Raw genomic sequence first — 57,671 nt, 5'->3', positions numbered from 1 at the left:
GTACGGTAAAATGCACTTTCCAGTTAATTGTATCTTGAGGTCTAATAGTCGTTGTTCCTAAAGCTTTTCCTGTGGCTGATTTTGCCATGTTTTTTGAAATAAATAATATATACCCACCAGCTAATTTTGCCATTGCTTCACGCTCTGTTGCGATCTTTGTTAACAGACTTATATCACTTTCATCTGCCTGATTAATATGGGGTATCAATACATCCTTAAATTCCTCAGCGACTTTGTATCCATATCCATGTTTTTGGGCTATTTCTTTTACTAAGTTTTCTATGGTAATTTGGCGCCATTCTTTTGATACTTTTGCCTTCAAAGATATTCTTAAATTTGTTGCATGAGCTTTGATTAGTAGAGTCTTAGGTGGACCCTGTATAGTCACTTCGTTGACTGTATATATACCCATTGGAAAGATTCCAAATTCCTTATAACCTAGTGCTATGTTCAATTCATTCGGAATATCTATGTCTTCATCCCTGTAATCAACACACACTTCAACTACATCATCTATTATTCCTGATTCATCTGTAAGGTGCAATGATATAACTCTATCTTTAATTGATTCACATTTATCTATTATAAAATCTGGCTGCATTTATTCCCAGACCTTTAATTTTGACTTTTGTACTATTTTCTTAATAGTAGGAAGCTTTATCTTTAATCCTGCGGGCAAAAAGCTTCCGTATTCTGCCAAACCCAAGTTCTCTGCTAGTACTAATTCCACTACTCCATCAGTAAATCCGTAATGTTTCCAGCAAATCAGATCTAACATCTCATTTTCTTTACTCACATAGTATATAGTCATCTATAGCTTTTTAAACTCAAACTAAATTCAATTTTTCTCGGTAGTCCATTAGGTAAAAAATACATCTGCTTTTCTTCTAACCTAGTAATTACGAATTGTCCTAAAATATTACCTAAACTATCTACTAAAATATGTGGTTTTTCAGTTTCTTTCACACTCTTTAATTGATTTAGCACGTTGAGATTATGCAGATAAATCATTCCTTCTAAATCTATATTTTCTACACCTTGACCGATATTTTGTAATAGTGGCATATTTTCAATACACTCAATCGTGCTCCAACGATTTTCTCTGCTATACTTTAAACTTGTGGGAGCAAACTTATACGGACCAAGAGATAGCATCAATAAAATGTCTCTACCGTATCAAATAAAACATCACGTGACTTTTCTCTTATCCTTTTTATTACTTCATCTGCAAGACTACGAACATCTTGGTTAGGTTCTGCTTTAATGCTGATAGTGTAATTATTAGTGATGTTCTGAGTTTTATTTTGTTCTTTATTTTCAAACTTACTCCTTGCAAATATCTTATCGCTCTCTGTAAACTTTTTCTCCTCAATAAGGCTTTTGACTCTGAAGCTATTTTTATTTCTCTTTGAAAATTCTTTAATTATACTGTTACCTAGCACAGGATTTCCACTGTTGAGAATATTACTTTTTAGGGGAGTGTGCACTGCTTTTACTTCAGTTTTTCTTTTTTCAAACTCTTTCAGTGGGCTATTTCCCAATACTTTTCCAAATATACTTTCACCTATCCATGAAAAAGCTTCTTCTATGGGTTTTATTATCGATTTCCAAAAGCTAGAGAAAAAGTCTTTTACCTTTTGCCAGTTAGTTATAACAAGTGCTGCGCCAGTGACAAGTCCAGTAATTAAAAGTCCTATAGGGTTACTCATTATAGCGAGTGTTACTGCTCTTAGTCCTGTTACTACTGCAGGAAAAACTGTAGCTGATAAAAATGAAAATACTCCAAGTAGGTTTGCTTTCAGACTAAAAATCGTACTTCCTAGCAATGTAAATCCGTATCCTAGTCCCACTGCTACAACTTTTAAACTTATCAAGGCTGCTACAGTACCCATGATTGCTTTGGTTAAAGTTGGATATTTTTCTGCAAATAACGCTATGCTTCTAGTTTTTTCTTGTAAAAATTCAGCTATAGATTTTAAAGTAGGCAGCATCACTGAACCCAGGTTCATACCAACTTCAGCTATTGCGTTGCGAAGAAGTCGTAATTTACTGGCTGTGGTGTCTACACGGTTTTGAAATTCTTTCTGCAACGAGCTCTTGTACTCTTCTGTGTCAGATAGTAACCTTATAGCATCTTCGTATTTGTTAAAACTTCCAGCTAATAATGCAATATCATCTTGATATTCCTGACCGAAAAGTTTCATAAGGATTGTAGAACGTTCCTGGTTATCCATTTTCTTTAGAGCTTGAAAAAAGTAGAGTAATGCTTCTTCGCCGTTTTCGCTTATTCTTTGTACTATTTCTTCTGCAGTTATGCCCATTTGCTCTAATGCTGCTTTAAAATCCCCTCCTTGTTCTTCAGCAGTCTGAAGTTTACTAAGTAGAGCATTTATAGCAGTTGCAGCTTTTGCTGGTTGTTTACCTAAACTAACGAAGGCATTTACTAAACTACTTGTTTCCTTGATGTCAAGACCAAATTGTTTTGCAGTACCACCAACTATTGCTAGAGCTTCAACCATATCTTTTGCTTTGGCAGCAGTGTTATCTGATAAGTGATTGATTACATTACCAACGTATTCCATTTTACTAACATCAATTCCATAAACGTTAGAGAGTTTAGCTATAGAATCACCTGCTTGCTCTGCAGACATATCAAATGCTGTAGACATTTTTGCCACTGTTTCTGTAAACATAAAAAGATCTTCTTTCTTGATACCAAGTTGACCACCACTTGCAGCTATTTGTGCCAGTTCTGCGGCTGATAATGGTATAGTACGTGACATCTCTTTTAACTTCTTTGCAAATTTAGTTGCTTCATCCGTTCCTTTTTTAAAATCTACCACTTTTGTAACATCAGCCATAGCACTTTCAAAGTCAATTGCAACTTTAACTGGAGCTGCAAGCGTTAGCCCTAGCCCAATAGTCTCTATAATTTGTGACTTAAAATGTGCTTTGCTTGCTAAAAAACTTTGGTGACTACGTATTGCAGATCCAAGCTTACCATACTTACCTTTTAATACTTCAATAGAAGAGCCAAGTTTATGTTGGTCACTTACTAAGTACTTAATATTTCTTCCACTTTTTCTTACTTCTTCATTAAATGAATGCAAAGCATCTCTCTTTTTCAAATATGCTTCTTTTGCTTTTATTGCAGAGGTTTTGGCCTTGTCAAATTCTGCTTTTAAAGTTTTGCTCGGTTTCTCTATTGCCTTCATTTGTTTAGCTAAAGATTTTACTTGATCTTCAAAGCCTTTCCATGACCTCTTGCTAGTCAAAACATCATGGCCTAACTGCTTAAACTTTGATACTGATTTTAAAGATGAGTCAAGCTTTCTTATATTCTCACCAAGATGAGTAAGTTGACTGCTACTTCCTTTTATTACAGTACTGAAACTGCCATCTAAAACTGCTCCGATTTTTATAGATAATGTTGACATTGTACCTTCCTCGCTGCTTTATGCCATAAGATAAATTCATTAATCTCCATATCAAGTATTTGTTCAACCCCGCCTCCTACAACAGAGCTGAACATTAATACTTCTAATCTCAAGTTTTTTGGATAATCGGTGAAAAAAAATCCTTTAATACCTCTTGAATTTTCACATAATCAGCAATATCTAACTCTTCAATTGCTTCTTTTGCAACTGATGTCAAATTGGCAGTCAAAGTTACTTCTTTACTAAGGTCACTACCATTTAAGCGTTCAATTGCAAGATAGTCTCTAACTTTTGGACGTCTAACAGTAAGTTCTGAGACAGAAATTCCATCAACTGTTATTGGGTTATTAAGTGTTATAGCTTGCATGTTCCTCCTTAAAAAGTTAATTAAATAAAAGTCTATATCGGCTTTTACATAACTAATTTCTTTGTATGGTGCTATAAATAGGATTAGCTTTGATAAGAATCTTTTCTGTGTTCAATTGAAGTAATAACTACTGTATGTTCTGGTACATCTATATAATAAAGTATACGATAGGTACTCACCCGTAGACTACGTTGTCCACTTAAGTTATGCTTTAATGGCTTTCCAAGTCCAATTGGATCAACTGTTAGACGCTCCATTATTGCCTTCTTAATCATTAACTTTACTTTTGCTGGAAGAGCCGGAATGTCTTTCTTTATAACAGATTCTGAATAGTCTATATTGTAAGGCTTAATCCCAGAAGGCATCTTGATGTTTAACCCTCTTTTCTTTATAGCGTTCGTCAGCAATCTTAGATAATTCCATATCTTCAATTTCTTCTTCCATTAATTCAGTTAATAACTTTAAAACGGACTTGTCTTGAGATTGTGCTACACTAACAAGTAAACCAGTTAGCTGCTCTATGGAATTTGTATGAGCTTTAGAATCCATATTAACTATATACCTACAACTTCTTATATTTTAACATTTTTATGTAATTTTGTCAACCATATTAGATCCCTAGAATCGTTTGTAGCAAGGCCATTTGATCAACGCCATTTATCTTTCTAATCATATTTTCAGCATCGATCTCTATTAATTCATTACCACCTATAGTAAGTTTATAATAATGGGCAGCTACAGTGCATTTAAGCGTTGCTTTTTCAGCAGGTTTCCAGTTGCCAAAGTCAAACTCTTTAAAAATGCCTCTTAAATTGATTATTACTGCTTCAATATCATTACCTTGCATTCCTCCACGGAGCGTTAAAGATACTGAGTTTCCATCTATCAAGCCAAAAAGTCTAAATAGTTCTGAATCATACTCAGCAAAAGTAAAGTCTGCTTCAAGCTTTTCCATGCCCATGTCAATATTTATTGGAATATCCATACCACCAGCTCTGTACTCTTCGGTTTTTATGGTAAGCTTCGGCAAGGTTATTTCATCTATTTTTCCTGCATAACCACGACCATCTACAAATACGTTAAAATTTCTCAGTATTTTGGGTAACACTTCGCTTTCTCCTAACTTATTACACTATTATTTACAAGATGGGATCTGAATATTATTTGCTCAGCTGGATATGGCGGTGTAAACTCAAAATCAAAAGACACTTTTCCGCTTGCAATATTTGTTGGTGTATTGAGTTCTGGAGTTGCATAACATTTTCCACTGATAATCGCCCCTTGTGCTTTTAAACTTGCTAGGTAGGAATTCACCCCCTCAATCACATCATCTATATAAGTTTTGGTGATATTGCGATCAACTGCCCATAAGTGAGCCCGAAGTAGACTATCATTGATTAGATCTGCAGTATGCCTTACTGATAGAAAAGCCCATTTCGAGTCATTTGAACATGTTCTATTTCCCCAAAGCCTATAGCCATTTTGATGAATTATCGTTGTTACTTCATTTTCATTTAAATGGTTTGCTCTACAATTTGTATCACCTAGAGTAAAATCAATAGGCCTGCTTGTTCCAACAATACCATTTATTTCTTTATTTGAAGGTGAATGCCAGAAGCCTTGCTCGCTGTCTATCTTAGCTATTAAACCAGCTACAAATGAACTTGGAGGCAAGATTTCTTCTTTTCCTTCGATAAGTACCTTAACCCATGGATCAACCACGTAAACTCTTGAGCTGCCTACACTTTTTCTCCACTTTATTGCTTCTTCATCATTGGTATTTGGACCATCTGCTACTATTATGCTTCTCAGTTTTTCTGCTACAGAAATTAATGCTGCAACTACTGGATTTTTGCCATCTTCTGGGAGTTGGTGAGTAAATTGAGGTGCAATGAGTATTCTTGGCGCAACATGAACTATACTTTCACTGCTTAAGAACGCTTGAATGCCTTGATAATCCCCGGTTTCTTTATCAACACCGCCAATTACATTTCTCAGCGTTTCTTCTTTTTTTAATTTTGGATCGCTGTTTTCACTTTCTTCAACTCGAATAACTACTACTGTTGCACCAATCTGGGAAAATATTCCATTTACTGCAGAAGGTAGTGTTCCACTTTTCCCAAGTTTTGCTGCTTCCTTTAAACTTCCTGCTATTAATATTGGTTTATTCAGTGGAAACTTTTGCCCGTCAGCATCAGGTGCAGTACCAATTACGCCAATTACCGATGATTTAGCTGTTTGTACTGTCCTCGCTCCTGAGGTAACCTCGATAACATTTACTCCATGTAGAAACTGTTCTGTCATCTTTTGCCCCTTTTTAGCTCTCTTTGCATTTTTTGTTTACAATCATCTAGCAAAGTTTGCAGCTCTTCTTTATTCTTGGCTCCCTCAATTTTTCTCTTGGCTACATCTTCAAGTTCTTCACATTTGATTATTGCTTTTTCTGCTTTTTTGGCTTTTTCCTCGATTATTCTTGCCATTTCAATAACTGTAATACCACGTACTTTTGCTAAAGGCTCTATAATTTCTGCATCCTTTTCATTCATAGATTCTGGTGCTGCTAGAATGCTTTTTGCGGCTTTTTCTTGTATTTGATACGATTTAGCTTTTTGGTGAGAATTTCCAGCGTATTCGTTAGTATAGTTATTAAAATAAACGCGAAGATTAGAAAGTACAGAAAGTTTCGCATTTTCAAGTAACTCCAACTCAATGTCTTTCTTATTCCTCTCAACAATTTCTTCTCCCTCTGTTAACTGATAACTCTTTTGCCATTCAAAGTTTTCTGGCGCTTCATACCAATCATTTCCAGTTGGCTTACTTTCAAGCGTTGTTGTTTCTACTTGTTTGTGATTTTCAAATCTAATGTAAATAGACATTGTTTGTTACCTCCAGAGCTCATATGTGTTAGATAATCCAGGACATTGCCAAGCTTTTAGCGTCCTCTCTACATCTATCTCAAGCCCTGTGGTGAGAAAATTGCTACGTATGTTATAAATTCCCCACTGTATAAATTGACCATAGATTGTGCTATACGCATGCTCACTTGCAAAGAACTCAGGTGTCTCACCAACTCTTTCACCTTCTGAGTGAAGATTAGATGACGTATAAAGTAACACTGTAACAGTTTTTCCTGCTGGAATGACTATGTTACCTGATCCAATAAATTCAGAACTGCTAATTTCATGCTGGTAAATACGTGTCCAAGTAATTCTCGAAATCTCTGACTTCCTTGTATTAGTTTTATCAGGTGTACCTATAAATAATCCTGCTCCTCCATAATTAACTTCATCTTTATACCACATTGCAGATCCAACAAAGTTTATAGTTTTACTTATATCTACATTGCTTGTGTTTTTTACGAATATTACTCCCAATGCAGCATAAGGGTATTTCAGCATATTGAATTGCTCAGAAAATCCATCATACATGAATCTTGGGTATGATTCTCCATAGATAAATGTACCTTTGCTTCCCTCTAAAAAGCACAATTGTCTTGGCCGATAAAAACTAACATAGCTTGTATCATATGTGTGAGTACCTGCTAGTAGTTGTAGCATATAGTCTGTTTTTGTTATATCACTACTCCACTGACCAAGCTCAGTTGTAAAAGTTCCGTGACCAAAGTAATTATTTTTTCTACTTAGTACACCAAATAAAAAAGGTAATGCTCCAGGTTCAATCATGTGACGATTTCTTACTTCTTTCATGATTGATGAGCCGCTTGGTACATCATTTATAGAGTTAAGCTTAGTTGTTAGTTGATTTTCTCTGCTCCTTATCTCCCTCATAATCGATGAACCGCTTGGCACATCATTAACAGTACGGAAGTTATTCACTAAACCTTTAAGACCATCTTTATGACTGTTACTAATGCTATTTATTGCTGCAATATTGGCATTCTTTCTCGTATCAAGTAGCGATAAATTTGTTGTTCCTTTTTCATCAATTCTCTTTAATAACTGCTTCTCTGATTCAGAGATCACTGCTAAAGAACTAGCTTTTTTATTATCCAGATCAGTTAAGTGTTTTTTTGCACTATCAAGAAGTTCTTTTAACTTACCATCTGTCATCTGTACAATTTCAGAAACTGCACTTTTGTCGACTATTGATTCCAATGCTTTAGCAAGATATGCTAATTGATCTGGAGTACTGTTTACTGCTAAATCCTTAAGCCTCTTTTGTAGTGCATCAATTATCTCTTTTACCTCAGTCATCTGCACAATGTCAGCAATAGCTTTTTTATCTGCTATCAACTCCAGCGATTTTGCAAGATATGCCAGTTGATCAGGTGTGCTGTTTGCTGCTAAATCCTTTATCCTTTGGTATATTGCTTCTTTCATTCCCAAAAATTCAAAAAAGTTTCAAATCTAAATCGTTTAAAATTATTTTTTAGTTGATTATGCTCATCTTCTCTTTCGGTAATATCTTCATCTATTTTCTCAATTGTGGTACGAATACGAACAACACCTTGCACAGCAATATTCTCTGGATGCGGTAGTGAATATCCTCTACTTGTTTTATCATCTGACATTCTGCTAAGTGATAATGATTCGTAGATTTTTGACTTTAGGACGATAGACAACTGTTCCACTTAAAACTAATTTTATCCTTGTCTCATTGCCATTAAAATTTGATAGCACATGAGTTCTCTCTACCCAATTTTCTCCAATTGGTTTCCCTGATGTTAAATTTACTAATTGCCATTCTTCTCTTTCAACATTTTTTTGAACATATGCTTTAACATCTGCAGTGCCAGGTATTAGCGCATCATATGTTATGGTAATCTTAGTGTTAGCTCCTGCTGTAATGCTTCTTGTAACATAATCTCCTTTTTCCCCTATATTACCCATAACTAACTGTAACCCAGGATAAAGAACCGGACTTTTTTCTTTTGACCCTTTTAAATTTGCCTTTACTGTTAGCTCTCCAGATAATCTTTCACGCAGTGCAAGCGGCAAATTATCAGACAAAAAGTTTTCTTTTCCCTCTTCATCTGTTAGAATAAATTCTACATTAGTATCAAATGCTACTTTTTCGACGTTTGTCAAAACTATTAAATCTGAAGTATTGTTTGCTGTCACTTTTCCCAGATCAATAACATGAGAAACTTCGCTAAATTTTGCAGCTAGTAGTCGAAACGTTAAATCTAAATTTTGATGTGGTGTCCAGGTACTTGCATTGCTTGATGATAGTAATACTCCTACTTGATATGGCTGACTCGTTACCCACCTACTATTTACTGCATCATACTTGCCAAGTTCTGCTATTTTTACTGCAGTATCTGCATCATCGGTTAGCAAAACTATTGCATACTCTTGTCCTGCATGGCAAAACACTGGTGACCACTCTATACGTGTTGCTGTGCCATCTATCTTTATATCTTTTGGCTCAATATAGCTTTCAGCGATAAAAGTTTGTGAGGGCACTCCCACTGCTGTTTCTCTAATCTGCACAACAACACGTTTTTTGCCGCTATTTACAAACCATAACTCCACACCTCCTATGTGTCTGCTTTCATTTAAAGTAAATGTTTGTGCTAAAGGATCAACTCTTCTTGCTGCGATAACTCTTCTTCTTTCTTCTATGGTAATAGTTTTTTTACCAGTATACGTTGCTTCTCCATAGCTTCCTTTATCGCCATAAAACTGTACTAATTTAGTACCCGCTGGAATATTTGCCGGCACTTTCACCTTTCCCTTTAATTTCCCCTGGTTGTTAGCTGTTAACATATTTCTTATGCCATAGGTTGAATGCTCATACCGTCAAATTTTATCTCCTTGAGCTTTTCATTTGGCTCAAAACCTTCAATTTCAAAATTCTGTACTGCTTCTCTCATAAATTCAGCTTCGTATGAGGTACTTGACAGCAGCTCTGTTGTTTCTTTAACATTAAATACTCTGGTTACTGGACTTTTCCAATTCGTGGTAACCTCTGTCCAGTGATCTATATTTTTATTTAGAGTAATTTGTGCCGGGACTGGATCAAAAGCTTGATATGGATTGATCTTTTCTCCTTTGGTCTGTAAAAGCTGCTCCAGTACCGGTTCAAGTTCATACGGCAACAAATAAGTTTTTTCTCCTCCATCAATATCAGCAATCGTTACATCTATTGGTAAAATTAATTCCTTGTTTACTATCGCTGCAGACTGCGAAATTCCTTGATCACGCATATCATCATCGAAGAACGAATCAACAAATACTCCTTTTTTGGTGGTAGGTTCTCTTGAATTTGCATCACTGCGTAGACGTTCCTCTGCAACCAGCGCATAAAGATCATTTATTCCTTTTTTCATTGCTTCAAGCTCATTCATCGGTACAGCATGAATAGCATTATTCACTATTTTTACCCCTTCTCCGTTTTTCCATGTTTGGTGAATGTGGCAGAGCAAAAGTTGTCCACTAGGCGCTCTAGGCATTGATGGTCTCCAGGGATGGGCAATTCCCTTGATTCTTCTCACCACTCCTTTTGCATCTATAGTGATTAAATCAAAGCGGGGCATTTTCCAGGTATAATCTATCAAAACCAAGCTGTTATCAACTGCTCCTTTTACTTTACACCCCTTTTCACTTATATCTTCAGGGCTTACGTGGGTACGGCAACGATAAGTTATTTGATAACTACTTCCAGGTGCAGGTTCTTTGCCTGGTAATGACCAATCAACGTTTCCTGCGTTTAGTTTATAATCTACACTATTTTCATAAATAACATTGCCTTGTTTAATTTGAATAATCTCAAGTACTGCAGAGTCAGGTATTGGATCAATGGCTCCTGAATATGAACCATGAGTAATGGTAATAGTTTTCTGAACAGTTATATCTACTTTTTTAATTTCACTTATTGGGAAATCATTAACTTTAAGCTCCATTACCCTTTGGCTATTTGGCTGAAAAGTATGTGGTTCTGATTCAACTGATTTTATATCTGGATCTTCATCAAAAGAAATGCGAATACTGTGAGGTAACTCAATCTCATAGCCATCAACATGAGCTTTTCCCTCATTAATCACAAATATTTTTTTTCCTCCTTCCCCCTCTTCCTTTTGCAGGAACATTACTTCAAGGCCATTTACGACATAGGAACCATTTGCTTCTTTGTCATAACGAGCAAGAGCAGTAGTTACTATATTTGCTTGTGGTGGCGGTGAATGTTCTATCAATACTCCATTTTCAATGTTATAAATTGGATAAAATTCTCCTGAAGCATTAGTAGTCACACCCTCAGCTTGATAACTCCAAGTGGTGGAAACTTTAAGCCTTGCAGCTCCTACTTCCTGATAATTTCTTGTACCAATAGCAGGATCACGAAGGTTTTCATCCTCAAGTTCTGTAATCGTAGATTCTACATAATAAACACCTATGCGAACTGTGGTACTCAGTGGAATAACAAATTCTTCTTTTTCAACTTTTCTAACTGCACCGCGCAGATAGATTTTTCCTCCCTCAAGTGTAACTTTACCAGTTTCTCTATCTATAATACAATTGCTTCCTGTTATAACATCACCATCACGAAATATTGCATCGCCTATGCCTTTAATCTTAGAGAGAGCATACTCCTGAGTCTCGTTTAGTTCTGCAGACTGTAGACCTCTTCCTGCTAGAAACAAGCTTTTTTCGTATTCTTTGTCAGGATTAAAGCGGTTATAATAGGCGTTTAAAGTCATTTAATGCTAGAAAAATTCAAAAAGTTACAACAAATGAAAAAGTTTCCCTGGTTGCTGCAGTTCTGATAAGTGGTACGGTGTGTTCTAAAACTAACAAGATTCCAGGATTTTCTATATCTTGAGGTTCAAAATATCTCTGTCCAGGAGGTGCTTTCTCCTTTACTTTTGTACCAACCATAACCCCTAATTCCCGTATAACTTGATTTGCTGCATCCGTGAAATCGAAAGTAAATTTAAGGTACAAGTTATTGGTTGGTACATTTGAGGGCCTAAACCTTCCAGAAGGAGTTATAAGTTCGCCGTTTTCATCACCTGTGCAGAATAGCACTTCATCTGCAGTACGTCTGCCAAGCTCATTCAAGAGCTTTATAGAATTTATAGGTTCAGGTGGTGTGCTTTCAGTATACTCTACAGTAACTTTATCACTTGCTGGAATAGAGCTATTTTCCGTACGTATAATTACACCAGTACTGCTATCAACTGTGTAATCTATACTTGGCTGATAAGTTGTTTGCCCTGTAAAAACCTTCACATCTTTAATAGGTTGATGATCAAGTTTTATTTCACCCTTAACGAAAGTTTTTTCTACTTTGTGGCTACTTCCAGAGCTTCCATCACCACTGCCCCAAGCAAGATGTAAGGGTTGTTCTTTTATGCTGGCGGCTATTGCTGCTCGACCTGATTGTGTGAGTATTGACATTTTCCCCCTATATTATATATGTACGGTGAGTTCAAAATTCGTCCGCAAAAATCAAAATATTTTTTTATATCAGAAAAATTTTTTAGGAGAATAGCTCAGCTCCACAGCTAAACTTTCCAACGCCGCGAGCAAATGGTCCGCTAGGAATGTCAAGCCATTTATCTTCTTTTGAACCAGTAGCCATTCCCTTAACCAGCTTCCGTGTTTGTAACAGCTCTTGAACTATACGCTCCATTCTATCTCTTCCTATACTGTGAAACTCCTCAGGTAGTCTATGCCGCTGTTTATACACTCCTGTACTTCCTGTATGGGAAATGGATGTCCAGAAATTGCTGCTCGTGTAATTGCAGTTATAAGATGCTGCTTTGAATCTTTTTCGTTCATATTTTTTATTCTTAATCTTTCAGTTATGTCCTCTAACAATCCTGTTTCTTCATTTCTTAAATAAGTGCGTAAAGTGCGATCAGCCAAACCGTTTGCTTTAACAATTGCTCCATAAAATAATGCGTTCTGTCTTACAGATTCTCCTATTGATTTAAAAATTGTCGGTTTAGCTGCATCTTCCACAGACCAAAAAGCGTATGAACACCTAACACCATTAACAAGAGCAGATGTACCTCTAATGGCATCACGTGCTTGCTCAACAGTCGATATAGGTTTTTCACTTTTTGGCTTTCTCATATGATGAGCAGTAATTATTGATGCTCCAGTGCTACCTGCTAAATCAGATAATAAAGACATCAAATAATCGCCTACGGCTGGGTCAGTATTTAAATCAGCGTGCACAAATGATGCAAGTGGATCAAATACGATTAATTTTAAGTTTTTTATTTTATTAAGTTGTTTTGTTATCAATTCAAATTCAGGAGAAGTCTCTATAACTTTACCTGAAACACTCTTTATGATTGTAAGTGATCCACTAACATTTGGTAATGGTACAATAAAGAGCCTATCCTTATATTTTAATCTCTCGCATTGTGAGTCAAGACGCTCTAAACGACGATGTATTTCACTCATATCATCTTCTGCAGAGAATATTACAACAGATCCATGTTCAGTAACTAAAGGACCAAAACCACATGGCTGATCTTTTCTACTCGCAACTTTCAGTGCTAAATCAAGCAGAAGCATACCTTTACCAGTATCTCCCATTGCAGCTAGAATAGATGTCACTCCTAAAGGAAATAACCCTTCAACAAGAAACTTTTGCTCCGGTACTGGACCTATAAAACGTTCTACGCTCCATTCTTGAATATTAAGCAATTGCTTAACGATGATTTTTTTCGAGTTATTTTCAATGAATTCAGGAATATTCATCTTTTCTTCTATACCATCAGCTGAATCCCATCCCTTTGGTTTATTCTCCGGTATTTCAAGAAGAGTAAGTGATAAAACACCAAGAAAAGTAAGCTTTTTCACAACTTTCTCAGCATATTGTTTACCTGGTTCATCATTGTCTGGCCAAATAATAACATGCTTGCCCTTAAGTGGTGACCAGTCTGTTTTTTCTATTGGTGCATTTGCTCCTAACATTGCAGTGTGGCAGTCATACCTTGCTCTATCAGAGCATCTGCACACTTTTCACCTTCAACTAAAATCACCTTATCAGATTTCACGATACCTGGAATATTATATAAAGGCCTGGTCTCTGGTAGAGTAAAACTAGACCTTTTTACATCAAAAGGAAGATATCTTTTTCCTGAATCAGTGTTATAACGATAAACTGTAACAATCACTTGATCACTTTCATCGTAATAGTTCCATGATGCCGTTGGTTGCCCCAGAGTGTTATTTTTTTCCGAATAACCAATCCACTTAGCAATATCTTCTATCGTATCAGTAAATTGATTTTTTCCAGTAACAGCAGCCCAAAGATCAAAAATATCTCCTCCTTCTTCGGTAGAAAAATCATGCCATAATCCGGCTTTACTGCCAGTTAACTCCATTATCATACTTTGTCCTTTATTGCCTTGTAGATCACCTACATAGAACTTATCACCACGAAAAGTTCCTCTTGGCAGTAAATAAGAAAGACATGACCTTATATTTGATAGGAGTTGAGTTCTTAATTGTTCTTTCTTCCCTAATAATTTATAATGTCCATTTCTTTGTGAACAATAAATATCCATACCTACCTGAAGAATTTTTATGTTCTAGCTATAACGTTAGCAGTTTTCCAACATCCATTAATCTTATTGATGAATTTTGTTGGTATAGATCTACCGTTTCTAAGTTCATATACTACTTGTAAGATATTTGTATGTTTATTGGGTTGAAATATTACTATTCCAGATGTATAAAAACTTCTTAAAGCGTTAGCACCAACGAGAGCTTGAAATGGATTCTTTTCCAATGTAGAGGTAGATACTTTTTTGGTGTGATTTATGATGATTATTCCAGCCATAGGATTAATCTTGGAACGTAGTTTTTCTATTGCGTGCTGCAGACCATAGTTAACGGAATTATAAGGAGAATCAATCACAACTAAATCAAACTTTTCCTCTACCATATTTTTTATTTTTTCTATACCTTCTTCATTTAAGGTCAAATTCATCTTGTTCGTCACAACTAAGTTTTCTGTTGCTAAATGAGGAAGTTTGTTGAGTTGTTGTATACGTTCTCTAATGTAATCATATTCCATTTCGTTTTGTAGATAGAATATTTTTAGTGGTCTTGTAGGCTTCATGCCAAGAAATGATCTTCCTGCTGCCAGATGTACTAATAGAGAAAGAAGAAAATGACTTTTGCCAATCTTTGGAGTACCACCTATGACCAAAAGACCACCTGGTGTCAAAATTCTTGGGCCTATTATATCTTTTGGCATTGGTGATTTATCGTTTAAGTAATGGTTTACAGAAAATGCTTTTTCTTCGTTTTGTTTTTCTTGTAATATGGAACTTCTTTCATCTTTACCGTTCAACCATGTTTCAGCAGAATCTATATTACCTTTAACTAAAGTCCAAAGGTCTATTATATTTCCTTTCTTTTCTTCGATCAGGTTGTACCAATTTCCTGCATTTTCTCCTTCCATTTCAACTATTATCTTATTTCCATTTCTACTGCCAATATAGAATTTATCTTGGTAAGATTTGCCTTCAGGTAACAAATAAGATAAACAATCTTTGATGTTATTAATTAATAATGATTTTATTTTCAAAGCATTTTTAGATGAAAAATCCATAAAATTCTCCTTGTTTATTCCAAATTTGTTCAACATATTTTTTAGACGTTTAAAGTCAAGATTAGCCAGCTCACAAACAGTTTCAAAAGATCGTGAGCGAATCCATTGACAAGCCTCTTTTTTAAGTTTAGGGTTTTTTCCTGCTGCATCCTGAATAGCTCTAGTAATAACAGCAGCCCACAACTTTCCTTCGTCATACTTCAAAATGGCAACCAATCATCTTGAAAACTTTTTTGTAATTCTGGAGTAATAACTGTAGTAATCCTATTTCTATCTCCGTATGTATTATTAGTTTCAACGCCTACTTTTGCTGTAAACTCTAAATCGTTGAAATCAGCTATAGAGTTTATTCTTCTAGCAGTCACTGCTTTCTCTGAAGTGTCATTTGCATGAATATTTCTGGATGATTCCAAAATACTACGCAGCATAGAACGTCCAGATTCTCCCCAGATGTCTTCTTCACCTTCTGCTTTGCCATTTTTGATACCTATAATCTGAAAAATCTTGCGTTTTGCATATGAGCCTTCAGTGACGGTAAATTCTACATTTAAATAGATACTGCCAGTAGTGTAGTTTTTAGTGAACCAATTTTCATAACCTCCAGGCTTTATTGCCATTTTTACCTTGACTATTGTACCTTTCGGTATTAAACTGTTCTGCAGTTTTGCATTATTAAAATCAGTTAAAAAATCTTGTAGCATACGCTCTCCTATAAGTTGACTTTAAAGTGAAAGTTAGCTATTCCATTAGCTGCCAATGACCATTTATCTTATCGACAAGTTTGTTTGGCACGCGTTCACCATTGCGAAGCTCAAATACTATCTGGCGTGCACTGCTTTCTTCATCATGAGCAAACATCACCATACCAGTACTGTAAAATCCACGTAAAGATCCAGCACCACTTAGGCCTTGAAATGGATCTTCTTCGAGCATCTTTTTCGATAATTTTTTTGTATGATGAGTGAGTACAATACAAGCATCTGGATTGACAGCACTGCGTAGCTTCTCAAGAGTCTTTTGCAGAAAGAACAGCATAGCACTATTATCATTTTCATTCCCATATTCACTGCTAAAGATGTTACGTAATGGATCTATGGCCAAAACATCAGGTTTAAAGCGTTCATTTACAATCTCCTTAATTTCACTTATTTCATCATGATTAAATGATAAGTGCACTTTTGGCGTAATGATTAAGTTGTTAGCAGCTACATTCAAAAGTTCATTATCAAGTTGTTGCAAACGTTCTTTCATATATTCATATTCAATTTCAGTTTGCATGTAGAAAATTTTTAAAGGTCTATTTGAAGCCATACCAAGAAAAGAAACACCTGCAGCCATATGAACGAGCCATGAAATCAAAAAGTCGCTTTTGCCGATTTTAGGTAGGCCACCCAGTACCAATAAGCCTCTTTTTGTTAAAATTCTTGGTGAGATTATATACTCTGGTGTTGGCGATCGATCGTCCAAGTATTCTTTCACACTGAAAAAAGGAATTTTTTGACCAATAGTTAAAAAGTTTTGTAGCATATAATAACCTCCTATATGTTGGGCGTGACAGGTTGAATTGCAAAAGCTTTAGTTTTAATTTTTGTAAGAAGTTTTCCTAGATGCGGTTCTTCAACCATATTAAGGCAACCACTTCGATCTTTAGCAGGATATCCCCAAGAATTAATCGTCTGACAGACAAATGAACGAACCTCTGTACCATCATCTTTCTTGATTCCAACCATACTAATTACTTCGTCAACTATCCCAGGAATTTCACTTGCAGTTTTAGCTCCTTCACATTGAGGTAGCCAAGTCGAGCGATTGAAATCATCGAGGTATTGTCCAAGAGTTCCAACTGTAATGATGTCTTTATTTGGAATATGTTGAAACTGATTGAGCCAAGCCATCATCTCTTGAGCAAGTAACCCGTAAGCAGCTCTCATATCTTGTTTTCCTGATCTTTCAGAAAAAGCTTCAGGTTGCATTTTTGCCCATAATAGACATAAACGAGAGGCTACTGTAATACTATCGATAAAAACACATCGATACTTGAGAAACTCTGAAGAAAGCTCTTTGTATTTACTGGATACATGCTCATAGTGTCTTTGGCTATACGCTGAGTCAGATTTTAACGCAGGATTAGGACCACCTATGAGACATGCAATATCTCTTGCCTCATTCCAAGTACGAATACTTACAGAATCCCCTTGCCAATCTTGAACAGCAAGTAAACCTGCCTCAAAATCAAGACAAAGTGTTGGTTCATTTATGGTCTTTAAGAGACTAGTTTTACCTATACCATAAGGACCAAAGATGACCATTTTTATACCTGTTTGAACTTTTAGCCGTTCATTGCTGTTCATTATTTTCATTTTTCTCCCAGTACCTAAATATATATGTACGATGACCTAGGCAATTCGTCCGCAATTTGCAAAAAAAAAATTTTGAGCAAATATAATCGAGAGCTTATAACTTCTCTAAAACTGAGAATTTATTGCGTATTCGTTCTAGTGTGCGATAGATAGTTGTCTTTGGTATTTTTGGTTATTACAGAAACTTCAGTAATAGTAAATACCTTAAGTAATTGACATAAATTACTATCTTTTTCAGACAAAGTTGAAATTATATTATTTATATCAGTGCGAATTATCGCTTCGATTTCCGAGTTCCTATGATCTGGAATATCGTCGTTTATATCATCAAAAGTTATATTACGTTTTAGACATAACTGATTGCGTAACATATTGCGAGCACAATAATTAGCTAATCTAGCAACGAAAGTACTAAAACTACTTCTTTTCTCATCGTGCCGGTTAAGATATTGCCAAACCTGACAAAAAAGCTCTTGTTCTATATCTTCAAGACTTTCGTTAATAAAACAGCTTTTGGATTTAAGGCGCGAAGCTTGAAATCTCACATGTTTAACAATTGTAGAATCGATTCCTTGATAAGAATTCTTCATAAAAACTCCAAAAGTTTCATGAATAGAGATTTTTACCAAGACTTTGTATGACTAATTTATTATAAAAAAGTAGTAATAATTTTTTTATCTAAAAGAATAAAATCTTTAAAAATTAAAATAAGATTTAAACGTTTTGATACACTACTGAAGCTACTTTTTCATAGGTAAAAAACTACCAATTTCGTACCTAATTTCTGAATTACTAATTAGTATTTCAGAAAGCAGTAATCGTTAAGTTATTGATAATATTGTCTTTTTTATGTTCTATTCCTAAAAGCCGTTTCTAAAGTTAAGTGGCTAAAATCGGCCAGTGAAGAGGATTTACGGATTACTGAAGTCTTATATATATTATATATATATTTAAATACAGGTAAAATATAATATATGATAATATAATAATATAAATATTGGCGTAATATAAGTTATGTAAAATAGTTATTAAGATAAGTAAAAACTCAAATGGCAGGATATGAAATTTTTTTTAATTTTTTTTCAAAATTGCGGACGAATTTGCGAGTCATCGTACATATATATTATACAGGGCATTGAACTTTAATTACACAAAGGAGTTTTTGTACGTCAATCTTAACGCTAGATCTCGGCAAGCAAACAGGCTGGGCAATTCTAACAGATGGAATAATTGAAAGTGGGAGCAAAAGCTTTCATGGTAGTCGTTTCAGCGGAGGTGGAATGTGTTTCTTAAACTTTTGCAATTGGCTCAATTCTTTGAAAGACATTTCTGCAGTGTACTTTGAGGAGGTGAGAAGACATTTAGGAACTGATGCAGCCCATTGCTACGGTGGGTTTCTTGCAGTGCTGTCTGCTTGGTGTGAAGAGAACAATATTCCCTACCAAGGTGTTAATGTTAAAACTATAAAACGCTTTATAGCAGGCAAAGGCAATGCAAGTAAGAGTGAAGTTATTGAAGCGATACGTGAAAAAAGTTTTTCACCTAGAGATGATAATGAGGCCGATGCTTTGGCATTAATGTTCTATATTAGTAAAGATATTAATAAGACGAAAAATCCATAAAAAGTGGGTCCTTTCAGCCAGAATGGCGGATTTGGTGGGTTCAACCCCAGGCCTTCTTTAGCGTCAGAGATATTTTGAATATTAACTTTTTAATTATTAAGGATTTAAATTATATGAATTTAGCAATCCACTACTATCCTGTTGAAAACCTCGTCGAATATAAGCGTAATCCTCGTAAAAATGATGATGTAGTAAATAGAATGTGTGCTTCAATCAGGGAATTTGGCTTTCGTATACCAATAGTTGCAAAAAGCGATGGAACTGTGGTTGATGGTCATTTAAGACTTAAAGCAGCAAGAAAACTTGGTATGGAGAGTATTCCAGTGGTCTTAAGTGATAATTTAAATGAACCACAAACTAAATTTTCGGTTACTGGCAAATCAATCAGCTAACTGGGCAAAGTGGGACGATGAGCTTTTGAAAGTGGAAATTCAAGAGTTAGAAGATTTGCAGTTTGATCTTAAAATGACTGGATTTGAATTGGAAAAAGTTCAACGTTTTCTCGATGATTTTGATGGGAAAGAAGAAGTAGAAAGAGGAGTTTTGGAGTTAATTGATAAAAAGGTAGAAATAGCAAAACCAGGGGATTTATGGATTTTAGGTGATCATAGAATCTATTGCGGTGATAGCTGCGTAGTTGAATCATTTAAAGCAGTATTAGATGATAAAATGGCAGATATTACTGTTTGTGATCCTCCATATAACGTTGATTATGGTAGTAGCCAGGAGAGAGAAGATAAAAAAATATTGAATGATAATCAAGGTGAAAAGTATGAGCTTTTTCTCTACGACATCTGTTCCAATATTTTAGCATATACGAAAGGAGCAATTTACATCTGCATATCATCATCAGAGTTTTCAACGCTGCAAAAAGCATTTGAGGAAGCAGGAGGAAAATGGTCAACATTTATCATTTGGGCAAAGAATCATTTTACGCTAGGCAGGTCTGATTATCAAAGACAATACGAAGCAATGCTCTATGGATGGAAAAGCGGCAATAAACGTGAGTGGCATGGAGGTAGAAATCAAAGTGATCTATGGTTTTATGATAAGCCAATACATAACTCACTGCACCCAACAATGAAGCCAGTAGAGCTAATGGAGAAAGCAATAGTTAATAGCAGCAGACCTGGGGATACTGTACTTGATCCATTTAGCGGTTCTGGCAGCACACTGATTGCATGTGAGAGAACAGGAAGAATTTGCAGAACAATAGAGCTAGATTCAAAATTTGTAGATGTAACGATAAAACGTTGGCAAGTATACACAGGTAGGGAAGCAATTCTTTCTGGTACTGGCAAAACTTTTGCACAAATTCAAGAAGAAAAACAGCAATAAAGGGGCAAAAGAAGTGGAAAAGATCACACAAACGGAATGGGCAAGAGAGATAGGAGTTTCAAAGCAATATGTCTGTTATTTAGTAAAAAAAGGAATAATTGAGTTGGAGAATGGTTTGGTAAATAGAGAACAAGCAAATGAAGCAGTAGCGGCAATAAGAGATCCAAGTCAGCCACTTAGGAGGAAAAATCCAGAAAACGAAAATACAAGTAACCTTTCCACGATGTTGCTAAAAGCTCGAATAAAAAATGAAATGGAACGAGGTAAACTTCTTGAGGCGAAAGCTAAGGCTGAGATTGGTGAACTTGTAGCAGTAGAGGAAGTAAAGCGCGATGCATTTAATGTAGCAAGAGTTGTACGTAATAATTTGCTTAATATTCCAAATAGAGTTTCAGCACTGCTTGCATCACTGAGTGACACTGAAAAGATTCATATGGCGCTAACCGAAGAGATTACAAACTCATTACAAGAATTATCTAATATTAAGTTTTAAATAATGTCTGCTAACTTAAGTTTAGAATTAATAAAGTGTCTTATTAATCAACCAGGAGTGGATGTAAATGTTAGAGGATTAAATGGGAAAACCCCACTACATTATGCAGTAGAAATTAACGAGCTTAGTATGGTTGCTCTCTTACTAAATAGGAAAAATATTAATCCACTGATCACTGATGATAATGGTAAAAGTGCGCTGGATTGTGCAAGAGAAGAGATATTACAAGCACTAATCAATCACAAATATGGATTGGAGAAAGATAGCTTACTTCACTTAGCTGCGATGTTGAATGAAGCAAATGCTGTAAGGTTTTTACTCGACAAAGGGACTAATGTTAATGAGCAGAATGCTTTACTACATACACCGTTACACTTAGCGGCAGGAGCTGGGCATGAACAAATAGTAGAAATTTTAATTAGAGAAGGAAATGCGGACAAAGATGTTCTTGATGCGAGAAATCATGCAGCAATTCATTATGCAGTAAACAACAAGAAGCTAGGAGTAGTAAAATTACTTTCAAATCTTGGTGCGAATGTTAATGTAGTTGGCAGCGGCAGAAATGCAATGAAATTATCTTCTTTGCACGTAGCTATAAGTAGTAGTAATTACGACGAAAGGGACTTATGTTTAGATATTGTAAGATGCTTAATAAATGTTCCTAATGCTGGGGTTAACTTACAAGATTATGAAAATAAAACGCCACTACATTATGCTGAAAGGCTGAAAACAATAGAAGTTTTACTAACGCGAGAAGATATAGATCCTTTAATTAAGGATGATAATGGCAAGACACCATTTTGTTATGCAAAAGAAGCAAATAGATTAGATATAGTAAAGATTTTAGCAAGTAATAGATACGGAGCTGATAAAAACAGTTTGCTTCATTTAGCTGCCAGAAAAGGATATGAAGACCTAATAGACGGTATTCTTGGTGAAGGAGTTGAAATAGATGCTGTAGATGAGAGTGGAAAAACGGGAATTTATGTTGCTGTAAAGCATGGTCACTTTAACGTAGTAAAGTTGTTGCTAAAGAGAGGAGCAGATGCCACGGATGTTTTTCAGTATGCAATAATAACGAACAACGCAAAATTAATAAAATTACTGAGCAAAGAGAAGGAAATAGTGTTATTTGGAAGACAGAAGAACTTTCCAACATTTCATTTATTGAGCAATAAATATTTTGAAGAAAGGAAAATAGCAGACAAAAAAATAAAGAAATATATCAATATCGTCTGTGTTTCTATAACAGTATGTGCAATAGTGATAGTGGGAATTTACCCTAACATTATAGCTGCGGTAATGGTGGGAATAGTTGCGCTCATAGCTGCAATAGCAATGAGTAATTTAACTCAGAAGTACATAGAAGAAGCACTTGAAAAGAAAATGTTTATTGAACTCGAAAGTGAGAAAACAAGTGAGTGCAGTTCTATTTTAAGTGATGTTGAGGTATCATCTAATGATGGTGAAGAGCTAGCGATATGATATATGCTACATCTTTTTCTGAAGGTTTAAAGCCAGATCCACTACTTAAAGTGTCAGAGTGGGCGAATGAGTATCGAGTTTTAGCGCCAACTGCAGCATCAGAGCCAGGTAAATGGAGAACAGAAAGAACTCCTTATTTAAAAGAAATCATGGATTCACTTTCTCCGTCCTCACCAGCAGAAAAAGTAGTATTCATGAAAGGAGCGCAGATTGGAGGAACAGAAGCTGGTAACAATTGGATAGGCTATATTATAGATCAGACTCCTGGTCCAATGTTAGTTGTGCAGCCAACAGTTGAAATGGGAAAGCGTTGGTCAAAAGGAAGATTTGCGCCGTTAATAGAGAGTACGCCATGTTTAAAGAGTAAAGTAAAAGACCCAAGGTCAAGAGACTCAGGCAATACTGTACAAAGTAAGGAATTTCCAGGTGGAATAGTAGTAATAACCGGAGCAAATAGCAGTGTAGCACTGAGATCTATGCCAGTAAAATATCTCTTTCTTGATGAAATAGACGCCTATCCAGGAGATTCAGGTGGTGAAGGAGATCCAGTGCTGCTCAGTATTGCTCGAACTAATACATTTGCACGGCGAAAGATTTTTTTAGTATCAACACCAACGATTCATGGAATAAGCAGAATTGAGAAAGAATTTGAAGCAACAGATAAGCAGTACTTTTTTGTACCATGTCCGTATTGTAATTACTATCAAGTTCTAAAATGGTCACAAATTAAATGGGAAAACAACGACTCAAGAACAGCACATTATGTCTGCACTGAATGTAGCGGCAAAATAGAAAATCATCAAAAGACAGAGATGCTTGAGCGTGGAGAATGGAGACCTACTAATAGAGTAAAAGGTGAGAAAAAAGGATTTCATCTTTCAAGTCTTTATAGTCCAGTAGGCTGGTATAGCTGGACTCAAGCAGTAGAAGATTTTCTTCATGCAAAAGAAAGTGAACAATTACTAAAAGTATGGATAAATACCACCTTAGGAGAAACTTGGGTAGATAAAGGAGAAGTACCAGACTGGAAGCAATTATTTAACAGGAGAGAATTTTTTCCCATAGGCACAGTACCTAGGAGAGAAGTGGTACTTACTGCAGGAGTAGATGTTCAAAAAGATCGGTTAGAAGTAGAAGTTGTAGCATGGGGAAAAAGTCGTGAAAATTGGTCAATAGACTACCAAGTATTTGAAGGAGATACAGGAGGTGGGGAAGTATGGGGAAAACTCTCCGAGCTCTTAAATCATCATTTTATCGGTGAAAATGGGCTTGAATATATGATAAGTATGATGGCAGTAGATGCTGGATATGCAACGCAAGAAGTATACAATTGGGTAAGAGGTCATCAGGGCTCTGGAAGAGTAATGGCAGTGAAAGGTGTAAATAAAGCACTAGTACCACTTAGCAGCCCAAGTAGAGTAGATATAACAGTTGGTGGTCAAAAGCTAAAAAGAGGAATAAAGCTCTGGCCAGTAGGAGTATCGATATTAAAATCAGAGCTTTTTCAATTACTTAATGTTTTAAAAGAAGGTGAAGAAGCTCCAGCAGGATATTGTCATTTTCCGGAGTATGCACCTGAATATTTTAAGCAGCTAACGGCAGAGCAATTAGTCAGTAAAGTAGTGAAAGGATATACCAAACAAGAGTGGCAAAAGGTAAGAGAGAGAAATGAAGTACTAGATTGCCGAATTTACGCAAGAGCAGCATCTATTGCACTTGGAATCGATCGTTGGCCAGAGAGTAAATGGAATAGTTTAGGTGAAAAACCAGAAAGCAAAAAACCTAAAAAAGTAAGACAGAGTAAGTGGTTGGAGAATGTATAACGAAGAGTATTTGTTTCAAGTCGAAGAAGCGATAAAGAAGCTTCAGAGTGGCGAAAGAGTAGTATCAATTGCATATGGTGACCATGTGGTGAGATATGCTGAAGTTCAGATAAATGACTTACTGAATCTACGGCAACGTATTAAGGCTGAATTGAAAATTGCAGGTATGAAGCCAAAGAGAAAAATTGTTTTTTCAACAAATAAAGGGGTTGACAAAATTATGTAAAAATGTTATAGTTTAGAGTTGATATCTTACAGTGAATAATATGGATCAAAGTCAAGGAAGGCTTAATGTTAATGTAAATTTTGAGGGGGAATTTGCTCAGTATCTTACAGAAATGGCAAAAGTTCAAAATAGAACTATTGAAGAAATTGTAAAAGATCTAGTAGAAGAAGAACTTGAGGTAAGTAAACTATCTGAAGGTGACGAAATGGATGAAGGAGAAATAGCTCTACTTGAACTTGCTGCTAAACGTAATGTTCCTGGAGCAAAAATAATTAGACATGAAGATATCAAGTGGGAATAATTTACCAAATTGGTTATTTAGAAGGTGTAGATACCGAAGATCTTCCTTCTCTTCCGAAAACAATACGGTTAAGGGTGCAAAAAGCTATAGAAAAACGTCTCACAATTATTCCTGATAAAGTAGGTGAGGCTTTATCGCATAAATGGGTAGGCTACTTTAGGTTGCGTGTTGGCGATTATCGAGTCATATACTTAATAGATAACTCAGAGCACATGGTCAAAATTGCAGCAATAGGACATCGAAAAGAAATTTATAAACGTAGTCCAGAGTAATGACTCTCTACATACAATCTGTTGACCAAATTCTCTAGCAACTTGCTATAATTTTTCAATGTCAAATTGTGCAACAACTTGTTGCATAATCAAAGAGGCAAAATGTTATTAAAATCATTCAAACAACTATTTAACAAACCAAAGATAAAAAGCTCAGCCTGGGATGCTGCAGGCTCAGGAAGAAGATTTTTTCACTTTCAACCAGAGTTAGGAAGTATAAACAATTTGCTGTCTCAAAACCTTGAAACTTTACGTAGTAGATCACGTGATATGGTGAGAAAAAATCCGTATGCAACAAATATCATTGATACAATAGTAAGTAACTCTATTGGAACAGGAATAAAGCCGCAATCAAAAGCAAGAGATGGAGAATTTCGAAAGAAGGTGCAAGAATTATGGCTAAGATGGACAGATGAAGCAGACAGTAACGGAGTAAGTGATTTTTATGGATTACAAGCTCTAGTGTGCAGAAGTATGATAGAGGGAGGAGAATGTTTTGTACGTTTAAGAACGAGAAAGCTGGAAGATAGATTTTCTGTACCATTACAACTGCAAGTACTTGAGTCTGAACATTTAGATAATAAAACAAATCAAACTTTAGGAAATGGTAATGTAATAAGAAACGGGATTGAGTTTAACAGGCTTGGGCAAAGAGAAGCATATTACTTATTTAGAGAACATCCAGGAGAAGGGTCATTTGGCGAATCAGTGAGAGTACCAGCAAACGATGTTTTACATATCTATAAACCACTGAGACCTGGGCAAATTAGAGGAGAGCCATGGCTTTCGAGTATACTGCTAAAGCTCTATGAACTTGATCAATATGATGATGCAGAATTAGTGAGAAAAAAGACAGCAGCGATGTTTGCAGGGTTTATTACAAGGCTCGATCCTGAAGCAAATATTTTAGGAGAAGGTGAAAGTAATGAGCAAGGGGTAGCACTATCAGGTTTAGAGCCAGGAACAATGCAGCTTTTAGACCCAGGAGAAGACATAAAATTTTCAGAGCCATCTGATGTAGGAGGAAGTTATGAAGCATTCATGAGACAGCAGCTGAGGGCAATAGCAATAGGCACAGGGATAACATATGAGCAACTAACAGGAGATTTAACGGGCGTTAATTATTCATCCATTCGAGCAGGATTAATAGAGTTTCGTCGTAGATGTGCTATGCTGCAACACAACATTATGGTATTTCAATTTTGCAGACCAGTATGGAGTAGATGGCTAGAATTAGCAGTACTCTGTGGAGAACTGAGTATAGATAAAAAAGTAGCAAAAGCAGCGAAAGAAGAAGTAAAATGGATACCACAGGGATTTGATTGGTGGATCCTTTAAAAGACCAGCAAGCACAACAAATGGCAGTAAGAAATGGATTTAAGAGTCGATCAGAAGTGGTTTCAGAGCTAGGTTATGATGTAGAAGAAATAGACCAAGAAATTGCAGAAGATCAAAGACGTGCTAGTTCCTTGGGTTTAAGTTTTGATTCCGACGTTACTACTAATCAAGAGATAATATGAAAAACCAAGCGATATGGCTAAACAGATGTGTAATGGTAGAACCAAGGAGTTTTGAATTACTGTCACTACAAACAGGAAAGCAGCCTATCTTTAAAAATATAAAACATGCGGTAAGAAATAGTGAAAGAGGAATAATACCAATACATGGAATCTTGACGAAAAAGTCAGAAGTTTTTGATGATGTATTGGGGATGACATCGTATGAGAAGATAAGTGAAGAGATAGAAGAAGCTTTAATAGATAAAGAAGTAGAAACAATAATTTTGGACATAGACAGCCCCGGAGGAGAAGTAAACGGTTTATTCGACCTTTCCGACTTTATTTACCAAGCAAGGAGAAAAAAGAGGATTGTGGCAATAGCAAATGATGATGCGTATTCTGCGGCGTATGCAATTGCATCAAGTGCTGAAAAAGTATTGGTAACTAGAACTTCAGGAGTTGGAAGCATAGGAGTAATAGCAAGTCATATAGATCAAAGTGGGTTTGATGAAAAACAGGGAATAAAATATACGACAGTATTTGCAGGAAGTAGAAAAAATGATTTAAATCCACATGAGCCAATAACTTCTGAGAGTTTAGAAAGCCTAAAAAGCGAAGTGAATCGTTTATATGGAATGCTGGTTGAGCTAATAGCACGCAATAGAAACCTTTCTGTAGAGGCAATAAAATCAACAGAAGCAGGGCTATATTTTGGCGAGAAAGCAGTAGAAATAGGTCTTGCAGATGGAATTACAATTCTTTCAGAGTTTAAATCTATTAATAAAAAAGGGGATATTACTATGAATGAAAAAACTACAAATGACCTAGAAACTGACAATTTAACTAAGTATCGTACTGAAGTTCTTGAATTAATACGTTTATGTAACTTATCACGAATGCCAGAAAAGATAGGAGAATTTATTGAGCAAAGCGTAAGTGTTGAGCAAGCCAGGGAAGTTTTAATGGAGTTACTTGCAGAGCGAACGAAGAAGACAGAAATACTAAGTGCAATACCACAGAATTCAGGAGAAGAGTTGATGATGCAGGTAGCGAAAAGTCGTGCGCAATCAAACATTTAAAGTATGTGTATAACCGCCGTGTATAACAACCACAAATATGGCGGTAAAAAAATAAAAAAAGGAGAGAAAAAGACATGATAAGTATAACTGAAGGAAATAATTTAGGCGATCTTCTGAAATATGAAGTGTCCAACCTATATTCAAGAGATCAAATAACAGTAGCCAAGGGACAAAATCTAAAGCTGGGAAAAGTAGTTGGTTATGATACTAAAGATGGTTTTATTAAAGCTTTAAATCCAACTGCCACAGATGGGACACAAACGGCTATAGGAGTGATAGCAAGCGATGTAAACGCAAAGGAAAATAGTAAAGGAGTAATTATTGCTCGTGGTGCAATACTAGCAGATCATGCAGTTGTATGGCCAGCAAATATCATTGAAGAGCAGAAAACTGCAGCAATAAAGCACCTTGAAGGACGAGGGATCATTATCCGCAAGGGAGCTTAAAAAAACTATTAAAAATACAAAAGGGGGAAAAGAAAAAATGCAAAATCCATTTACAAATACAGCATTTAGCATGACGGCACTAACAAATGCGATAAATATATTGCCGATAAATTATGGACGAGTTGAAAATTTAAATTTGTTTCCAAGTAGGTCAGTAAGATTTAGACATATTACTATAGAGGAGCAAAATGGAGTATTAAGTTTACTACCAACGCAGTTACCAGGAGCACCAGCAACAGTAGGAAAACGTGGAAAACGAAAAATAAGAACTTTTACCATTCCACATATACCACATGATGACGTAGTGTTGCCTGAGGAAGTACAGGGAATAAGGGCATTTGGGTCAGAAAGTGAACTGAAAGCATTGGCAGATGTAATAACTGATCATTTGCAGCTAATGAGAAATAAACACGCAATAACGTTAGAACATTTGAGAATGGGAGCGCTGAAGGGAATCATTCTTGATGCTGATGGGTCGGAGTTATTAAACCTTTACAACGAATTTGAAATTACACCAAAAGTAGTAAATTTTGCATTGGGGACTGCGACAACCGATGTAAAGCGTAAGTGTCTGGAAGTATTGCGCCATGTTGAGGACAATTTAAGTGGTGAATATATGACGGGGATTCATGCACTGGTAAGTCCAGAGTTTTTTGATGCACTAATTTCGCATAGTAAAGTGAAAGAGGCATATGAAAGATGGCAAGAAGGAGCAGCGCTGAGGAATGACATGAGATCAGGATTTACGTTCTGTGGAATAACATTTGAAGAGTATAGAGGGCAAGCAACCGACCCTGAAGGAACCGTAAGAAGATTTATAGAAAGAGAAAGTGGAAACTGTTTTCCACTAGGAACAGCGAGCACATTTACAACGTATTTTGCACCAGCAGACTTTAATGAGACAGTAAATACTCTTGGACAGCCACTTTACGCGAAACAAGAGCCAAGAAGATTTGATAGAGGGACCGATTTACATACTCAGTCAAATTCTTTGCCAATGTGCCATAGACCGGGAGTATTAGTAAAAGTCGTTGTAACATAACAACACAGGTAGAGCAACTATAAAGTGGTGAGGCAGAAGAATGCTTTACCTGTGTGCCCCTTCTTAGCATGTAAAGGTTAGTATATAGCAGAAAAATATGCAAGAAAATATTAAGAGATTATTGCAAGATTGTTTTGCCCATTTAGGAAAAGTAGCTTTGTATGAATCAAAGGATAAGTCATATATGGTACAAGTACTAAAGCAACAGCCAGATAAATTATACGAGATTGGTGAAGGACAATTTGTAGGAGAAATTTTATTGTTGGAAGTAAGTGTGTTTGATGTATTAAAGCCAATGGTAGGAGATACTTTTTCCATAGGTAGTTGTAGATACAGAGTACACACACCACCACTTAGAGATAATTCAGGAATGGTATGGAAAATTCAAGCATCGGGGGTGTAAAATGTCTATTAATATAGAAGTTACCGATAATATTAATAAGGTAATTGAAAATGTAAATGCTGAAAGGAAAAAAGTGGAAAAAGCAGCGGTGAGGGCATTGAACAAAACAGCACTATGGTTAAAAACGCAAGCAGCTAAGGAAATTAGTGAGGAAAAGAAGATAAAATTAACGGTAATGAGAAAAAGGCTAAGAATTTTTAAGGCTAAGACAAGTAGGTTAGATGTATTAATGAGAGCAAATTTATATGATATTAGGGTATCAGCAATTGGCAAGATGAGACAAACAAGAAAAGGAGCGAAAGTAGGAAAACATAAGTTTATAGGAGGATTTATGGCAACAATGCCAAGAGGAAATAGTGGTGTTTTTAGGCGTGAAGGAAGAACAGCTTTGCCAATACAAGAGGTAAAATTAGGACTGGAACCAGAAGCATCAAAAATAATAAAGGAGCTAGTTAATTATGAAACAGAAGGGATATTTGAGAAATATTTTGAGCGTGAATTAAACTATATTGTAAAAGTATGATTTTAATTGAGTTGCACAAAGCAATTTGCAGAATGTTGAAGAAAGAAATACCAGCGATACAGACATGTGAAATATATCCAATGATAAGAAGGGAAATAGTAGCACCAGCGGTATTTGTGGAATTGTCAAGTTTAGAGCAAGGAAAAGATTCAGGAACAGAAGAATTAGCCCTGAAAGCAAGATTTGAGGCACGAATTGTGATTGATAGCACAATAGAGAATGCAGCTATTATTGTCAGAGAATTAGCTGCTGAGGTTGCGAGAGTAGTAAATAAAAATACTTGGAACGTAAAAAATGTTTCGCCAGGTGAATTTATATCAGCAGAAATTGACGGATTTAGGCCAGAATTAGACGCGTATTTAGTGTGGATGGTAGACTGGGTGCATGAAGTACACTTGGGTCGATCTATTTGGGAAGAGGGAAAATTTATGCCACACAAAATAGAAATCGGTGAAATAAATGTTGGAAAGTAATTTTGCTATTTCAGAGTTGCAAAGAAAGTTAGCTAACATTGTACGTATTGGGCTTGTGAAAGAAGTAGATTATGAAAAAGCGAGAGTAAAAGTGCAAATAGGGGAATTTTTAACAGATTGGTTGCCATGGATAACAAGTAAAGCAGGAAAAGATAGAAATTGGTCTCCTCCAGATATCGATGAACAGGTTATTATACTTTCTGCGCTAGGAGAACTATCATTAGGGGTGGTATTAGCAGGAATATATCAGGAAAAATACCCTGCACCAGAGAATAAAAAAGAAATAAATAGTGTAAAAATTCAAGATGGGACAAGATTGTTATATGATAAAGAGAAGCATCATTTAGAGATTGAAGTAGTGGACAAAATAACATTGAAAGCTGGGGAATCAAGTATAGAGATGACAAGGAGCGAAATAAAACTGAAAGCAGATAGAATAGAACTTAATTAATTGGAAAATGAATAAATCAGTTGTGCGAGTAGGAGATTATTGTGGAGAAGCAACACCACATTTTTGCATTAGCGGCAGTAATAATGTTTTTGTAAATGATTTCCCAGTCTGTAGGAAAGGAGACAATTTTAACGAAGGAAAAGTAATGATTCAAGGATCAAAAACAGTGTTTGCAAATGGTCATGGTGTAGGAAGAGTAGGGGATTCAGTATCTTGTGGGTTAAAAGTAATAAAAGGCAGTAAAAGCGTCTTTGCAAAATAGAAATGAAGGGTATGGATGGTAAAACAGGAAAAGCGTTAGAAGGAATAGAGCACTTAAAGCAATCAATAATTGATATACTTACGACTCCTATAGGATCACGAATTATGATGAGGAATTACGGGTCTAGGCTATTTGAATTATTGGATAAGCCAGTTAATCGTGATTTAACACTAGAAATTTACGCAGCAACTGCAGAAGCTTTGGAAAAATGGGAAAAAAGGTTTAAATTAGAAAAAGTAAAAATGACAGAAGTAAAAGAGGGAAAAGTAACGCTTGACCTGGAAGGGTTGTACGTACCAATGGGGAAAAAGATTCGCTTCGATGAGGTTGTAGTATAAAGATGCAGCAGACTAACATTATTGAGCCACTGAACTTCGAAGAAATCTTTTCACGTATGAAAGAAGAATTAATAAGTCGAGATGAAAGTTTTACGGCATTAGTAGAAAGTGACTCAGCGATGAAGGTATTAGAAGTAGCAGCCTGGAGAGAGCTTTTGCTGAGACAAAGGATAAACGAAGCAGTAAAGAGTAATTTACTTAAGTTTGCGACAGGAGAAGATCTTGATAATTTAGCTGAATTTTATGGAGTGGAGAGGCAGAAAGAAGAAGATGACGAACGTTTTAGAAAAATAATTAAAGCAAAGATAATAGGCTGGAGCACGGGAGGAAGTAAAGAACACTATCGATATCATGCACTGTCAGCAGATAGTAGAGTAAAGGATGCATTAGTAGAATCACCTATACCAGGGAAAGTACAAGTTTCAATCTTATCCACAGAATTATCCACACTGCAAGAAGAATTACTAGAAATTGTCAAAAATCAGCTAAACAGGGAGGATGTGAGGATTTTAACAGATACAGTTGAAGTGGTAAGTTGCAATATGATAGAAATAGATATCCACAGTAAAATTAGCATTAAAAGACCAGATATTATTGAAACGGTGAAGAAGAAATTTATCGAAAAATTTGGAACAACGAAAAGATTAGGATGGAAGGTAACAAGATCATGGATAATAGCCAATTTGTTTATGGAAGGAGTAGAAAACGTGGAATTAATAGAGCCAAGAGAAGACATAGTTGTGAAAGGAAATGAGTGCGCTTTCTTAAAAAGTTTAAATGTTGAGTTAAATTAATGCTATTACCGCCAAACGCAACAAAAAAGGAAAAAGCGCTGGTTGATGCAATAGATTACAAAGTAGATCCTGGTTGTATCAGAGGGTTTAAATTTAGCCAAGGGGAAAAAGTGTTGCCATGGATAATAGAGGAATATGGGCTAGGAGAAATCCTACATTGGGTAAAAGACAAAAGAAAGGCGATAAAAAAAGGGATAAAATTTCAGCGTTTAAGAGGAACACCTGCTTCACTGAAAATAGCACTAAAATGGGCAAATATAGAAGATATTACAATTATCGAAGAACCATCTGGCAAGCACTTCTTTGAACTACAGATAGGGATAAAAGATGTTCCGAATGACTTCTTCGTTGATGCAGTAGTAGAACTAGCAAAACTATCATTGCCTGCAAGATCGAGGCTAATGAGGATTTTTAACGATTATTACAACATTAGCAGGTTCATATTGGATGAGAGTTTTTTCGGAAGTTTATTATCGGATTATTCCGGGGTAAAAATAGAAAAAGATGGGCCAGTTTTATCATTTGGAAGAGTAAATTTTTCAGGTCTCATGGTCCGGTTATTAGGATTGTAGAAAACTATCTACGCGATCATTATGAACGAGCTTTAAGCAATGACATATATCGCTTGGATGTAGCAATACTTGGAGAAACCGAGCCTCATACTAAGAACTACAACGGTATTTATGAACGAAATCATGTGTGGTATAACTTCAAAGCGCTATATCCGCTACCACAGAGCTTATTACCTAAGATTAAGTTTGCTAAAGCGCAGATAGTATTATCAGATAGCTGGAACTTAGGAGAAATAAACGCGTGTTTTCCGGTTACGAGTGGAGAAGAGAAAGGAAGTAAATTTTTACTAGGAAGTGATAAACTATCTGAACAACTGTGGAATTTAAAACACAAGCCAATTTTAGAAAGGTTTAGCGTTACTCACCACTACAAAGTAGAAGATTTTACCAACCAAAAAGTTATAATATTTGGTGTGGCAGAGCACAATATTCATTTTGAAAGGGATTTAAATTCAGAGCAAAAGGATTCAATACATGAACCGGAAAATTACGTTTTAGTGTTTTACCCAGGCGTACTAACGTGGCACGAACATCGTCATTTGAACAGAGGTTGGGAAGAGAAACAAGTAATATGTTTAATGCATTAAGCATATATATTTATATCTTCATATACTATATTAGTATTTAGTTAAAAAGGTGTACTACGCGAAAAAAGACTTGCCTTTTTATGCCAAAACGCACATAACTTGAATAGCAGCAGGTAAATATAAGAAATTTGTCTGGCGCTAGAAAAGATAATTTTGTGAGGTATGAAATGGGGTTCAGCGAAGAAAAGAAAGAATCTTTTAACAAGTTTTTTAAAGAAGTATCAAGGAATGGATTTAAAAATATTAATAAAAGGGATGAAAAAGGAGAAACAGTATTGCACCATGCAGTAGAAAATTCCGATCACAAAACAGTGAGGTTATTAATAGAAAAAGGAGCGGAGATCGATGCAAGAGATAAAAATGGTTATACGCCACTGCACTGTGCAGTATTCGCAAAAAGTTTAGAAAATGTAAAAGTACTGCTAAGGTCAGGAGCGGAAATAAATGCCACTCAATATGTCAGTGGATGTACGCCACTGCACTCTGCATGTAAAATAGGAGGAGCAGGAGTTGAAATAATAAAAGAGCTAGTAAAAGCAGGATCTGAAGTTAATCAACTGAATAAGTATGGTTCAACACCAATGTATTACATATGGGAAAGTGAAAAGTATTGTCTATGTGATAGGGAAGAGAGTGAAAAGGCAAGTAAATTTTTGAGAGCAAAAGGTGGAGTAACAAAAAGTAGAAAACTGACGTGCTATGGAATAGAGGGGCTAGTGGGAGAAATAGCAGACAAGTTGGATAGGAGCTATATGCCAGAGCTAAAAATAATGGAGATCGAAGAAATAAGGAAGAGAGACAAATCATTAATAAAGAAAGAATGTCAAAATTTAGCAACCAAGATAATGTGCCAAGTAAACGAAATGATAGATGAGGTGGTGAGAATTAAAAAAGGGACTTAAATTTAAAGAAAAGGTGAGGTAGGTTATGAGTAAAAAAGAAAAAGAGGATGCACTAAAAGAATTATTAGAGAACTCAGGTAAAAATATTAAGGGGACAAAAAAGGAACTGCATTATGCAGTAGACGGAAAAACAGTGAGCTTATTAGTTGAAAAAGGAGCGAATGTGAATGCAGCGGATGTAGAAGGATATACAGCACTGCACCTAGCGATAACGGAGAAACGTCTAGAAACAGTTAGAGAATTGATAAAATCAGGAGGGAATGTAAATGCTGAAGAGTATGGCAGTAAATGCACACCGCTGCACCTTGGCATGTATGGTGGGGAAAGTGGAAATAGTGGAGGAGCTAGTAAAAGCAGGGGCTGAAATAGAACAAGCAGATAAATTTGGGATGACAGCGATGGATTATGCGAAAAATAGTAAAGAGGTAACTGAAGTATTGAAGAAAGAAACAGACAGAATAGAAAAGTTATTTGAGAAATTATGAGAGGCTGAAAATATGGAAAGAAAGGAAGAAATAGAAAAGAAAGTAATGAATTTAGAGAAAAAAGCGTTGGAAGAGGTGAGGAAAATATGGAAAAAGGTATATGGAGAAGGAGCGCCTAGATACTCAAAGAAATACCTGATACCAAGATTAGCTTATAGAATGCAGGAAAAAGCGTACGGAGAAATATCAAGAAAAGGGGCAAAAAGACTAGAATACCTGGCAGATCGACTAGAGAAGGGAAAAAGGATAAGTAGCGATAAACTGCCAGTAGAGGGAACAGAGCTAATATTAGAAAGAGGGGAAGAGACGCATGCGGTAATGGTAACAGATAAGGGTTTAATCTATAAAGAAGAGTTTTATACGTCATTATCAGCAGTAGCCGGCAAAATAATGGAAATGAGTTATAATGGACCGCTCCTATTTGGAATGAGAGATAAGGAGAAAGAATGCTGAAAGAGGTAAGATGCGCGATATATACGAGAAAATCAAATGAAGACGGGCTAGAACAAAAGTTTAATAGTTTAGATGCACAGCGAGTAGTATGTGAGAAGTATATAAAAAGCCGAGAAGGGTGGGTAGCATTGGCAAAAAAGTACGATGATGGAGGGTTCTCAGGGAGTAATTTGAATAGACCAGCGATAAAGGAATTGTTTGAAGATGTAAAGGTAGGAGAAGTCGACTGTGTAGTAGTATATACGCTAGATAGGTTATCAAGAGAAACAAAGGACTGCATAGAAGTAACATCATTTTTTAGAAGGCACCGGATAAGTTTTGTAGCAGTAACACAAATATTCGACAATAATACGCCAATGGGAAAATTTGTACAAACAGTGCTATCAGGGGCGGCACAACTAGAAAGAGAAATGATAGTAGAGAGAGTAAAAAATAAAATAGCAACATCGAAAGAACAAGGGTTATGGATGGGAGGAAATCCACCGCTTGGCTATGATGTAAAAGAAAAGGAATTAATAATAAATGAAAAAGAAGCAAAAATAATAAAGCATATATTTGAGAGGTATATGGAGCTGAAGTCAATGGCAGAATTGGCAAGAGAGTTAAACAGAGAAGGATATCGAACGAAAGCAAAATCAGATATCTTTAAAAAGGCAACAGTGAGGAGAATAATAACAAACCCAATATATATGGGAAAAATCAGGCATTATGAGAAACAGTATAAAGGAAAGCATGAAGCGATAATAGAAGAAGAAAAATGGCAAAAAGCGCAGGAATTGATAAGTAATCAGCCATATAGAAAAGCAAAATATGAGGAAGCACTGCTAAAGGGAATAATCAAGTGCAAGAGCTGTGATGTAAATATGACTCTGACATACTCAAAAAAAGAGAACAAAAGGTATAGATATTACGTATGCAACAATCACTTAAGGGGGAAGAATTGTGAATCAGTAAATCGAACTATAGTAGCTGGGGAAATAGAAAAAGAAGTGATGAAAAGAGCCGAATGCTTATATGGGGATGGAGAAAATTTAAGCTTCAGAGAACAGAAAGAAGCAATGAAAAAATTAATAAAGGGAGTAATGGTAAAAGAAGATGGAATAGAAGTGTGTTCTGAATCAGAGGAAAAATTTATACCAATGAAGAAGAAAGGAAACAAATGCATAGTAATCGAACCAGAAGGTAAAACAAATAATGCACTATTGAAGGCAGTGGTGAGAGCCCATTCCTGGAAACGGCAATTGGAAGAAGGAAAATATAGAAGTGTGAAAGAGCTGAGTAAGAAAATAAACGTAGGTACAAGACGTATACAGCAAATTTTAAGATTAAATTATTTAGCACCAAAGATTAAGGAAGATATAGTAAATGGGAGGCAGCCAAGGGGTTTGAAGTTAGTTGATTTAAAAGAAATACCGATGCTGTGGAGTGAGCAAAGGGAGAAATTCTATGGTCTTGATTTATAAAAGCAACAGAAAAGGGCCACACAAAAAGATGTTGAAATTGATATAGAAAAGTAAGTCAATGTTACAGAATCAATTATGCGAAAATATCAATATAAATAATGAAGATTTTAGCATATCAGATGCAATAGTGATAAAAAATGTATCCAACTTTAACTGCATATTTTAATAGTAGATTTGGAGGAAAATTCTGTAAACATCAAAAAAAGCAATACTCTAAACTTCAGCACACAACTCCAGGAAATAGTACATGTCGAGCAATCTATAGCCCCTTTTGAATCTGAGAGTGTACTTGAAAATCCATAAACATTAAGTAAACTTTTTAAATAAAATAGTTTCTTTTTCAACTTACTAAATAAACTTCTCCCATCATTGCTGTGTAACAAATCATATACAAAGCTATGGTCTACTTACAAGCAGTGCCTTCTGTTGATGAGATGCTTTTTCTATCTTTAACTCATCCATACTAGAGCTTGGCAAGCTTGAATAGCATAAGGAATCTTTTTGTTCTTGCGTTTGTTTTGCCAAGGCCTTATTTCTATAAAGTAGGGGTTGAAAATGATCATGGCCTCCATTTACCATATGTAAGACACTATTGTGACTATAATCTATCTTACCTGCTTTTGATCCTGAGCTATCTATTAACTGATGCAAGAACGGATCTTGTTGCTTATCAATAGTGTGCAATGGGTTACTTTCTGCAACATGCAATTTCACACCATACTTATCACAAAGTATTCTGCCCTCGATATCGGAACGTCCCCAAAATTCATTCTTTCCAATGCTATTGATATATTGGTTACACGTAATTCCACGATTTACGAACTCACCTTCAACCTCATCAAAGTCATTGCCAATTTTACTTATAAACCACTCTGGAGGATTGTCTTGTGCAAATCTCTTACACTCATTCCTTAACTGCTTTACAGTAACTTTGATTCCCTTCTGTTGTTCCAGATTTTGCCTGAATGAATCAAAAAAACAGCTTCCATTATTGATTGCGTGCCCTAAATAGAAGTCATCAGGTATGTTTGATTTTTGCTCTTTGTCACCTTGTTTTTCTGCCTTTTCAATAATTTCTTCCTCTAAACCAAAAATCTTACTCCAGTTGTATTTACCTTCTAACTCCAATTTTTTACTTTCCTTTTCTGCTGCTTTAGCTAAGTCTGTTTTAGAAATATCCCCTTTTTCTTCATAGAACCTAGATAAAATTTTAAAGATATCTATCAGGTAAGTTTTTACGTCAAAATTCTTCTCCTTTTTTACAATATTAGACTCAATATTGCGTAAATCTTGTAATAACTTATGCCTTCTAGCAATTTCCTCCATAGAATCCTTTCTTAACTCTTCACGTTCTGTCCATTTGTTGTTAGACTCGCTTATTACTTCAGGATGCATTAATTTTCCAGACCTTTCAAAATATCCCTGTTCAATAGCATAGTAGATATCATAATCACCAAGTGCACAATCCTCGCCTAATTCTTCTTCATGACCTTTGAATTTTTCCAATACTTCCTCTTTATTACTCACTTTTACTATAATTTTGCTTTTATCTTGTACGTCAGGATACAGTCTAACGTCTATATTTCCCAAACTGGTATAGAAAGTTAATACTATATCGCTGCCTTCTGTAAGATCTGTGTAATTCCTTATGCCATCTTGGGTTATAATTTCCACCTCACTTTTGCCAATTTTTATTACACTCCTTCCATATCCTTTTTCTCCTTGAGGTATTCCTAAATTCCTTGTTCTATCTGTGATTTTTGCAACATCTATTATACTATCCTCTGAGTATTCTAAGTAAGATACACTGTTATCGATTTTTCCATCACACAGTTGACCACTGGTAGCATCCTTTGCAACTCTAAAAAATTCTTCAGCATAATTAATGTACTCTACATGAGCCTTGATTACATTAGCTTTATGATCTTTAAACTCTCGTTCTATTGTATCAATGACTTTTAAACTATCTGAGTTTTTTAACTTTGCTCCTCTCGATATTAATGCACATACTATATCACTGGCAATTCCATAGCTTCCTTCTAACTTAGCAATTTTTTCTAGTACGTGATCTGCAAAGTAATAATCTTTGTCTTTAGCAAAATTTAATCTCATTCCAGAAGCTATAATCTCATTTACAACTTCCTGTAGTTCAATCATGCTTTTAGCTTTTACTACCTTACTCAAAAACTTATTTAGCTTAGCAAGTTGATTTGTTTGATACATCTCTGACAAGAGACTATCACATTTTTCACAATTATCTTGCTTATTACCTACAAAGTCAGTTGCTCCTGCTTTTAAGAGTAAAGCTTTTACATCAGGAAATTGACAAAACGGCCAAATTGAACTATCACCCTTAACATTTAAAACTATCTTTAAATCTTGGTTATTTTTATGTTTATCTAAAAATTTTTTCAGATCTTCAACACCTGGACCATAAGGATTATCCCAATCTTCATCAGAATCTGTAGCTTTAACCATTTTACGTAGTTGGTCTCTTAACTTTTTTTGGTTGTCAGTTAAAAAACACTCTATAATATTGTTGCTATCAATTGCAACTTGCAGTGGAGTTTTTCCATCGTTATTTTTTATGCTTAAATCAGCTCCTTTGCTTATGAGCAAATCCATAGTTTTTCTGCTTTGATCACTACACTTAGCAGCATAATAGTGTAAAGGTGTGTTACCTTTTTCATCTTGTATATTTGGATCAGCTTTTGCATCTAAGAGATACCCAAGATCTTCATATCCACTAGAATAAATAGCAGTATCATGCAAAAGTGTTTTACCTTTATTATCCTGCATACTTAGATCAGCACCAGCTTTGAGAAGAGAAGGAATAATTTCGTCGTATTCGAGAAACACGTTCAATATTGTTGTTCCTAGATGCCCTCTTTTTAGATTAAGAACGTACTTCAGGTCTTTATTTTTCTCGTTACTTTCTAAAAACTGCTTAAGATTTGAAAATGAGTCATAATTTCCCATATTAAAATCTTTTATAATACTATTGAGTAATTTTTGATTTAACTTTTTTTGACTCTCTTCCAGTCCTAAGTTAGGTGCATGAATAAGCCACTCATCTATTAAATCCTCTAAGTATTTTTTATCATCTATCAAACTTCTATCAGCCGAAAATAAATCTCGCTTAATGAATTCATAATAACTATCTACTGGTAATCCAGTTGCTTCTGTTTTTGGGCTACCTATTTCTGAAAACTCTTGTCCAGCACTTAGGTCACACTTCAGTTTTTGCTCATCAGTGTGTTTGCTTTGTTCACTGATAGGTTCTGCAATATATTTTACTGACCCTGTATCCATATTACCTCCTAGCTCTAGATATAGAATATATTATATAGAATGTGTAGTATGTGTCAAGTTAATTTCAACATAATCTTTTTACTACTCATATTTTTGTTAAGTTTTTATGGTGAGTACTGCTAGGTTAAAAGTTGTTTATTACTGGAAGTTTTAGCCAATTTTACTATAGATCAACAAAATTGAGAACACCAGCTATATTTAATATATAGGAATATGATGCTTTAAAGGAGTACAAAAACTGCTGAAGCTTATACAGTAACCTGCGGAGCCACTTCAGCAGAATAAACAAACATATGCTAGTATTAGTAGAGAATTATTTATAAGTCAACTAACTTTTTAAAAAAATATTTTAGTGAAGATACCATGCTAGCTAGTGTTATAAGGAATTGAATTATTGACTCTTCCTAAGATTGCAAAAAAGGTCGTATATTTGTGAGAACAAGCCGCGTAAAAATAAGGTTATAAAAATAGAAGATTTAAATTATTTCAATAAGCTTAGGCAAAAAAGTTCGTATGTAGATATGGATGAAATGGGCTAATATAGCTAGTTTTAGCGTATAGTTAAATTGTTATATTAAAAAGTTCGTATGGTACATATGGTAGACCAACCGATTCCAAGAAAAATTGTTCTCACGCTTGCTGGTTTTGGGTGCTGGAAATGGTTATATTGTTTAGGTTTTTAACAGTATATATTGCTAAATTAGTAGCAATATATTAAAGACTTTCATCAAAAATTATTCCATAAAAAATTTCTAAATAGGGGTTGATAAGTTTTAAAAATGGAGTATTGTACTGAGTAGGAAAATAGTTTTTTTTATATAGTTTATGAAAGATCAAACGAGCCTTACAACGGATTTTACGCATGCTATAGAAAATGACGACTTTAAACGGTTGGAGGAATATATTGATCAACATATTGATAAATATAATGTTAATCGTGAACTTTTAGATAAGTTGCCTTTGCTGTCCTGGGCTGCCTGTAAAAATAGTGTAAATGTAGCTCAACTTCTTCTTAGTATTGGTGCTGATATTGACATTAGATGTGACCAAAATTGGACACCTCTACACTATGCTGTTAGTGCAGGTCAATACGATATGGTTAGATTTCTTGTTGATCAAGGTGCCAGCATTTTAGCTAAGGATAATAATGTTAAGACACCTTTACGCATAGTAAATGAGCTTGGTAACACGGAAGTAGCAAACTTTTTGAGAGCAAAGCTAGATAAATATTTATTTTCTGCTATAGAAAGAAAAGATATTAGAAAGGTTAGTGATTTTCTTGATGGAGGTGCTAATATTGAGGCTAAAGGTATAAACAATCAAACGCCTTTGTGTGTAGCTTCTTGTAAGGGTAATTTGTATGTCCTTAAACTTCTTCTCAGTAGAAATGCTAAGGTTAACGTTCAAGATGATAGTAGAAAAACACCTTTACATTATGCTGCTAGGGAAGGTCATTCAGATGTAGCTGAACTTCTTCTTGGCCGTGGTACTATGATTGATGCTGAAGACTGTTTTGGTATGGCTCCTCTACACTATGCTGCTTACCACAATAGAAAAAATATGGTTAGCTTTCTTATAAAACAAGATGCCAAAATTGAGGCCGTGGATAAAGAAGCTAAAACACCTTTACATTATGCTGCTGGGAAAGGTCATTTAGATGTAGCTGAACTTCTTCTTGACCGTGGTGCTATAATTGATGCTGAAGACCGTTTTGGTATGACTCCTCTACACTATGCTGCTTGCTACAATAGAGAGGATGTGGTTAGCTTTCTTATAAGCCGAGATGCTAAAGTTGAGGCCATGGATGAAGAAGATAAAACACCTTTACATTATGCTGCTGGGGAAGGTCATTTAGATGCAGCTAAACTTCTTCTTGACCATGATTCTATAATTAATGCTAAAGACCGTTTGGGTATAGCTCCTCTACACTATGCTGCTTACTACAATAGAGAGGGTATGGTTAGCTTTCTTATAAGCCAAGGTGCTAAAGTTGAGGCCATGGATGAAAAAGCTAGAACACCTTTACATTATGCTGCTAGGGAAGGTCATTTAGATGTAGCTAAACTTCTTCTTGAATGTGATGCTATAATTGATGCTAAGGACTGTTATGATCGGGATCCTTTATATTATGCTGATTCGTATAATAAATTAGATGTAGTTAGACTGCTTGAAGGTAGGAATGGTGTGAACACTTGTAACCTTCTTACTAATTTTTTAAGTGCATGTATCCATTCCCCTATTGCTCGTTACTTCGGAAGTGTTTGCGTAGAAGGAGCGCCAATTTTATACAGAAGGCAACGTGCCTCTGCAATTGATCACAATGCTTTGGAAGGTAGTTTACGACTCTTCAGTATCTGTAAAGGAGGAAGAGAAGGTATAGATAAAACACGTTTCAATAAAGAGATTAGTTATCTACATGAAAATGCTTATTTGTATGATGTTTTACTGTTACAAGATGAGGAAAATCAAAACACACTTTTGCATGTGGTTATTAAAGAAAATCAGGTTGATCTTGTAAAAGAACTTTTGTGTATTCTTAAGGAGCCATATCGTTCGAATAAGGTGTATAAGTGCAAGTATTTTGAAGATAAGCAAGAAAATGAAAAGCCGCTTTCTAAAGTTATTAATTCTAAGGATAAAGACGGAAAAGATGCAATTACTCTGGCTATTGAAGGTAATGACCCAGAATGTATTTCGGCTCTTTTCAAGTATTTAACTTATGAAAATATTAACAGAAGGAAAGATGTTAAAAGCGATTACACACCTCTACATGAAGCTGTGCGTTCTAGAAGTAGTAACGCAATTAGTGCGCTTCTAAAATCAGAGCATGTAAACGTTGAGCTCATAGATGGAAGATCTTACAGAGCATGGAAATATGTTAATAATGAAGAAACAAAACAATTGTTTATTAGGTATTATAGTGATAAAATTAATGATTTGCGTAAAGAATTAGCACATTGCAATGAAAAATTAGCGCAAGTCGAGTATTTCCTGTGCAGAACAAAACTTGCTTTTGTATGCTCTGCAGCTTTTGGCTCTTGTCTTAATATGTATAAAAATTTTCATGATGCAAGAAGTGGAGATATGCCAGGTGTTACCATTCATCCTCTCTTGTTGTTATTTTCTAGTGCTACAGGTCTAATAGTGTTGTGTAATCATTTTATCGATTTAACACTTTCAAAGTATAAAGAAGAAAGTGTTAGCTTGCAAAAAAATTGGACAGTTTTAGAGAAGCAAGAGATAAGTTGGAAAATAAATTACTTCATTTTCAAGAAGGTACATCTCAGGGTATTAGGACGAATTCAATTTCTACGCAACTATCTGATTATGATGACGTACCTGGAACATTAGAATCACCTACCTCTATAAAGAGCTTTGAAAGCTCAGCAAAGGTATCCGTTTATAACCTGCCTAAGGAATTTAAGTAGCCTAATTTAGTAAGTACATAGAAGTAATCATATTAAAGAAGATATTGGTTTTTGAAGTAAGAGGAGAAAGCTCACAATCTTTGCTCATGTGTCTAAATTGGAGAACCAAGAGAAAGTTTGTTCCACAATAGAGATGTTCAAAAAAGTGTGTCAAATCAAAAAGAAAGTAATAAATTGATATAAAAAGGTGAAATAGAAAACCACTTATTGGCTGAAAGTGAAGAAAATAATAGAAAAAATGGGAGAAATGCAAAGGCTTTACGTACAAGTGCAGATTCATTTGAACTTTTAACACCAAGAGATAGAGAAGGAACCCCAAATAGTCAAAAAAAGGCAAATAAATTTACATCCAGGGCTTGAAACGAAGATTTTAAGCATATTTGCAAGACCAATCGATTTCCAAAAAAATCTTCTCATGCTAGCTGGTTTTTATTGCTGAAAGTGGTTGTATTATTTAGGTTCTTAGTAATATTTAATATTAAATTAATAGTAATTCATTAAAAATTTTCATCAAAAATTATTTCAAAAAAATTTTAAATTAGGGGTTGACAAGTTTTAAAAGTGGAGTACTATTCCTGAAATACATTAGATTACTAATTTTTTATGGTATGCAAGTGTGTGATGGCTAAGGTAATTTTACTTTTGTGAGCGGGCTATGTTATGTGAGGGCATTCCAGAATTCTTGTTTGAGGGAAGATGGTCCTTTCTGTGTTGCTTGAGGAAAGAAAAAAGCTCAGGGTAAGAGTGGCTTGTTATAGTGTGATTGCTTAGTTAAGTTAGGTAAGTTTTTATAAATGTGGAGGGACAAATGACTTTAAACAATGATGATTTATTAGTTAGTGCTGCAGGAGCAGGACGCCTTAGTGACGTTAGAGAACTTCTTGAGAAAGGGGCTAATATTGAAGCTAGAGATAGTGATGGTTACACATCTTTGCATAGGGCTGCTGAAGGAGGTCATTTAGAGATAATTAGATTTCTTATAGATAAGGGGGCTAATATTGGAGCTAAAAATAAGGATGGTGGAAAACCTTTAGATGTAGCAAATACCTCTCGTCAGTCAGAAGTAGTAAACTTTTTAGGACCAAAGCAAAGTGAGTATGATAGACTTTTATTTGCTGCTGTAGAAAGTGGGAATGTTAGTGAAGTTACAAATCTTCTCAATATTGGAGCTAGTATTGAAGTTAAAGGTGTAGAAAATGCGGAGTTTAGGTTAGCCCGTTATGTAAAAAGAATTATGGAGATGAGTAATTACCATAATGTTCATTCGGAAAAAAATCTGAGCTTGAAAGGATAAAAGGAGAATTACCAGAGTCAGTAAAGAATGCAGTATTTTCATCGGAGGTATGTATTAAAAGTGTTTACTATAGTAATGAGTATTTATATCCTGCTAGTGATTATCTTAGCCATGATAGGGATAGAAGGAGAGTATTTACTTGGAGGCCAGGGGCAAAGATAGTCCATGTCAATGGAAAATTGAGGATTGTGGATCTACTCGCAAGAAGCGTGATGTACAATATAGTATTACAAAAGAAGCTAAGTGTGATCTATCTTATGATAATGCATCAGACAATTCATCGCAAAGTGACGAAATAGGCTATAACAAAATAGGAGCTACAAGCGGAGCAAGTAAGCCGTCTTCATGGATAGATGCTGTTAAAGGTGTTTTTCAGTTTATCTCTTCCCCTTTAAGGGCTGCGTTGCCTTCATTTTCAGAAAATAGCTCTAGCCGTTCTGGTACAGCAGGAAGTAGCTCCAATCATTCTGATACAGTAAGAAACCCAAATATCCAATATACTAGCCAATTTAGTCGTGAAGTTTGTGCGAGTAATAATGCTAGCTTGATGTTTTTCTTGTTACAAGCTTTTCTAGATAAAAAGTGTCCTCTTCCTAAGTTTTCTGATGTTAATCCTGTAAAGGCTCTTTTTTACACATCGGATATTATAAAGTCGTTCAAGGAAGTATTAGAGAAGCAAGCTGAATCGAAAGGTGGTATAAAAATGCACCGCTTAGATATTAATTTGAGAAATTATTTGAGAAGATTAATGAAAAAATTAGGAGTGGTGAATTTAATGAAATTTCAGGGATTTTAAAATCATACGCAGAGGAAGCATTGCCTGGTAGAGAACCCGGAGATCCCGGTAGATTAAGTCCGAAAAAGTTTGATAAGTTTATGGCTGAATTTAATAGAAGAATAGACCCAGTAATAAATCAATTAATGCAACAAATGTTAAGCAGATTAGAAGTGAGTGACGTAAAAGAACAACAAATAAGCTTGGAGCCTAAAAGTTATCTAAATAATACTTCTGTTCAATGTCATTTAACTCAAGCTAGAGGTCAAGGTAAAGTATTAATTCCTTAATTTTTGAATTTCATCTATCGAAAGGCCGGTAATTTGAGCGATAACATCAATAGAGACACCGGCCTTAAGTGAGTTCTTTGCCACTTCGATTTTCTCTGCTTTTCTGCCTTTTTCATGTCCGATTTGGATGCCTTCTTCTTTACCTTCTTCTCTACCTTTTTCAGTAGCATCATCAAGTTTTTGAGCGAGGACAGCCTGTTCATCAAGAATACGTTTTATTTCCTGTTCATAGGCAATAAATTCTTTTTCTGACCAGTTGAATCTATTTAGCTCTTCATAGGCCTTTTTAATTATTACATCACTACCTATTATTTTTTCCAGCTCTTCTTCACTAGTCTCATCTGCATATCGAAAAAAATAAACCCATTTTTCAACTATATTTTCCAACTGATCTTCCTTATTCTTTGGAAATTTTGGCAACTCAATAAATATAAAATAGAAATCTTTTAGATCATGCTCATTAGTGTCTTCATCTCGAATAGTATGCTTTGATTTGTACTCAGATTTATTAGGAAACAGTACACAATCTGCTATAGCAATGAAGATAATTTCCTTAAGGTTATGATACTGGTCACCTTTATCAGCTTGCCTTGAGTAAGCTTTAGCAGCATAGTATTGGGCACGTTTTTCAAAGCCTTTAGTTTTAGCGACCTGCATTTCGCAAATGTATTGAGCACCTGTAGAATCTCTACAGAGAACATCAACAATACTTTGCTTTTTAGCGGCGATATCGGGGTCTTGAATAGTACTTAAAAACTCTATATCCTTTATTTCATTTTTACCAGTAAAGCCAAGAATATCATTGAGGAAGTGAATAAGGATATCTCTATTTTTTTCAGTACCGAAGATACGCTTAAACGATACATCATTTTTGGGATCAAGAAACTTAGAAAAAGTCATAAGAAAGAACCTTAAAAAGCATTAATAATTATACATAATTCTGAAGAAATGTTCAAGTTTTTTATTTTTTTAAGTTTTGAATGCGTTGATGAAAAAAATGTCTCCCATAGATGGCTTTAGAATGCTATTACGCACCTTAGACGTCCTTTTGTACATCTTTTATTAACCCTTCTATAAAGCGCCTTAAAAGGCCGGCAAATGGATGCTATGAGTTTGGAGCTGTAGGAGACATCAAAGATACCCTTTTTGGTGTATAAAAATACGAATCTACGACAACATCGTTTAAAGAAATTAGCAGCTATTAATATCTTCTACCTTTTCATAAAAAAATAAACAAAAAAAAATTGAAAATTTGATTTGACTTCACCCAAAAGCTATGGCTTTATGCCAATACTGCTAAGAAAATAACAGTAAACATTTAAAAATAATTTATTATTAGTGAAGGGTATATTATATGAACAATAAGAATAAAAGTAAAGATCGTAAAAAAGAAATAGAGTTCCGAATTGACCTTACCCAGAAAAAGTGGAGAGAAAGAAAGGAGTTTTTTCGGGTAAAATAAAATTTTGGAGGATTAGAAATGGCAAGAGAATATACAGCAGAATTCAAATTGGAAGCTGTTAAGCTGGCAAATGAACAAAGAAAGGTAGGTCAACCAGTTGCAAAAGTAGCAAGAGATCTAGGAATAAGGGATAGTGTATTAGGAAAATGGATGAAGAAATATAACGAAAAAAAGTCAGCGGCAAATGCATTTCCAGATGTAGCACCTTATGACAAAGAGAGATTTGATTTACAGAAAGAGTTAGCAAAAGTAACAAGAGAAAGAGACATTTAAAAAAAAGCCCTGGCCAGTCAAAAAGAGTAAAATATTTTTTTATATAGTAACTGCTATAAAGTACAGGAATTATGTAGGATTTTCTGCTAGTGGCTACTATAAGTGGACCACAAGAAAAATAAGCAGTAGAGAATCAGCAAATAAAGAGTTATTAGCAGATATTCAAAAAATATATCAAGCTTCTAAATGTAGATATGGAGCTCCTAAAATTCATGCTGAATTGAAGGCTTTGGGTAAAAGTTGCAATTTGAAAACGGTGCAAAGTATTATGCAGAAAAATGACATCAGGGCTATACTGAAAAGAAAGTTTAAAATTAAAAAACAACAAACAGATAATAGAGCTGTAGCTCCCAATATACTAGATCAAAACTTTATTGTTGATCAACCAAATAAAGTATGGGATTACTTATATAAAAACCAAAGAAGGATGGCTATATTTGGCAACAATAATCGATCTATATTCACGCATGGTAGTTAATGAGCAGTTCAATAAATAAACAATTGGTTATGGACTCTTTATTAATGGCCGTTAACAAGCGTAAACCTGCCAAAAATCTACTATTACATAGTGATCAAGGTTCACAATATACTTTGCAAGGTTATCAATATCTCTTATCCATAAAAAACATAGATGAGTCATAAAGGTTGTTGTTACGACAATTCTGTTGTGGAAAGCTTCTTTAGCTCATTGAAAAGAGAAATACTTATTGATACTTCACAACACTCTGCTCAACAAACTAGAACTGCAATATTTGAATACATAGAAATTTTTTATAACAAACAACGTCACTATTAACTATTGCATTCCTGAGCATTTTGATTCATCATTCTCTTTGTGAAAAACATTCCAAACTTTCTCTCCACTTTTTCTGGATAAGGTCAAAAAAAACGCCGATATTTTAGTACATAGTAAATAGCCAACCACCACGGGGCTTCTTTTGCCTTTTTTTTTATTTGGTAAATTTCTTAATGTTTATGGCTAAACGACAATCGTCATCCCGCTACGTGTTAGCGGGATCTATGCTTTGAGATACTGCGAATGAATCGCGGTATGATGGTTAAGTAAGGGATCTATGCTAAGAGATGCCAAAGACCTTCATGAAACTTTGCCCATTTGGCTTCTCTAAAGATTTCGTTGTATAATGAAATAAAGAAACTTGTAAGACTTTGATCTTACAGATTATAAACTTGTCATAAAGTTTAATAGTGTCTGTTACTGCTTTTAGGTGTGAGGCTAGAGGGTTATTAGCAGTAACAGACACTATTAAACTTATTATAGAATTTACTTAAAGTAAATACTTAATTTAAAATATTATAATATTTTTACTTACAATAGATTTATGTAAATGCTTTTTTCCTCAATTAGTATTGTACTATTATACTTGTTGAATGCTAAAAAATTATTAACCATCACTAATCTCTATTTGCATAGTAAGTTTATATATACTATTATACAGTATATCACTTAGTTTTATAGCAAACAAACAAAAGATATGGTGAAGTTATTTGCACTATTGATAATATTTTACTCAAATATATCTGTTGCCTCTGCTCCTACTTCCTGGCAATTTGGATTTCCTGCTCCTGCAACTGAAGTAATGGAGGCTGTAGTTAGGTCACATTCGTTTGTGATGCTTGTGATGGTTACAATAATGCTTTTTGTGTGGGCGCTGCTTGCTTATATAGCGTTTCGCTTTCGTAAAAGCAAAGTAACAAACATAAGTAAAACTACCCATAGTGTTCCTTTAGAAATTATTTGGTTTGTTATACCAACTATCATTGTTGGAATATTAGCCTTTGAAAACGCTAAATTACTGAAGCTACAGGAAGAAATACCGAAAGCTGATATAACACTGAAAGTTATTGGCCATCAATGGTATTGGAGTTACCAATATCCAGAATATCAAGGTGTGTCATTTGATAGTTATATTAAGGGAAAAGAAGACTTTATCGAAGGAGATTTAAAGCTATTCTCTGTTGATAACAACATCATTTTACCCGTTAATACTAACGTTCGTTTACAAGTTACAGCAGGAGATGTGATACACAGTTGGGGAGTACCGGCTTTCGGTGTAAAAATTGATGCGATACCAGGTAGGCTGAATGAGGCGTGGTTTAATATCAAAAAGCCTGGTGTTTATTATGGGCAGTGCTACGAATTGTGTGGTCAAGGCCATGGATTTATGCCAATTGTTGTTGAAGCAGTAAGCAAAGAAGATTTTAATCAGTGGATTGAAAATAGAAAATTAGTGAGTTAAATTTGGAGTATAGATATGAGTGACGTACCAAAGGGCATAAAGCGTTGGTTGTTTTCCACCAATCATAAAGATATAGGGACACTGTACATTATTTTTTCCATATTAGCTGGAATTATTGGTGGATTATTATCGGTGATTATTCGCACTCAGCTAATGCACATTAATATACTTAACAATAACTATCAATTATATAACGTAATGGTTACAGGGCATGCGTTGATAATGGTGTTTTTTATGATAATGCCAGCCCTCATGGGAGGATTTGGTAACTGGTTTGTACCTCTCATGATTGGCGCACCAGATATGGCATTTCCTCGTATGAATAATTTAAGTTTTTGGTTATTAGTGTCATCTTTTATTTTGCTCATTCTCTCAGTGTTTATTGGTGAAGGTCCAGGTACAGGTTGGACTTTATATCCACCTCTATCACAGGTAATGTCCCATCCAAGTGCAGGAGTTGACATTGCTATACTTGCACTTCATGTTGCTGGTATGTCGTCAATTGTTGGGGCGATCAACTTTATAGTTACTATATTTAACATGCGCACAAAAGGAATGTCATTAACTAAGATGCCACTGTTTGTTTGGTCTGTCTTGCTAACAGCATTTATGTTGATTGTTGCCTTACCAGTGCTTGCCGGTGCTATAACTATGCTTCTTACTGATCGCAATATTGGTACTTCCTTTTTTGATCCTGCCGGTGGCGGCGATCCTGTGTTATTTCAACATCTATTTTGGTTTTTTGGTCATCCAGAAGTTTACGTAATTATTTTTCCTGCATTTGGCATCATAAGTCAGGTTGTATCAACTTTTTCTCACAGACCTGTATTTGGTTACATAGGGATGGTTTATGCAATGATAGGTATAGCAGTATTTGGCTTTATGGTTTGGGCTCACCATATGTTCACTGTTGGGCTTAGTGCTGACGCTGCTGCATTTTTTAGCACTACCACAATTTTTATCGGTGTTATAACTGGTGTAAAAGTCTTTAGCTGGATTGCAACTATGTGGGGTGGAGCAATTGAGTTTAAGACCCCTATGCTATTTGCACTAGGTTTTATTTTCATGTTTGTTGGCGGTGGCATAACGGGAATAATTCTTTCTCATGGTGGAATAGATAAGCTCCTGCACGACACCTATTATGTTGTTGCTCACTTCCATTATGTCATGTCACTTGCTGCATTATTTGGAGCTTTTGCTGGCTTTTATTATTGGATTGGTAAGATGTCGGGTAAACAATATAATGAGCGCTTAGGTCAAATCCACTTTTGGCTTACTTTTATTAGCACCAATATCACTTTTTTACCTCAACATTTCTTAGGATTAGCTGGTATGCCAAGGCGTATACCTGATTATCCTGATGCGTTTATCCCTTGGAATTATATATCCTCAATTGGTTCGTATATGTCCTTTGTTTCAGTTATGTTTTTTGTGTTTATAGTTATACATCTTTTTAAATGGCGCAAGAAAGCTGGAGATAATCCTTGGGAAGGTGACACCTTGGAATGGACGGTATCTTCACCACCGCCTTTTCATACTTTCGAAAAGCCACCAGTGGTAAAATAGAATGTACACAAGTGTTTTGCTAAATGTTGAATCAACAATACTGGATTTTTGGCGTTTGCTGAAGCCAAGGATAATGTATCTTGTGGTATTTACTGCAGTTGCTAGTATGGTTACTGCACCAGGTAGTATGCACCCTTTTCTAGCACTAATATCTCTTATATGTGTTGCTCTTGGCTCAGGATCTGCAGGTGCTATAAATATGTGGTATGACAGAGACATAGATCTGCTCATGGAAAGGACAAAAAACCGCCCTATACCCTCAGGTAGAGTTTCTGCAGAAAGTGCGCTTGAATTTGGTATAACTCTTGGAATATTGTCAGTATTTATCATGGCAATAGCAGTAAACTATATTTCTGCTGCTTTGCTTGCTGTTAGCATATTATTTTACGTTTTCATATATACAATTTGGCTAAAAAGGCGTACTCCGCAGAATATCGTTATCGGTGGTGCAGCAGGTGCTTTCCCTCCAATGATTGGCTGGGCAGCTGTGACTAATTCTGTCAGTTGGGAAAGTTTCATTTTATTTTTAGTAATTTTTATGTGGACTCCACCACACTTTTGGGCCCTATCTTTAAATAAGTCTGAAGACTATGCAAAGGCATCGATTCCAATGTTCAATATTGTTTATGGTCCGGAAAAAACAAGAAAATATATATTAATTTATAGTGTTTTGCTGGTGCTAACTAGCTTGCTTCCGGCTCTATTTTTGAAAAAGGCTTTACTTTATCTAAGCATGGCAACCTTTGAAGGTTGCGTTTTTATTTGGTACGCTGTATCTGTTATGAAGTTCAAGAATCACAGCTCACAGAAAAAAATGTTTTCTTATTCAATTTCTTATCTATTTTCCCTATTCGCCAGTATTATTTTTTGTTCTATTGATTTATTTTAGTTATGAAAGAACGGCAGAAGCATAAAAACTATTTTTTACTTTTCCTTTTGGTAATGCTCGTTGTCACACTTTTTTTTGTTTCTATAATAAAATTTAAAGGTGCAGCTTAAACTACCTTTAGAAATTGTGCTTTCATAAAAGCAACTATATACTTTGTTAACCGATATAAACAAAGATGAGTAAAAAAGAAGTGATAATATATACGGATGGGGCGTGTTCTGGTAATCCTGGAGCGGGAGGATGGGCAGCTATCATATTATTTCAAGATTACAGAAAAGACATTTATGGTAGAGAAGAAAATACCACAAACAATAAAATGGAGTTAACAGCGGTGATCAATGGGCTGAAGGTATTGAAATTTTCTTGTAATATTAATTTATATACGGATAGTCTTTATGTTAAGCATGGCATAACAGAATGGATAAATAAGTGGAAAATGAATGGCTGGAAAACAAGTAATAAAAAATCAGTAAAAAATATGGAATTGTGGAAAGAGCTAGACAACGTTGCTTCACAACACGAAATTGATTGGAAGTGGGTTAAAGCACACAGTGGCGATAAGTATAATGAGGAGGCTGATAGTTTAGCAAGAAAAGCAATAATCGATGCTTAAAAAAATTACTATATTATTTTCCGTAGCTTTATTATTCATATTGTGCTTCTTTATTTTTTTTAAGCCTTTAGAAATCAATATTAATTATATTGATTTTTATGTTAAACATAAAATATCAAAAATATTTGTTGGCTCAAGCGTTAATATGGAGAATACCTCAGTTGTTTGGCAGAAAGATGGCAAAGATCCGTATTTAGTCATTACGGATTTGGCAATAGCAAACCCTAATTTTACTATAAAAGTTCCTGAGCTTTTTGTACATTTTAAGTTAAGTTCCTTATTTAAAGCTAGCACAAATCTCTCTCAGGTTTCAGCTGATAATGTGCATGTATGTATCAAGAGAGAAGAAACTAATGTTAATCCGCAAAACTCATTAGACCTTTTGGATAATCATTATTTAAGTAGTAACCGCCTTCCTTCGGTGTCATTCCAGCGCGTGACGCTGGAATCTAGAAAAAAAGAAACAAGTAGTCAAGCTACTTGGATGACAAGGACGAGTGCTGGGATGACAGGAAAAAAAGATACTGGGATGACAGGGAAGAATTTCAAGATGACAGAAAGTAGTGCAAAAAATCTATTAAAAACAATAAGGGAATTTTTTTTTGACTTAAATGCGGATTCAAAAATTGAATTTACTAACATCGCTATTGATAAAAGCACAGAAGATGAATTTTTTATTGATAAATTATATATAGGGAAGGGGGAAGATTTTAATGTTTTAGATATTCATGTGAATACAAAAGATGGAAAGGGATTTTTGGATGATTTATCAATTACGATAAAAAATCGCAACAATTTGCTAAATGTGTACGGGACATTTTATGATCTAAAATTGGGACTATTGAGCAAGTTTTCTACATTAGTTAAAAGCTACAATTTGGACAAAAATATAGGATTCAAAGGAAGCTTCTCAGTGAAAATTAATAAAAAGGATGAAATTGTAGATGGAAATATATACGTATTGAATACAGAAAATTATTTGAACAAAAATTTGGCCTTAACTAATGTAAATATAAATTTAACATATAGTGATGGAATTATTAGTGTAAAAAACTTCCATTTTAAGTTAAATGACACGTATCTCTCTTTGATAGGCAAAATGAACTTTAGTACAAGTCATGCTTTGCTTAGAATTAATATTAGTAAGTTTGCTGCAAAGGATTTATGTACTTATATACCAGATAGTGTAGTAAATAGTAAATTTAAAAGCTGGTATTGTGATAATATTGATGGGGATGTTTTAAATACCATTGTAAGTTTCAATGGCAAAATTAACAATTTGGTTGATGACGATCTGTCAGACATTGTAATTGTTGCTGATATAGAAAACGGTAGCGTAAAATTTGATGAAGATTTTGAGCAAGTAAAGGAATTAAAGGGTGATTTGATCATCAAGAATAACGATCTTGAAATTACTGTAAATAGCGCTAAGTTTCAGAATTTCACTGTTAATGGTGGTGATATTGAAATGAAATCTCTAAATAAGGAAGATTCAGTTCTAACCATTAATGGCAAAGCTGTAAGTGATGCGTATGGTTTATATGAGCCTATAAGATTTAAGCTGGATGATGTGGTGAAGGTTGAAAGGGATAAAGTAAGTGGAATGGCAAAATCCGTATTTAATTTTCGCATTTTTAATCTAAATGCTGATGACAAAAAAGTAGACTTCTCAGCAAATTTTCATTCTGAAATTGACAATTTGGCCGTCTATAATGCAAGTCTTGGTAAATATGATATTAAGCTTAGTTTTGGCAGTGACTTTATAGATTTAAATGGTAGTGGTATGGTGAATAACACACAGCTATTATTTGACCTGAAAAGTAGCAATAGGAATGAAAGTTTCGCCTGGAATTTGACCGGAGATTTACCCGCTCAAATATTTAATTTTGATAGTGGCTATGTCAGTGCAAATTTAGAGTCAGTGATAAATCAAGATAAGACGGGGTATGTTAATGGTGATATAGATTTATCAGAATTTGAATCACATTCAAGCTACTTAGGGTGGAAAAATCGCTTTGAAGATCACAATAAAATTTTGTTTTCTACAAGGTTAAAAGGAGCAGGTGAATTGTTAGTAGATAAATTAGACATTGTAGGAAATGACCTAGATATAAAATTCAGCGGAAGAGTAGAAAATGGAAATTTATATTTAAATTCTAGTAGCTTTAAATTGCCTGATAATGATTTTAGTATAGAAATTGAATCAGGTAAGGAGAAAAATGCCATAACTATTTATGGTGAGGAAATTAACTTAAGTGATATTTTAGGCTTGCTTGGCAAAAACAGTAATGGATTAAATAAAGATATAGAGATTAGTATGAATGTTGACAATGTAATTATGAAAGAAGGCATCGTTATCAAAAATGCTAAGCTGAATGTAACCTGTACTAAAGGTAATTGCAATGGAAGTCAATTTACAGGGCAGTTTCTGGAAGATAGCAGCAACATACTAGCAGAATACAGTGGAATAGGGCTCGAAATATATGCGGATAATTCAGGTATGCTTTTGCGTTCCTTAGGCATTAGTAAATCAATTAAAAACGGCAAATTGTCTTTTTATCTCTCTCCTCAGAGAGAAAGTGGAGAACATTATGGTACGTTATCCATTAGCAATTTCTACATCAAAGATGCTCCACTACTTACTACTTTATTGTCGATGTCTTCATTGCCTGGCATTGTAAATGCCATAAAAAATGAAGGTGTATACTTTTACAAATGTAATGCACCTTTTTCATACAAAGATGGCACTATTGAAATTGAAGAATCTTGGCTTGAAGGGGCGGAGTTAGGTATTAGCACTGGTGGTAAGCTCGATATTAGAAATTATAAATTCCAGGTTGCAGGACAAGTAATACCAGCATATTTAATTAATAAATCTTTGTTAAAAATTCCTATAATTGGAAAACTTCTTACTGGTGGGAAAAGTAGGGGAATCATTTCAATAGACTATAAAGCAAGTGGTGATGACAAAAACAATAACGTATCTGTTGATCTTATCTCTTCGCTAACTCCAAACCTATTAAAGAGGTTATTGGGAGTGTTTGATCGCATTATGACAAAAACTAACGAAAGTGGCTTAAAAGGTGGTGTGAAAAAGAAATTTGGTTCGATATGACCAAAAGGGAAGTTATTTAACAAAATTATGGACAAAAATGCAAGAATTTCAGAATGATCTACCTGGTTTTTTATTTAGTTGTTTAAGTAATACCACTCCCTTTAACCTCTCTATATTTGCTGAACAACTAAAAAGGGTAGGGGGGTGGTTGTAAATTGTATCTGTTCAGCAGAGTGGCAAAATAAGGTAGACGAGAAAAGACAACTATAGGAACAAATGGGTGTCATGCCAGTGCGTGACACTGGTTTCCATCCAAAAGGGTGTCATTCCAGTGTCAGCTACTTTCATGACATCGTTTACTATGTGCCATATTGTAATGTTCGTACAGTTGTGGAATGAATCGCGGTATGACGTGTTGCTTGGGTCAGCTATAGTATAAATATACTAGGGGTTATAGTTTTCTTATGCTGCCTTTTTGTTATTAGACAACCACAATATAAAGGAGTGAAACGGATGCAAACAGTAGTGCATTTCTGCACCAAACGTATTACCTTTAACGAATAGTAAAATGTGAGATTTTTTGGAACTACCGTGGAGCAATTGCTCCACGGTTTCATTCTACTTAGAATCCACCCATGCCACTCATTTCTCCTGCACCCATAGGAGATGAAGCATTTTCTTTGCTTGGTACATCAACTATCATAGATTCAGTAGTTATCAGCACACTCGCAACAGATACCGCTGTTTCAAAAGCAATACGCACCACTTTTGCTGGATCAATCACACCAGCTGTAAATGCATTAGCGTAATTCATAGCCTCAACGTTGTATATAAGCTCTTTATCATTCTGCTTAATCAAATAGTCAATTATAACAGCAGATTCAAGACCAGCATTTTTGACTAACCTTCTAATTGGAGCACTGAGAACTTTCTTGATAATGTTTATGCCTATTTGTTCCTCGTCACTTGCACCTTTTAATTTGTCGAGAACAGATGAAGCATAAAGAAGCGCAACCCCACCACCTGGAACTATACCTTCTTCAATTGCAGCTCTTGTTGCATGCAGCGCATCTTCGACTCTATCTCTACGTTCTTTAACTTCCACTTCAGTTGCTCCACCAACTTTGAGCACAGCAACGCCACCTGATAATTTCGCTAAACGTTCTCTTAGCTTTTCTTTATCATAATCAGAAGTTGAAGTTTCAATTTGAGATTTAATCTGCTCGATTCTAGCTTTCACACTGTCAGAATCGCTATTTTCGCTGACAACTGTGGTATTATTTTTAGTAATTTTAACATTTTTAGCCGTACCAAGATCATCAAGCGTGAGATCTTCCATCTTGATTCCAAGTTCATCTTTTATGACGTACTTAGCACCAGTTAAAGTTGCTATGTCTTCGAGCATCTCCTTTCTTCTGT

Annotated in this window: 56 protein-coding genes and 6 pseudogenes (2 of these 62 only partly in view); 38 read left to right on the top strand and 24 right to left on the bottom strand. The window is 35.1% G+C overall.

Features of this window, described 5'->3' with window-relative positions:
* The 21 genes and pseudogenes from ABL518_RS04990 to ABL518_RS04890 all read right to left on the bottom strand — a co-directional run.
* Positions 1 to 601: the 5' portion of a contractile injection system protein, VgrG/Pvc8 family gene (locus ABL518_RS04990; protein ID WP_095742647.1), read on the bottom strand. 344 nt of this gene lie to the left of the window's left edge; 601 of the gene's 945 nt are visible here — the first part of the coding sequence; it begins with the start codon at positions 599 to 601; its stop codon lies beyond the left edge, outside the window.
* Complete coding sequence (locus ABL518_RS04985; RefSeq protein ID WP_010081876.1) at positions 602 to 811, bottom strand: tail protein X; 210 nt, start codon at positions 809 to 811, stop codon at positions 602 to 604. It abuts the gene before it with no gap.
* On the bottom strand, positions 808 to 1,155 hold the full coding sequence (locus ABL518_RS04980; protein WP_022626303.1) for a phage tail protein: 348 nt from the start codon (positions 1,153 to 1,155) through the stop codon (positions 808 to 810). The genes ABL518_RS04985 and ABL518_RS04980 overlap by 4 nt, the downstream gene beginning before the upstream one ends.
* Positions 1,155 to 3,437 carry a phage tail tape measure protein gene (locus ABL518_RS04975; RefSeq protein WP_095742648.1) on the bottom strand — a complete coding sequence of 761 codons (2,283 nt, stop codon included), beginning with the start codon at positions 3,435 to 3,437 and terminating at the stop codon, positions 1,155 to 1,157. Before ABL518_RS04975 ends, ABL518_RS04980 begins: the two co-directional genes overlap by 1 nt.
* A gap of 109 nt (positions 3,438 to 3,546) precedes the next feature.
* Positions 3,547 to 3,804 (bottom strand): phage tail assembly protein, encoded by a 258-nt coding sequence (locus ABL518_RS04970; RefSeq protein ID WP_010405430.1) that lies wholly within the window; start codon positions 3,802 to 3,804, stop codon positions 3,547 to 3,549.
* An 83-nt stretch (positions 3,805 to 3,887) separates the two neighbouring features.
* Positions 3,888 to 4,169, bottom strand: a complete 282-nt coding sequence (locus ABL518_RS04965; protein ID WP_010082215.1) for a type II toxin-antitoxin system RelE family toxin — start codon at positions 4,167 to 4,169, stop codon at positions 3,888 to 3,890.
* Complete coding sequence (locus ABL518_RS04960; protein ID WP_007303020.1) at positions 4,153 to 4,353, bottom strand: hypothetical protein; 201 nt, start codon at positions 4,351 to 4,353, stop codon at positions 4,153 to 4,155. Before ABL518_RS04960 ends, ABL518_RS04965 begins: the two co-directional genes overlap by 17 nt.
* Positions 4,354 to 4,414: 61 nt before the next feature.
* Positions 4,415 to 4,912, bottom strand: coding sequence for a phage major tail tube protein (locus tag ABL518_RS04955; RefSeq protein WP_010082216.1), 498 nt, complete (start codon positions 4,910 to 4,912; stop codon positions 4,415 to 4,417).
* Positions 4,913 to 4,923: 11 nt separating this feature from the next.
* Positions 4,924 to 6,108: a phage tail sheath subtilisin-like domain-containing protein gene (locus ABL518_RS04950; protein WP_010082217.1), complete on the bottom strand. Its 1,185-nt coding sequence runs from the start codon at positions 6,106 to 6,108 to the stop codon at positions 4,924 to 4,926.
* A complete protein-coding gene (locus ABL518_RS04945) occupies positions 6,105 to 6,680 on the bottom strand; it encodes a hypothetical protein (RefSeq protein ID WP_010082218.1) in 576 nt (191 codons plus the stop codon). The genes ABL518_RS04950 and ABL518_RS04945 overlap by 4 nt, the downstream gene beginning before the upstream one ends.
* Positions 6,681 to 6,686: 6 nt before the next feature.
* The gene (locus tag ABL518_RS04940) at positions 6,687 to 8,144 is read right to left on the bottom strand and encodes a hypothetical protein (protein ID WP_010082219.1); all 1,458 of its coding nucleotides are present in this window, start codon (positions 8,142 to 8,144) and stop codon (positions 6,687 to 6,689) included.
* Entirely contained in the window at positions 8,141 to 8,335 is a 195-nt protein-coding gene (locus ABL518_RS04935; protein WP_010082220.1) for a hypothetical protein, read from the bottom strand. Before ABL518_RS04935 ends, ABL518_RS04940 begins: the two co-directional genes overlap by 4 nt.
* 4 nt (positions 8,336 to 8,339) lie before the next feature.
* A complete protein-coding gene (locus tag ABL518_RS04930; RefSeq protein ID WP_010082221.1) occupies positions 8,340 to 9,533 on the bottom strand; it encodes a hypothetical protein in 1,194 nt (397 codons plus the stop codon).
* A gap of 5 nt (positions 9,534 to 9,538) precedes the next feature.
* A complete protein-coding gene (locus ABL518_RS04925; RefSeq protein ID WP_095742650.1) occupies positions 9,539 to 11,464 on the bottom strand; it encodes a DUF4815 domain-containing protein in 1,926 nt (641 codons plus the stop codon).
* Between the two features lie 16 nt (positions 11,465 to 11,480).
* A complete protein-coding gene (locus tag ABL518_RS04920; RefSeq protein ID WP_010082176.1) occupies positions 11,481 to 12,164 on the bottom strand; it encodes a hypothetical protein in 684 nt (227 codons plus the stop codon).
* Between the two features lie 82 nt (positions 12,165 to 12,246).
* Positions 12,247 to 14,293 (bottom strand): annotated as a pseudogene (locus ABL518_RS04915) (AAA family ATPase).
* A 17-nt stretch (positions 14,294 to 14,310) separates the two neighbouring features.
* A complete protein-coding gene (locus ABL518_RS04910) occupies positions 14,311 to 15,561 on the bottom strand; it encodes an AAA family ATPase (protein WP_251371783.1) in 1,251 nt (416 codons plus the stop codon).
* Complete coding sequence (locus ABL518_RS04905) at positions 15,546 to 16,046, bottom strand: hypothetical protein (RefSeq protein ID WP_010082125.1); 501 nt, start codon at positions 16,044 to 16,046, stop codon at positions 15,546 to 15,548. Before ABL518_RS04905 ends, ABL518_RS04910 begins: the two co-directional genes overlap by 16 nt.
* Before the next feature lie 37 nt (positions 16,047 to 16,083).
* Complete coding sequence (locus tag ABL518_RS04900) at positions 16,084 to 16,872, bottom strand: AAA family ATPase (protein WP_348994367.1); 789 nt, start codon at positions 16,870 to 16,872, stop codon at positions 16,084 to 16,086.
* Positions 16,873 to 16,883: 11 nt separating this feature from the next.
* Positions 16,884 to 17,705 (bottom strand): ATP-binding protein, encoded by an 822-nt coding sequence (locus ABL518_RS04895; protein ID WP_010082113.1) that lies wholly within the window; start codon positions 17,703 to 17,705, stop codon positions 16,884 to 16,886.
* Positions 17,706 to 17,824: 119 nt separating this feature from the next.
* On the bottom strand, positions 17,825 to 18,295 hold the full coding sequence (locus ABL518_RS04890) for an RNA polymerase sigma factor (RefSeq protein WP_251371784.1): 471 nt from the start codon (positions 18,293 to 18,295) through the stop codon (positions 17,825 to 17,827).
* Positions 18,296 to 18,877: 582 nt separating this feature from the next.
* Here ABL518_RS04890 and ABL518_RS04885 point away from each other — a divergent pair.
* From ABL518_RS04885 to ABL518_RS04770, 24 genes and pseudogenes are all read left to right on the top strand, one after another.
* On the top strand, positions 18,878 to 19,327 hold the full coding sequence (locus ABL518_RS04885) for a crossover junction endodeoxyribonuclease RuvC (RefSeq protein ID WP_038228276.1): 450 nt from the start codon (positions 18,878 to 18,880) through the stop codon (positions 19,325 to 19,327).
* Between the two features lie 113 nt (positions 19,328 to 19,440).
* Positions 19,441 to 20,665: pseudogene (locus tag ABL518_RS04880) on the top strand (DNA modification methylase).
* Between the two features lie 13 nt (positions 20,666 to 20,678).
* Positions 20,679 to 21,158, top strand: coding sequence for a hypothetical protein (locus ABL518_RS04875; protein ID WP_095742855.1), 480 nt, complete (start codon positions 20,679 to 20,681; stop codon positions 21,156 to 21,158).
* 3 nt (positions 21,159 to 21,161) lie between these two features.
* On the top strand, positions 21,162 to 22,643 hold the full coding sequence (locus ABL518_RS04870) for an ankyrin repeat domain-containing protein (RefSeq protein WP_010082188.1): 1,482 nt from the start codon (positions 21,162 to 21,164) through the stop codon (positions 22,641 to 22,643).
* Positions 22,640 to 24,466, top strand: coding sequence for a phage terminase large subunit family protein (locus ABL518_RS04865; RefSeq protein WP_010082189.1), 1,827 nt, complete (start codon positions 22,640 to 22,642; stop codon positions 24,464 to 24,466). Before ABL518_RS04870 ends, ABL518_RS04865 begins: the two co-directional genes overlap by 4 nt.
* Positions 24,459 to 24,692: a gpW family head-tail joining protein gene (locus ABL518_RS04860; RefSeq protein ID WP_010082190.1), complete on the top strand. Its 234-nt coding sequence runs from the start codon at positions 24,459 to 24,461 to the stop codon at positions 24,690 to 24,692. The genes ABL518_RS04865 and ABL518_RS04860 overlap by 8 nt, the downstream gene beginning before the upstream one ends.
* Positions 24,693 to 24,732: 40 nt before the next feature.
* Positions 24,733 to 24,993 (top strand): hypothetical protein, encoded by a 261-nt coding sequence (locus ABL518_RS04855; RefSeq protein ID WP_012673197.1) that lies wholly within the window; start codon positions 24,733 to 24,735, stop codon positions 24,991 to 24,993.
* Complete coding sequence (locus tag ABL518_RS04850) at positions 24,984 to 25,265, top strand: type II toxin-antitoxin system RelE family toxin (protein ID WP_010962706.1); 282 nt, start codon at positions 24,984 to 24,986, stop codon at positions 25,263 to 25,265. Before ABL518_RS04855 ends, ABL518_RS04850 begins: the two co-directional genes overlap by 10 nt.
* A gap of 102 nt (positions 25,266 to 25,367) precedes the next feature.
* A pseudogene (locus tag ABL518_RS04845) lies at positions 25,368 to 26,785 on the top strand (phage portal protein).
* On the top strand, positions 26,782 to 27,843 hold the full coding sequence (locus ABL518_RS04840; RefSeq protein WP_006280203.1) for a S49 family peptidase: 1,062 nt from the start codon (positions 26,782 to 26,784) through the stop codon (positions 27,841 to 27,843). The pseudogene ABL518_RS04845 and the gene ABL518_RS04840 overlap by 4 nt, the downstream one beginning before the upstream one ends.
* 74 nt (positions 27,844 to 27,917) lie before the next feature.
* Positions 27,918 to 28,289 (top strand): head decoration protein, encoded by a 372-nt coding sequence (locus ABL518_RS04835; RefSeq protein WP_010082142.1) that lies wholly within the window; start codon positions 27,918 to 27,920, stop codon positions 28,287 to 28,289.
* 37 nt (positions 28,290 to 28,326) lie between these two features.
* Entirely contained in the window at positions 28,327 to 29,331 is a 1,005-nt protein-coding gene (locus tag ABL518_RS04830; protein WP_006280204.1) for a major capsid protein, read from the top strand.
* A gap of 97 nt (positions 29,332 to 29,428) precedes the next feature.
* Entirely contained in the window at positions 29,429 to 29,734 is a 306-nt protein-coding gene (locus ABL518_RS04825) for a hypothetical protein (protein ID WP_007550857.1), read from the top strand.
* Between the two features lies 1 nt (position 29,735).
* Positions 29,736 to 30,257, top strand: a complete 522-nt coding sequence (locus tag ABL518_RS04820; RefSeq protein WP_006280676.1) for a phage tail protein — start codon at positions 29,736 to 29,738, stop codon at positions 30,255 to 30,257.
* Positions 30,254 to 30,730: a hypothetical protein gene (locus ABL518_RS04815; RefSeq protein WP_010962732.1), complete on the top strand. Its 477-nt coding sequence runs from the start codon at positions 30,254 to 30,256 to the stop codon at positions 30,728 to 30,730. Before ABL518_RS04820 ends, ABL518_RS04815 begins: the two co-directional genes overlap by 4 nt.
* Positions 30,717 to 31,181: a phage baseplate assembly protein V gene (locus ABL518_RS04810; protein ID WP_012673195.1), complete on the top strand. Its 465-nt coding sequence runs from the start codon at positions 30,717 to 30,719 to the stop codon at positions 31,179 to 31,181. Before ABL518_RS04815 ends, ABL518_RS04810 begins: the two co-directional genes overlap by 14 nt.
* 7 nt (positions 31,182 to 31,188) lie before the next feature.
* Positions 31,189 to 31,443, top strand: a complete 255-nt coding sequence (locus ABL518_RS04805) for a PAAR domain-containing protein (RefSeq protein ID WP_010082105.1) — start codon at positions 31,189 to 31,191, stop codon at positions 31,441 to 31,443.
* A 2-nt stretch (positions 31,444 to 31,445) separates the two neighbouring features.
* Complete coding sequence (locus ABL518_RS04800; protein WP_007552425.1) at positions 31,446 to 31,781, top strand: GPW/gp25 family protein; 336 nt, start codon at positions 31,446 to 31,448, stop codon at positions 31,779 to 31,781.
* Between the two features lie 2 nt (positions 31,782 to 31,783).
* Entirely contained in the window at positions 31,784 to 32,575 is a 792-nt protein-coding gene (locus ABL518_RS04795; protein WP_012673194.1) for a baseplate J/gp47 family protein, read from the top strand.
* Positions 32,575 to 33,734, top strand: a pseudogene (locus tag ABL518_RS04790) (phage tail protein). The gene ABL518_RS04795 and the pseudogene ABL518_RS04790 overlap by 1 nt, the downstream one beginning before the upstream one ends.
* A gap of 167 nt (positions 33,735 to 33,901) precedes the next feature.
* Positions 33,902 to 34,636: an ankyrin repeat domain-containing protein gene (locus ABL518_RS04785; RefSeq protein WP_095742654.1), complete on the top strand. Its 735-nt coding sequence runs from the start codon at positions 33,902 to 33,904 to the stop codon at positions 34,634 to 34,636.
* Positions 34,637 to 34,661: 25 nt separating this feature from the next.
* Positions 34,662 to 35,121: pseudogene (locus ABL518_RS04780) on the top strand (ankyrin repeat domain-containing protein).
* A 12-nt stretch (positions 35,122 to 35,133) separates the two neighbouring features.
* Positions 35,134 to 35,574 (top strand): DUF2924 domain-containing protein, encoded by a 441-nt coding sequence (locus ABL518_RS04775; RefSeq protein ID WP_010082245.1) that lies wholly within the window; start codon positions 35,134 to 35,136, stop codon positions 35,572 to 35,574.
* Complete coding sequence (locus tag ABL518_RS04770; RefSeq protein ID WP_010082246.1) at positions 35,568 to 37,037, top strand: recombinase family protein; 1,470 nt, start codon at positions 35,568 to 35,570, stop codon at positions 37,035 to 37,037. Before ABL518_RS04775 ends, ABL518_RS04770 begins: the two co-directional genes overlap by 7 nt.
* 396 nt (positions 37,038 to 37,433) lie before the next feature.
* Here ABL518_RS04770 and ABL518_RS04765 read toward each other — a convergent pair whose 3' ends face one another.
* Entirely contained in the window at positions 37,434 to 40,349 is a 2,916-nt protein-coding gene (locus ABL518_RS04765) for an ankyrin repeat domain-containing protein (RefSeq protein ID WP_251371785.1), read from the bottom strand.
* Positions 40,350 to 41,174: 825 nt separating this feature from the next.
* Between ABL518_RS04765 and ABL518_RS04760 the strand changes: the two genes are divergently transcribed.
* From ABL518_RS04760 to ABL518_RS04740, 5 genes and pseudogenes are all read left to right on the top strand, one after another.
* Positions 41,175 to 43,700, top strand: coding sequence for an ankyrin repeat domain-containing protein (locus ABL518_RS04760; RefSeq protein ID WP_095742655.1), 2,526 nt, complete (start codon positions 41,175 to 41,177; stop codon positions 43,698 to 43,700).
* A 260-nt stretch (positions 43,701 to 43,960) separates the two neighbouring features.
* Positions 43,961 to 44,180 (top strand): annotated as a pseudogene (locus tag ABL518_RS04755) (transposase); the annotation flags it as partial.
* Between the two features lie 405 nt (positions 44,181 to 44,585).
* Positions 44,586 to 45,071, top strand: coding sequence for an ankyrin repeat domain-containing protein (locus tag ABL518_RS04750; protein ID WP_015589130.1), 486 nt, complete (start codon positions 44,586 to 44,588; stop codon positions 45,069 to 45,071).
* Between the two features lie 139 nt (positions 45,072 to 45,210).
* Positions 45,211 to 45,867: a hypothetical protein gene (locus ABL518_RS04745; RefSeq protein ID WP_348994366.1), complete on the top strand. Its 657-nt coding sequence runs from the start codon at positions 45,211 to 45,213 to the stop codon at positions 45,865 to 45,867.
* A gap of 20 nt (positions 45,868 to 45,887) precedes the next feature.
* Positions 45,888 to 46,136, top strand: a complete 249-nt coding sequence (locus ABL518_RS04740) for a hypothetical protein (protein WP_251371787.1) — start codon at positions 45,888 to 45,890, stop codon at positions 46,134 to 46,136.
* Here ABL518_RS04740 and ABL518_RS04735 read toward each other — a convergent pair.
* Positions 46,125 to 47,036, bottom strand: a complete 912-nt coding sequence (locus ABL518_RS04735) for an Rpn family recombination-promoting nuclease/putative transposase (RefSeq protein WP_015589128.1) — start codon at positions 47,034 to 47,036, stop codon at positions 46,125 to 46,127. The genes ABL518_RS04740 and ABL518_RS04735 overlap by 12 nt on opposite strands.
* A gap of 580 nt (positions 47,037 to 47,616) precedes the next feature.
* Here ABL518_RS04735 and ABL518_RS04730 point away from each other — a divergent pair.
* The 9 genes from ABL518_RS04730 to ABL518_RS04690 all read left to right on the top strand — a co-directional run bounded on the left by ABL518_RS04730 (position 47,617) and on the right by ABL518_RS04690 (position 56,651).
* The gene (locus tag ABL518_RS04730; protein WP_251371788.1) at positions 47,617 to 47,871 is read left to right on the top strand and encodes a transposase; all 255 of its coding nucleotides are present in this window, start codon (positions 47,617 to 47,619) and stop codon (positions 47,869 to 47,871) included.
* Between the two features lie 31 nt (positions 47,872 to 47,902).
* Positions 47,903 to 48,349 (top strand): IS3 family transposase, encoded by a 447-nt coding sequence (locus ABL518_RS04725; RefSeq protein ID WP_320109417.1) that lies wholly within the window; start codon positions 47,903 to 47,905, stop codon positions 48,347 to 48,349.
* 153 nt (positions 48,350 to 48,502) lie between these two features.
* Entirely contained in the window at positions 48,503 to 48,667 is a 165-nt protein-coding gene (locus ABL518_RS04720; protein WP_080717614.1) for an IS3 family transposase, read from the top strand.
* 697 nt (positions 48,668 to 49,364) lie between these two features.
* A complete protein-coding gene (coxB, locus tag ABL518_RS04715; protein WP_010082658.1) occupies positions 49,365 to 50,129 on the top strand; it encodes a cytochrome c oxidase subunit II in 765 nt (254 codons plus the stop codon).
* Between the two features lie 15 nt (positions 50,130 to 50,144).
* Positions 50,145 to 51,695: a cytochrome c oxidase subunit I gene (gene ctaD / locus ABL518_RS04710; protein WP_095742657.1), complete on the top strand. Its 1,551-nt coding sequence runs from the start codon at positions 50,145 to 50,147 to the stop codon at positions 51,693 to 51,695.
* Position 51,696: 1 nt separating this feature from the next.
* Complete coding sequence (locus ABL518_RS04705; protein WP_010081859.1) at positions 51,697 to 52,584, top strand: heme o synthase; 888 nt, start codon at positions 51,697 to 51,699, stop codon at positions 52,582 to 52,584.
* A 175-nt stretch (positions 52,585 to 52,759) separates the two neighbouring features.
* On the top strand, positions 52,760 to 53,197 hold the full coding sequence (gene rnhA / locus ABL518_RS04700; RefSeq protein WP_010082655.1) for a ribonuclease HI: 438 nt from the start codon (positions 52,760 to 52,762) through the stop codon (positions 53,195 to 53,197).
* Positions 53,190 to 56,312 (top strand): AsmA-like C-terminal domain-containing protein, encoded by a 3,123-nt coding sequence (locus ABL518_RS04695; protein WP_348994365.1) that lies wholly within the window; start codon positions 53,190 to 53,192, stop codon positions 56,310 to 56,312. Before rnhA ends, ABL518_RS04695 begins: the two co-directional genes overlap by 8 nt.
* A 216-nt stretch (positions 56,313 to 56,528) precedes the next feature.
* Positions 56,529 to 56,651 carry a hypothetical protein gene (locus tag ABL518_RS04690; protein ID WP_255703183.1) on the top strand — a complete coding sequence of 41 codons (123 nt, stop codon included), beginning with the start codon at positions 56,529 to 56,531 and terminating at the stop codon, positions 56,649 to 56,651.
* Positions 56,652 to 56,874: 223 nt separating this feature from the next.
* Here ABL518_RS04690 and groL read toward each other — a convergent pair whose 3' ends face one another.
* A protein-coding gene (groL, locus tag ABL518_RS04685) for a chaperonin GroEL (protein ID WP_095742658.1) crosses the window boundary here: on the bottom strand, positions 56,875 to 57,671 show its end. Its footprint extends 853 nt past the window's final position; 797 of the gene's 1,650 nt are visible here — the last part of the coding sequence; its start codon lies beyond the right edge, outside the window; its stop codon occupies positions 56,875 to 56,877.

It is taken from the genome of Wolbachia endosymbiont of Drosophila willistoni (assembly GCF_040084705.1).
Lineage (GTDB): Bacteria > Pseudomonadota > Alphaproteobacteria > Rickettsiales > Anaplasmataceae > Wolbachia > Wolbachia pipientis.
The sequence above is the reverse complement of the archived record's forward strand: the minus strand, read 5'-3'. Positions and strand labels throughout refer to the sequence as shown.

What these genes read in the sequence shown, in the direction of transcription:
- ABL518_RS04985 (WP_010081876.1), bottom strand. Translation starts at nt 811, where the DNA reads ATGACTATATACTATGTGAGTAAAGAAAATGAGATGTTAGATCTGATT.
- ABL518_RS04980 (WP_022626303.1), bottom strand. Translation starts at nt 1,155, where the DNA reads ATGCTATCTCTTGGTCCGTATAAGTTTGCTCCCACAAGTTTAAAGTAT.
- ABL518_RS04975 (WP_095742648.1), bottom strand. Translation starts at nt 3,437, where the DNA reads ATGTCAACATTATCTATAAAAATCGGAGCAGTTTTAGATGGCAGTTTC.
- ABL518_RS04970 (WP_010405430.1), bottom strand. Translation starts at nt 3,804, where the DNA reads ATGCAAGCTATAACACTTAATAACCCAATAACAGTTGATGGAATTTCT.
- ABL518_RS04965 (WP_010082215.1), bottom strand. Translation starts at nt 4,169, where the DNA reads ATGCCTTCTGGGATTAAGCCTTACAATATAGACTATTCAGAATCTGTT.
- ABL518_RS04960 (WP_007303020.1), bottom strand. Translation starts at nt 4,353, where the DNA reads ATGGATTCTAAAGCTCATACAAATTCCATAGAGCAGCTAACTGGTTTA.
- ABL518_RS04950 (WP_010082217.1), bottom strand. Translation starts at nt 6,108, where the DNA reads ATGACAGAACAGTTTCTACATGGAGTAAATGTTATCGAGGTTACCTCA.
- ABL518_RS04945 (WP_010082218.1), bottom strand. Translation starts at nt 6,680, where the DNA reads ATGTCTATTTACATTAGATTTGAAAATCACAAACAAGTAGAAACAACA.
- ABL518_RS04940 (WP_010082219.1), bottom strand. Translation starts at nt 8,144, where the DNA reads ATGAAAGAAGCAATATACCAAAGGATAAAGGATTTAGCAGCAAACAGC.
- ABL518_RS04935 (WP_010082220.1), bottom strand. Translation starts at nt 8,335, where the DNA reads ATGTCAGATGATAAAACAAGTAGAGGATATTCACTACCGCATCCAGAG.
- ABL518_RS04930 (WP_010082221.1), bottom strand. Translation starts at nt 9,533, where the DNA reads ATGTTAACAGCTAACAACCAGGGGAAATTAAAGGGAAAGGTGAAAGTG.
- ABL518_RS04925 (WP_095742650.1), bottom strand. Translation starts at nt 11,464, where the DNA reads ATGACTTTAAACGCCTATTATAACCGCTTTAATCCTGACAAAGAATAC.
- ABL518_RS04920 (WP_010082176.1), bottom strand. Translation starts at nt 12,164, where the DNA reads ATGTCAATACTCACACAATCAGGTCGAGCAGCAATAGCCGCCAGCATA.
- ABL518_RS04905 (WP_010082125.1), bottom strand. Translation starts at nt 16,046, where the DNA reads ATGCTACAAGATTTTTTAACTGATTTTAATAATGCAAAACTGCAGAAC.
- ABL518_RS04900 (WP_348994367.1), bottom strand. Translation starts at nt 16,872, where the DNA reads ATGCTACAAAACTTTTTAACTATTGGTCAAAAAATTCCTTTTTTCAGT.
- ABL518_RS04895 (WP_010082113.1), bottom strand. Translation starts at nt 17,705, where the DNA reads ATGAAAATAATGAACAGCAATGAACGGCTAAAAGTTCAAACAGGTATA.
- ABL518_RS04890 (WP_251371784.1), bottom strand. Translation starts at nt 18,295, where the DNA reads ATGAAGAATTCTTATCAAGGAATCGATTCTACAATTGTTAAACATGTG.
- ABL518_RS04870 (WP_010082188.1), top strand. Translation starts at nt 21,162, where the DNA reads ATGTCTGCTAACTTAAGTTTAGAATTAATAAAGTGTCTTATTAATCAA.
- ABL518_RS04865 (WP_010082189.1), top strand. Translation starts at nt 22,640, where the DNA reads ATGATATATGCTACATCTTTTTCTGAAGGTTTAAAGCCAGATCCACTA.
- ABL518_RS04860 (WP_010082190.1), top strand. Translation starts at nt 24,459, where the DNA reads ATGTATAACGAAGAGTATTTGTTTCAAGTCGAAGAAGCGATAAAGAAG.
- ABL518_RS04855 (WP_012673197.1), top strand. Translation starts at nt 24,733, where the DNA reads ATGGATCAAAGTCAAGGAAGGCTTAATGTTAATGTAAATTTTGAGGGG.
- ABL518_RS04840 (WP_006280203.1), top strand. Translation starts at nt 26,782, where the DNA reads ATGAAAAACCAAGCGATATGGCTAAACAGATGTGTAATGGTAGAACCA.
- ABL518_RS04835 (WP_010082142.1), top strand. Translation starts at nt 27,918, where the DNA reads ATGATAAGTATAACTGAAGGAAATAATTTAGGCGATCTTCTGAAATAT.
- ABL518_RS04830 (WP_006280204.1), top strand. Translation starts at nt 28,327, where the DNA reads ATGCAAAATCCATTTACAAATACAGCATTTAGCATGACGGCACTAACA.
- ABL518_RS04825 (WP_007550857.1), top strand. Translation starts at nt 29,429, where the DNA reads ATGCAAGAAAATATTAAGAGATTATTGCAAGATTGTTTTGCCCATTTA.
- ABL518_RS04820 (WP_006280676.1), top strand. Translation starts at nt 29,736, where the DNA reads ATGTCTATTAATATAGAAGTTACCGATAATATTAATAAGGTAATTGAA.
- ABL518_RS04815 (WP_010962732.1), top strand. Translation starts at nt 30,254, where the DNA reads ATGATTTTAATTGAGTTGCACAAAGCAATTTGCAGAATGTTGAAGAAA.
- ABL518_RS04810 (WP_012673195.1), top strand. Translation starts at nt 30,717, where the DNA reads ATGTTGGAAAGTAATTTTGCTATTTCAGAGTTGCAAAGAAAGTTAGCT.
- ABL518_RS04805 (WP_010082105.1), top strand. Translation starts at nt 31,189, where the DNA reads ATGAATAAATCAGTTGTGCGAGTAGGAGATTATTGTGGAGAAGCAACA.
- ABL518_RS04800 (WP_007552425.1), top strand. Translation starts at nt 31,446, where the DNA reads ATGAAGGGTATGGATGGTAAAACAGGAAAAGCGTTAGAAGGAATAGAG.
- ABL518_RS04795 (WP_012673194.1), top strand. Translation starts at nt 31,784, where the DNA reads ATGCAGCAGACTAACATTATTGAGCCACTGAACTTCGAAGAAATCTTT.
- ABL518_RS04785 (WP_095742654.1), top strand. Translation starts at nt 33,902, where the DNA reads ATGGGGTTCAGCGAAGAAAAGAAAGAATCTTTTAACAAGTTTTTTAAA.
- ABL518_RS04775 (WP_010082245.1), top strand. Translation starts at nt 35,134, where the DNA reads ATGGAAAGAAAGGAAGAAATAGAAAAGAAAGTAATGAATTTAGAGAAA.
- ABL518_RS04770 (WP_010082246.1), top strand. Translation starts at nt 35,568, where the DNA reads ATGCTGAAAGAGGTAAGATGCGCGATATATACGAGAAAATCAAATGAA.
- ABL518_RS04765 (WP_251371785.1), bottom strand. Translation starts at nt 40,349, where the DNA reads ATGGATACAGGGTCAGTAAAATATATTGCAGAACCTATCAGTGAACAA.
- ABL518_RS04760 (WP_095742655.1), top strand. Translation starts at nt 41,175, where the DNA reads ATGAAAGATCAAACGAGCCTTACAACGGATTTTACGCATGCTATAGAA.
- ABL518_RS04750 (WP_015589130.1), top strand. Translation starts at nt 44,586, where the DNA reads ATGACTTTAAACAATGATGATTTATTAGTTAGTGCTGCAGGAGCAGGA.
- ABL518_RS04735 (WP_015589128.1), bottom strand. Translation starts at nt 47,036, where the DNA reads ATGACTTTTTCTAAGTTTCTTGATCCCAAAAATGATGTATCGTTTAAG.
- ABL518_RS04730 (WP_251371788.1), top strand. Translation starts at nt 47,617, where the DNA reads ATGGCAAGAGAATATACAGCAGAATTCAAATTGGAAGCTGTTAAGCTG.
- ABL518_RS04720 (WP_080717614.1), top strand. Translation starts at nt 48,503, where the DNA reads ATGAGTCATAAAGGTTGTTGTTACGACAATTCTGTTGTGGAAAGCTTC.
- coxB (WP_010082658.1), top strand. Translation starts at nt 49,365, where the DNA reads ATGGTGAAGTTATTTGCACTATTGATAATATTTTACTCAAATATATCT.
- ctaD (WP_095742657.1), top strand. Translation starts at nt 50,145, where the DNA reads ATGAGTGACGTACCAAAGGGCATAAAGCGTTGGTTGTTTTCCACCAAT.
- ABL518_RS04705 (WP_010081859.1), top strand. Translation starts at nt 51,697, where the DNA reads ATGTACACAAGTGTTTTGCTAAATGTTGAATCAACAATACTGGATTTT.
- rnhA (WP_010082655.1), top strand. Translation starts at nt 52,760, where the DNA reads ATGAGTAAAAAAGAAGTGATAATATATACGGATGGGGCGTGTTCTGGT.
- ABL518_RS04695 (WP_348994365.1), top strand. Translation starts at nt 53,190, where the DNA reads ATGCTTAAAAAAATTACTATATTATTTTCCGTAGCTTTATTATTCATA.
- ABL518_RS04690 (WP_255703183.1), top strand. Translation starts at nt 56,529, where the DNA reads ATGGGTGTCATGCCAGTGCGTGACACTGGTTTCCATCCAAAAGGGTGT.